The sequence below is a fragment of the Hyphococcus sp. D3-15 genome (assembly GCF_055809375.1).
Genome location: NZ_CM147910.1, coordinates 496464 through 551058, shown reverse-complemented (window position 1 = coordinate 551058; position 54595 = coordinate 496464). Strand labels below are relative to the sequence as shown.

General features: G+C 61.6%; 54 protein-coding genes and 2 pseudogenes (2 of these 56 only partly in view). 26 read left to right on the top strand and 30 right to left on the bottom strand.

Features of this window, described 5'->3' with window-relative positions:
• From AC0L8G_RS02875 to AC0L8G_RS02850, 6 genes and pseudogenes are all read right to left on the bottom strand, one after another.
• A pseudogene (locus AC0L8G_RS02875) lies at window positions 1–3 on the bottom strand (SDR family NAD(P)-dependent oxidoreductase) (its annotated part extends 417 nt beyond the left edge of the window); the annotation flags it as partial.
• A 22-nt stretch (window positions 4–25) separates the two neighbouring features.
• Window positions 26–730: an alpha/beta fold hydrolase gene (locus AC0L8G_RS02870; protein ID WP_473386613.1), complete on the bottom strand. Its 705-nt coding sequence runs from the start codon at window positions 728–730 to the stop codon at window positions 26–28.
• Window positions 731–734: 4 nt separating this feature from the next.
• Window positions 735–1424, bottom strand: coding sequence for an alpha/beta fold hydrolase (locus AC0L8G_RS02865; RefSeq protein ID WP_473386612.1), 690 nt, complete (start codon window positions 1422–1424; stop codon window positions 735–737).
• A 40-nt stretch (window positions 1425–1464) separates the two neighbouring features.
• Window positions 1465–2094, bottom strand: a complete 630-nt coding sequence (locus AC0L8G_RS02860) for a pyridoxamine 5'-phosphate oxidase family protein (protein ID WP_473386610.1) — start codon at window positions 2092–2094, stop codon at window positions 1465–1467.
• A 121-nt stretch (window positions 2095–2215) separates the two neighbouring features.
• A complete protein-coding gene (locus tag AC0L8G_RS02855) occupies window positions 2216–2671 on the bottom strand; it encodes a GNAT family N-acetyltransferase (protein WP_473386608.1) in 456 nt (151 codons plus the stop codon).
• 10 nt (window positions 2672–2681) lie between these two features.
• Complete coding sequence (locus tag AC0L8G_RS02850) at window positions 2682–3368, bottom strand: sulfotransferase family protein (protein ID WP_473386606.1); 687 nt, start codon at window positions 3366–3368, stop codon at window positions 2682–2684.
• A gap of 96 nt (window positions 3369–3464) precedes the next feature.
• Between AC0L8G_RS02850 and AC0L8G_RS02845 the strand changes: the two genes are divergently transcribed.
• Window positions 3465–4775 carry an MFS transporter gene (locus AC0L8G_RS02845; protein WP_473386605.1) on the top strand — a complete coding sequence of 437 codons (1311 nt, stop codon included), beginning with the start codon at window positions 3465–3467 and terminating at the stop codon, window positions 4773–4775.
• Here the strand turns inward: AC0L8G_RS02845 and AC0L8G_RS02840 are convergent.
• Window positions 4772–5884, bottom strand: coding sequence for an endonuclease/exonuclease/phosphatase family protein (locus tag AC0L8G_RS02840; RefSeq protein ID WP_473386604.1), 1113 nt, complete (start codon window positions 5882–5884; stop codon window positions 4772–4774). The genes AC0L8G_RS02845 and AC0L8G_RS02840 overlap by 4 nt on opposite strands.
• Window positions 5885–6135: 251 nt before the next feature.
• Window positions 6136–7059, bottom strand: coding sequence for an SPFH domain-containing protein (locus tag AC0L8G_RS02835; RefSeq protein WP_473386603.1), 924 nt, complete (start codon window positions 7057–7059; stop codon window positions 6136–6138).
• A gap of 311 nt (window positions 7060–7370) precedes the next feature.
• Here AC0L8G_RS02835 and AC0L8G_RS02830 point away from each other — a divergent pair, with 311 nt between their 5' ends.
• On the top strand, window positions 7371–8429 hold the full coding sequence (locus AC0L8G_RS02830; protein ID WP_473386601.1) for a hypothetical protein: 1059 nt from the start codon (window positions 7371–7373) through the stop codon (window positions 8427–8429).
• A 308-nt stretch (window positions 8430–8737) separates the two neighbouring features.
• On the opposite strand, the gene dnaJ is transcribed toward AC0L8G_RS02830, so the two are convergent.
• The 3 genes from dnaJ to AC0L8G_RS02815 form a co-directional block, all read right to left on the bottom strand.
• Entirely contained in the window at window positions 8738–9916 is a 1179-nt protein-coding gene (gene dnaJ / locus AC0L8G_RS02825; RefSeq protein WP_473386599.1) for a molecular chaperone DnaJ, read from the bottom strand.
• Between the two features lie 118 nt (window positions 9917–10034).
• Window positions 10035–11972, bottom strand: a complete 1938-nt coding sequence (gene dnaK, locus AC0L8G_RS02820; protein ID WP_473386597.1) for a molecular chaperone DnaK — start codon at window positions 11970–11972, stop codon at window positions 10035–10037.
• A 419-nt stretch (window positions 11973–12391) separates the two neighbouring features.
• Window positions 12392–12781, bottom strand: coding sequence for a hypothetical protein (locus AC0L8G_RS02815; RefSeq protein WP_473386596.1), 390 nt, complete (start codon window positions 12779–12781; stop codon window positions 12392–12394).
• A gap of 248 nt (window positions 12782–13029) precedes the next feature.
• On the opposite strand from AC0L8G_RS02815, the gene AC0L8G_RS02810 reads away from it, so the two are divergent.
• Genes AC0L8G_RS02810 through AC0L8G_RS02800 form a run of 3 tightly spaced genes read left to right on the top strand, consistent with a single transcriptional unit; the run spans window position 13030 to window position 16669 of the window.
• Window positions 13030–14802: a hypothetical protein gene (locus AC0L8G_RS02810; protein WP_473386593.1), complete on the top strand. Its 1773-nt coding sequence runs from the start codon at window positions 13030–13032 to the stop codon at window positions 14800–14802.
• Window positions 14799–15896: a glycosyltransferase gene (locus AC0L8G_RS02805; RefSeq protein WP_473386592.1), complete on the top strand. Its 1098-nt coding sequence runs from the start codon at window positions 14799–14801 to the stop codon at window positions 15894–15896. Before AC0L8G_RS02810 ends, AC0L8G_RS02805 begins: the two co-directional genes overlap by 4 nt.
• Before the next feature lie 38 nt (window positions 15897–15934).
• Window positions 15935–16669 carry a class I SAM-dependent methyltransferase gene (locus tag AC0L8G_RS02800; RefSeq protein ID WP_473386590.1) on the top strand — a complete coding sequence of 245 codons (735 nt, stop codon included), beginning with the start codon at window positions 15935–15937 and terminating at the stop codon, window positions 16667–16669.
• An 11-nt stretch (window positions 16670–16680) separates the two neighbouring features.
• Here AC0L8G_RS02800 and AC0L8G_RS02795 read toward each other — a convergent pair whose 3' ends face one another.
• Together AC0L8G_RS02795 and AC0L8G_RS02790 are read right to left on the bottom strand one after the other, a co-directional pair.
• Window positions 16681–17784 (bottom strand): formylglycine-generating enzyme family protein, encoded by a 1104-nt coding sequence (locus AC0L8G_RS02795; RefSeq protein ID WP_473386588.1) that lies wholly within the window; start codon window positions 17782–17784, stop codon window positions 16681–16683.
• Complete coding sequence (locus AC0L8G_RS02790) at window positions 17741–18715, bottom strand: hypothetical protein (protein ID WP_473386585.1); 975 nt, start codon at window positions 18713–18715, stop codon at window positions 17741–17743. The genes AC0L8G_RS02795 and AC0L8G_RS02790 overlap by 44 nt, the downstream gene beginning before the upstream one ends.
• A 227-nt stretch (window positions 18716–18942) precedes the next feature.
• On the opposite strand from AC0L8G_RS02790, the gene AC0L8G_RS02785 reads away from it, so the two are divergent.
• From AC0L8G_RS02785 to AC0L8G_RS02775, 3 genes are all read left to right on the top strand, one after another.
• Window positions 18943–20571 carry a YifB family Mg chelatase-like AAA ATPase gene (locus AC0L8G_RS02785; protein WP_473386582.1) on the top strand — a complete coding sequence of 543 codons (1629 nt, stop codon included), beginning with the start codon at window positions 18943–18945 and terminating at the stop codon, window positions 20569–20571.
• Window positions 20572–20657: 86 nt separating this feature from the next.
• Complete coding sequence (locus AC0L8G_RS02780) at window positions 20658–22529, top strand: response regulator (protein ID WP_473386579.1); 1872 nt, start codon at window positions 20658–20660, stop codon at window positions 22527–22529.
• Between the two features lie 78 nt (window positions 22530–22607).
• A complete protein-coding gene (locus AC0L8G_RS02775) occupies window positions 22608–24296 on the top strand; it encodes an AmpG family muropeptide MFS transporter (protein WP_473386577.1) in 1689 nt (562 codons plus the stop codon).
• Here the strand turns inward: AC0L8G_RS02775 and AC0L8G_RS02770 are convergent.
• The gene (locus AC0L8G_RS02770; protein WP_473386575.1) at window positions 24293–24649 is read right to left on the bottom strand and encodes a hypothetical protein; all 357 of its coding nucleotides are present in this window, start codon (window positions 24647–24649) and stop codon (window positions 24293–24295) included. The two genes, AC0L8G_RS02775 and AC0L8G_RS02770, sit on opposite strands and share 4 nt — an antisense overlap.
• Window positions 24650–24853: 204 nt before the next feature.
• Here AC0L8G_RS02770 and AC0L8G_RS02765 point away from each other — a divergent pair, with 204 nt between their 5' ends.
• Both AC0L8G_RS02765 and AC0L8G_RS02760 read left to right on the top strand, forming a co-directional pair.
• Window positions 24854–25852 carry an adenosine kinase gene (locus AC0L8G_RS02765; RefSeq protein ID WP_473386573.1) on the top strand — a complete coding sequence of 333 codons (999 nt, stop codon included), beginning with the start codon at window positions 24854–24856 and terminating at the stop codon, window positions 25850–25852.
• A gap of 7 nt (window positions 25853–25859) precedes the next feature.
• Window positions 25860–26738, top strand: a complete 879-nt coding sequence (locus AC0L8G_RS02760) for a dienelactone hydrolase family protein (protein ID WP_473386571.1) — start codon at window positions 25860–25862, stop codon at window positions 26736–26738.
• Here the strand turns inward: AC0L8G_RS02760 and coaE are convergent.
• From coaE to AC0L8G_RS02740, 4 genes are read right to left on the bottom strand one after another with little or no spacing between them, the layout of a single operon-like run.
• The gene (gene coaE / locus AC0L8G_RS02755; RefSeq protein ID WP_473386569.1) at window positions 26731–27333 is read right to left on the bottom strand and encodes a dephospho-CoA kinase; all 603 of its coding nucleotides are present in this window, start codon (window positions 27331–27333) and stop codon (window positions 26731–26733) included. The two genes, AC0L8G_RS02760 and coaE, sit on opposite strands and share 8 nt — an antisense overlap.
• Window positions 27330–28184, bottom strand: coding sequence for a shikimate dehydrogenase (locus AC0L8G_RS02750; protein ID WP_473386568.1), 855 nt, complete (start codon window positions 28182–28184; stop codon window positions 27330–27332). The genes coaE and AC0L8G_RS02750 overlap by 4 nt, the downstream gene beginning before the upstream one ends.
• Window positions 28184–28786, bottom strand: coding sequence for a Maf family protein (locus AC0L8G_RS02745; protein ID WP_473386566.1), 603 nt, complete (start codon window positions 28784–28786; stop codon window positions 28184–28186). The genes AC0L8G_RS02750 and AC0L8G_RS02745 overlap by 1 nt, the downstream gene beginning before the upstream one ends.
• A 20-nt stretch (window positions 28787–28806) precedes the next feature.
• Window positions 28807–29676 (bottom strand): pyruvate, water dikinase regulatory protein, encoded by an 870-nt coding sequence (locus AC0L8G_RS02740; protein ID WP_473386564.1) that lies wholly within the window; start codon window positions 29674–29676, stop codon window positions 28807–28809.
• A 397-nt stretch (window positions 29677–30073) separates the two neighbouring features.
• On the opposite strand from AC0L8G_RS02740, the gene hemE reads away from it, so the two are divergent.
• Window positions 30074–31108 (top strand): uroporphyrinogen decarboxylase, encoded by a 1035-nt coding sequence (hemE, locus tag AC0L8G_RS02735; RefSeq protein WP_473386562.1) that lies wholly within the window; start codon window positions 30074–30076, stop codon window positions 31106–31108.
• Window positions 31108–31554: a protoporphyrinogen oxidase HemJ gene (gene hemJ / locus AC0L8G_RS02730; protein ID WP_473386560.1), complete on the top strand. Its 447-nt coding sequence runs from the start codon at window positions 31108–31110 to the stop codon at window positions 31552–31554. The genes hemE and hemJ overlap by 1 nt, the downstream gene beginning before the upstream one ends.
• A gap of 11 nt (window positions 31555–31565) precedes the next feature.
• On the opposite strand, the gene AC0L8G_RS02725 is transcribed toward hemJ, so the two are convergent.
• Window positions 31566–32126 carry a hypothetical protein gene (locus AC0L8G_RS02725; RefSeq protein WP_473386558.1) on the bottom strand — a complete coding sequence of 187 codons (561 nt, stop codon included), beginning with the start codon at window positions 32124–32126 and terminating at the stop codon, window positions 31566–31568.
• A 299-nt stretch (window positions 32127–32425) separates the two neighbouring features.
• Here AC0L8G_RS02725 and rho point away from each other — a divergent pair, with 299 nt between their 5' ends.
• The 5 genes from rho to AC0L8G_RS02700 all read left to right on the top strand — a co-directional run bounded on the left by rho (window position 32426) and on the right by AC0L8G_RS02700 (window position 36905).
• Entirely contained in the window at window positions 32426–33697 is a 1272-nt protein-coding gene (rho, locus tag AC0L8G_RS02720) for a transcription termination factor Rho (RefSeq protein ID WP_473386557.1), read from the top strand.
• Window positions 33698–34058: 361 nt separating this feature from the next.
• Window positions 34059–34442, top strand: coding sequence for a hypothetical protein (locus tag AC0L8G_RS02715; RefSeq protein ID WP_473386555.1), 384 nt, complete (start codon window positions 34059–34061; stop codon window positions 34440–34442).
• Window positions 34443–34567: 125 nt separating this feature from the next.
• Window positions 34568–35194, top strand: coding sequence for a glutathione S-transferase family protein (locus AC0L8G_RS02710; protein ID WP_473386553.1), 627 nt, complete (start codon window positions 34568–34570; stop codon window positions 35192–35194).
• Between the two features lie 69 nt (window positions 35195–35263).
• Complete coding sequence (locus tag AC0L8G_RS02705) at window positions 35264–36442, top strand: Acg family FMN-binding oxidoreductase (RefSeq protein WP_473386551.1); 1179 nt, start codon at window positions 35264–35266, stop codon at window positions 36440–36442.
• Entirely contained in the window at window positions 36435–36905 is a 471-nt protein-coding gene (locus AC0L8G_RS02700; RefSeq protein ID WP_473386549.1) for a MarR family winged helix-turn-helix transcriptional regulator, read from the top strand. The genes AC0L8G_RS02705 and AC0L8G_RS02700 overlap by 8 nt, the downstream gene beginning before the upstream one ends.
• Window positions 36906–36911: 6 nt before the next feature.
• On the opposite strand, the gene AC0L8G_RS02695 is transcribed toward AC0L8G_RS02700, so the two are convergent.
• The 8 genes and pseudogenes from AC0L8G_RS02695 to AC0L8G_RS02660 all read right to left on the bottom strand — a co-directional run bounded on the left by AC0L8G_RS02695 (window position 36912) and on the right by AC0L8G_RS02660 (window position 42859).
• A complete protein-coding gene (locus AC0L8G_RS02695; RefSeq protein ID WP_473386547.1) occupies window positions 36912–37442 on the bottom strand; it encodes a DUF4199 domain-containing protein in 531 nt (176 codons plus the stop codon).
• 26 nt (window positions 37443–37468) lie between these two features.
• Window positions 37469–37840 carry a VOC family protein gene (locus tag AC0L8G_RS02690; RefSeq protein WP_473386545.1) on the bottom strand — a complete coding sequence of 124 codons (372 nt, stop codon included), beginning with the start codon at window positions 37838–37840 and terminating at the stop codon, window positions 37469–37471.
• Window positions 37841–37937: 97 nt separating this feature from the next.
• Complete coding sequence (locus AC0L8G_RS02685) at window positions 37938–38351, bottom strand: response regulator transcription factor (RefSeq protein ID WP_473386544.1); 414 nt, start codon at window positions 38349–38351, stop codon at window positions 37938–37940.
• Window positions 38352–38412: 61 nt separating this feature from the next.
• Window positions 38413–39233, bottom strand: a pseudogene (locus AC0L8G_RS02680) (alpha/beta fold hydrolase).
• A gap of 297 nt (window positions 39234–39530) precedes the next feature.
• Entirely contained in the window at window positions 39531–40184 is a 654-nt protein-coding gene (locus AC0L8G_RS02675; RefSeq protein ID WP_473386542.1) for a glutathione S-transferase family protein, read from the bottom strand.
• An 18-nt stretch (window positions 40185–40202) separates the two neighbouring features.
• Entirely contained in the window at window positions 40203–40898 is a 696-nt protein-coding gene (locus tag AC0L8G_RS02670; protein WP_473386540.1) for a YceI family protein, read from the bottom strand.
• Window positions 40898–41860: a glycerophosphodiester phosphodiesterase family protein gene (locus AC0L8G_RS02665; protein WP_473386539.1), complete on the bottom strand. Its 963-nt coding sequence runs from the start codon at window positions 41858–41860 to the stop codon at window positions 40898–40900. The genes AC0L8G_RS02670 and AC0L8G_RS02665 overlap by 1 nt, the downstream gene beginning before the upstream one ends.
• Before the next feature lie 15 nt (window positions 41861–41875).
• Window positions 41876–42859, bottom strand: coding sequence for a quinone oxidoreductase family protein (locus AC0L8G_RS02660; RefSeq protein ID WP_473386538.1), 984 nt, complete (start codon window positions 42857–42859; stop codon window positions 41876–41878).
• A 116-nt stretch (window positions 42860–42975) separates the two neighbouring features.
• On the opposite strand from AC0L8G_RS02660, the gene AC0L8G_RS02655 reads away from it, so the two are divergent.
• The 4 genes from AC0L8G_RS02655 (at window position 42976) to mnmE (ending at window position 47409) form a co-directional block, all read left to right on the top strand.
• Entirely contained in the window at window positions 42976–43989 is a 1014-nt protein-coding gene (locus tag AC0L8G_RS02655) for a DUF2799 domain-containing protein (protein WP_473386536.1), read from the top strand.
• 81 nt (window positions 43990–44070) lie between these two features.
• Window positions 44071–45606, top strand: coding sequence for an amino acid permease (locus tag AC0L8G_RS02650; protein WP_473386535.1), 1536 nt, complete (start codon window positions 44071–44073; stop codon window positions 45604–45606).
• A 93-nt stretch (window positions 45607–45699) separates the two neighbouring features.
• A complete protein-coding gene (locus AC0L8G_RS02645; protein ID WP_473386533.1) occupies window positions 45700–45933 on the top strand; it encodes a DUF6489 family protein in 234 nt (77 codons plus the stop codon).
• A gap of 90 nt (window positions 45934–46023) precedes the next feature.
• Entirely contained in the window at window positions 46024–47409 is a 1386-nt protein-coding gene (gene mnmE / locus AC0L8G_RS02640) for a tRNA uridine-5-carboxymethylaminomethyl(34) synthesis GTPase MnmE (RefSeq protein WP_473386531.1), read from the top strand.
• Window positions 47410–47414: 5 nt separating this feature from the next.
• Here the strand turns inward: mnmE and AC0L8G_RS02635 are convergent, their stop codons facing one another.
• Both AC0L8G_RS02635 and AC0L8G_RS02630 read right to left on the bottom strand, forming a co-directional pair.
• Complete coding sequence (locus AC0L8G_RS02635; RefSeq protein WP_473386529.1) at window positions 47415–47837, bottom strand: YybH family protein; 423 nt, start codon at window positions 47835–47837, stop codon at window positions 47415–47417.
• Between the two features lie 101 nt (window positions 47838–47938).
• Window positions 47939–48196 (bottom strand): hypothetical protein, encoded by a 258-nt coding sequence (locus AC0L8G_RS02630; protein WP_473386527.1) that lies wholly within the window; start codon window positions 48194–48196, stop codon window positions 47939–47941.
• A 297-nt stretch (window positions 48197–48493) separates the two neighbouring features.
• On the opposite strand from AC0L8G_RS02630, the gene mnmG reads away from it, so the two are divergent.
• The 5 genes from mnmG (at window position 48494) to AC0L8G_RS02605 (ending at window position 54320) form a co-directional block, all read left to right on the top strand.
• On the top strand, window positions 48494–50410 hold the full coding sequence (gene mnmG, locus AC0L8G_RS02625) for a tRNA uridine-5-carboxymethylaminomethyl(34) synthesis enzyme MnmG (RefSeq protein WP_473386525.1): 1917 nt from the start codon (window positions 48494–48496) through the stop codon (window positions 50408–50410).
• A 155-nt stretch (window positions 50411–50565) separates the two neighbouring features.
• On the top strand, window positions 50566–51201 hold the full coding sequence (rsmG, locus tag AC0L8G_RS02620) for a 16S rRNA (guanine(527)-N(7))-methyltransferase RsmG (protein ID WP_473386524.1): 636 nt from the start codon (window positions 50566–50568) through the stop codon (window positions 51199–51201).
• The gene (locus AC0L8G_RS02615) at window positions 51191–52021 is read left to right on the top strand and encodes a ParA family protein (protein WP_473386522.1); all 831 of its coding nucleotides are present in this window, start codon (window positions 51191–51193) and stop codon (window positions 52019–52021) included. Before rsmG ends, AC0L8G_RS02615 begins: the two co-directional genes overlap by 11 nt.
• A gap of 44 nt (window positions 52022–52065) precedes the next feature.
• Window positions 52066–52992, top strand: coding sequence for a ParB/RepB/Spo0J family partition protein (locus AC0L8G_RS02610; protein WP_473386521.1), 927 nt, complete (start codon window positions 52066–52068; stop codon window positions 52990–52992).
• Window positions 52992–54320 carry a mechanosensitive ion channel family protein gene (locus AC0L8G_RS02605; RefSeq protein WP_473386520.1) on the top strand — a complete coding sequence of 443 codons (1329 nt, stop codon included), beginning with the start codon at window positions 52992–52994 and terminating at the stop codon, window positions 54318–54320. Before AC0L8G_RS02610 ends, AC0L8G_RS02605 begins: the two co-directional genes overlap by 1 nt.
• A 12-nt stretch (window positions 54321–54332) precedes the next feature.
• On the opposite strand, the gene AC0L8G_RS02600 is transcribed toward AC0L8G_RS02605, so the two are convergent.
• Window positions 54333–54595: the 3' portion of a hypothetical protein gene (locus AC0L8G_RS02600; protein ID WP_473386518.1), read on the bottom strand. 226 nt of this gene lie beyond the right edge of the window; only the last 263 of its 489 coding nucleotides appear in the window; the start codon falls outside the window, past its right edge; it ends in the stop codon at window positions 54333–54335.

Genomic DNA, 54595 nt, shown 5'->3' with positions numbered 1-54595 from the left:
CATATGTTTTCCTTTCGAGAATAGCTTAGACAGCGGCGCGCAACAGCACCGCCGCCGTTTCCTTCGGCGTCTCGAGCATCATATTGTGGCGCGTATTCATGATTTCCGTCCGCCATGACGGATCTTGCTTCAGCCTCTCATACATCTCGCGAAAGCCGGGAATGCCGCTATTGAGGGCCAGCACGAATGTCTTGAGCGGAATGCGGTCGCGCGCGCCAGTCAGCATGGGCTTTTCAGAAAACGTCCCCGCCGGTTGCGGCGAGCTTGTTTTGTCCATGAAGGCCGCAATGGCGCCTGTATAGCCGAATATTTCTTCCGCCGGCGGCGTCGGTATCATTCCCGCCGCATCCACAGCTTCTTCAAACATCGGCGCCGTATCGAACACGCTGACGCCGCTATCGAGATACATCGCGTCGAGATAGACAATCGATTTTATGATCCCGTTCGGAATGAGTTCCGCTGCGCTGCTGATCACCATGCCGCCATAGGAATGACCGACCAGCACGATGTCTTGCAACTCTTCCCATTTCACCAGATTGGCGACATCAAGTCCGTGCGTCGTCAGATTCACATCCGGCCCGGCGAGATGCGCACGGTCGCAAAGCCCGGTCAGCGTTGGCGCGTAAACGCGATGGCCTTGCGCCTCCAGAATATCCGCCACCTCGCGCCACCAACGCCCGCCGCACATGCCGCCATGCACGAGTACAAATGTGTGCTTTTTCCCGTTCATTGCTTCATTCCGCCGCTCGCAACAGCACTGCCGCCGTCTCCTCGGGCGCTTCGATCATGGGAAAATGTCCGGTGGCGATCTTCTCGGTGCGCCATGACGGATCGTCTTTCACCTTCTCGAAAAACGGCGCGAAGACCGGCCCTTCCGCCAGCACATAGGTTTTCACCGGAATGCGCTCGCGGGCGCCCGACAGTTTCACCGGCTCCTCAAAACAGGCGCGCGGATGCGGCGAGGCTTTCTGTTCAAGGATCGCCTTCAGATCTTCATTATCGCCCGCGAAAAACACCGGCGCCGGGACCGGATCATGATCGCCGGCGAGATCTTTAAAGTTCGAGGCGATGTCGGCGAGCGCCTCGCCGTCTTCAGGCAGGAACGCGTCGAGAAAGACGATAGAGCGGATGGTTCCTGCCGGCACATGTTCGGCGGCGCCGGAAACCACCATGCCGCTATAGGAATGGCCGACCAGAACAATATCCGTCAGCTCTTCCCATTCAATGAGCTTGACGATGTCGCGAATATGCATCGACAGATCGACGCCAAGGTCTTTGAGATGTTCACGCGAGCCGATGCCGGTCAGGGTCGGCGCATAAACCCGATGGCCTTGCGCGCGCAAGCGATCCGTCACGCCGCGCCAGAACCAGTCGCCGCCCCACCAGGCGCCATGCGACAGCACGAATGTTGTTTTTCCGGACATAGAACTCTCCCCAGCCTTTGGCCCTGTTTCAACGCCTTCTTCAGTAAAGGCGTTCTTTTTCGTCTTGATCAATAATCGCCTGCAACGCTTCTTCCGGCAGGTCGATTTTTGCAGCGTCGATCATCGCTTCGGCGAGCGTCGGCAATCCTTCAAGCGACGGCCACTGATCCGGGCTCCACAATTTCGAACGCACGACGCATTTGGCGCAATGAAAGAACGCCTCCTCGACCCGCAGCACGAGCGCAAGTTCCGGCGCCTTGCCGTTAATCGCCATGGTGTCGCGCAAAGAGGCGTCGCGAACAATCTCGGCGCGGCCCGAAACGCGCAAGGTTTCCTTCTTGCCGGGAATGAGGAAGATCAATCCGACGCGCGGGTTTTGCAGCACATTGTGAAATGTGTCGGCGCGGCGATTGCCGGGTCGTTCGGGAATGGCGAGGGTCACATCGTCGATCACCTGCACAAAGCCCGGCGGATCGCCTTTCGGAGAGACATCCATGCGCCCCTCTTTGTCGCAAGAGGCGATGAGGATGAATGGCGATTTCGCGATATACGCCCGGCAATGGCGATCCAGCATGGGCAGTGTTTTCTCGGTCACTTTTTCAGAAGGCGCGCCGAGAATATGCTGAAGCTCGGCTTCGCTGCGCACAATGTCGGAAAATTCGCTCGTCATCGGCCTCTCCCTTTCCGATAAGCTGCCGCGCAGCCTATGGCGCTAACGCCGCGCATGCAAATGCTGTTTCGGACTGAGCGGCCAGCGCTGGCGAGAGCGGCGCGATGGCGCGGCGGCGCGATTACAAATCCAGATGCATGAACAGATTGAAGTCGCTGGTTTCATAACCGCCGAAGCAGTCGCCATATTCAAAGCCGCGCTTTTTATACATTGCGATGGCCGGCAGGAAACTCGGCGTCGACCCGGTCTCAAGGCTCAAGCGTTTATAGCCGCGCGCGCGCGCTGTTTTCATGATGTGATCGAGCATGGCGGCGCCGACGCCCTTGCCGAGATGGTCCGGCGCGGTGCGCATGGATTTAATCTCGCCCCAGTCGGGCGCCAGCTCTTTCATCGCGCCGCAGCCGAGCAATTCGTCTCCGTCCCAGATGGTCCAGAAACTCATATTCGGCGCCTTGAGCGCCTCGACATCGAGCACATAGGCCATGCCCGGCGGCGAGTTTTCATGCATCAGTTTGAAGTGAAACGCGAGGAGGTCCCGCACCGCCTCGCGCCTTAGATCGTCTTCGACTACCTGCATCGTCCGCCGTCTACTCTTTGCCTAGAATCTGCTCGCGCATCACCTTGGGCATGCCTTTGCCATGCATCATGTCGCGGCCCATATCGGATTGCAGCATGTCGATCATGCCTTGCAACTCTTCCTTGGAATTGACGCGCGGGAAATCCGCCTCGGGAACCGGCACGCCAAGAAACGCGCAAAGCGGCGCCCAGCCCTGTTTCGCTTCAAACACCAAAAGCCGGTCCGGGCCAAAAGCGGCTTTCACCGTTTCCGTATGCTCGTTGAAGACTCGGACCAGCGTGTCGCGATCATGGATCTTGCCGTCAAACAGCGCATCAATCGTGTTTCTCAGCATTGCGCGCCAGGGCGTGCCGTCGAGCAGCGCCATCATCTTCCGGCTCATGATGGTTTCCTGAGTCGATTCATACCAGCGCTCCGCATCGCGCAAGGACAGGACGACTTTCGCATCGGGATAATAGTCCGCCAGTTCGCGCCAATAGATCGACGCGGGAAAATCGGTGGTTGAAGAATAGCCTTTGAAGATTTCATCCCAGTCGGGATTGCCCGCCGCGGCGTTGTTCCACAAATCCATATGACCGGCATTCGCGACCACTTCGCTCATATGGTAGCAAGGCCCGAATCCGAGTTGTTCCAGCGCCAATTTCAAAGACGCTGTGCCTGTCCGCCCGAAACCCGCGCCGATTACTTTTAACGCCATAACTTTCTCCCGATTAAAGCGGGCGCGAGCCTTACAGCCCTGCGGCGGATTTGCAAGGCGGGCCATTCCTTCGCTTTTGGAGTTGCGCGCGGCCCGATGGCGATTATTGTCCGCCGCCAGATGCGTTCTGTTCCGTCCTTTTCGATCTTTCGCCATCAGGGCTATCGCCATTACTGGATCGGCCGCCAGCTTATCGGCGCCGAGCGACAGATGGTGGCGATCGCCATTGGCTGGCAGATCTATGACCTGGCGCGCCTCACCCGTTCGATAGAAGAATCCGCCTTCATGCTCGGGCTTGTGGGCCTGACGCAGTTTCTGCCGATCCTTGTCTTGTCCTTGCCCGGCGGACAGGCGGCGGACCGGTTCAACCGCAAGAAGATCCTGATCTATTCGAACATCATCCGGTTCTTCGTCATCTCCTCGCTTTTCGCGGCGAGTTTTGCGCCCGCCCATATTGCGATCCCGGCGATCTTTTGCGCCGCCTTCATGAATGGCGCGGTCAGCGCCTTCACCCCGGCGGCGTCGAATGCGCTCTATCCGACGCTTGTCCCGCGCAAGGATTTGCCGCTGGCGATCGCCTGGAACTCCCTCGGCTATCAGGGCGCGGCGGTGATCGGCCCGGCGATTGGCGGATTTCTTTTTATCGGCGGCGCGCAGATGGTCTACGCCACCGCCGCGACGCTGACCCTGATCGGGGTCACGATGTTCGCAAGCGTGAAAGCGCCGGCGCATCAGCCCCTGCGCAATGCGCGCGGGCTGTCGATGATCTTCGACGGGCTTCGATATGTGCGCGACAACAAGCTGGTGCTCGGGTCGATCTCGCTTGATCTGGTTGTGGTGTTTTTCGGCGGCGTGACCGCTTTGCTGCCGGTCTTCGCCCGCGACATCTTGATGGTCGGCAGCGAAGGGCTTGGCCTGTTGCGCGCCGCCCCGGCCATGGGCGCGGGCGTCGTCGCCTTCATCCTCGCGGCCAACCCCCTGTCGCGCAAAGTCGGGCCGTTGCTCCTCATCTCCATCGCGATTTACGGCCTCGCCATGATCGGCTTCGCCATGTCGGAACTGTTCTGGCTTTCCATGGCGATGCTGGCCGTCACCGGCGCCGCCGACATGGTTTCGATGTTCATCCGCATGTCGCTGATCCAGCATGCAACGCCGGACGGCATGCGCGGGCGCGTGTCTTCCGTCTCTTTCATCTTCATCGCCGCATCAAACGAGCTGGGGGAATTTGAATCCGGCGTCGCCGCCCGCTTCCTCGGCCCGGTGGGCGCGGTGCTGCTGGGCGGCGCGATCTCGCTGATCGCCGCCGCGTCCTGGTTGAAGCTGTTTCCGACGCTCTCCAAGGCGGACCGGTTTGAAGAGCTGGAAGAAGAAACGGTCGAGGGCGAAGCCAGCCCGGCGATGCGTTAATCGCCAGCGAAGGCGGCGCCCAGCGCGGCCCCCGCTGCGCCATCAAGCGCCGCGAGATTTTCAAGCTTCCAGCTCAGCCGATAGGTCACCACATAGGCGTCATGGTCGGACAGCATGCGGCCATCGCGCGGCTTGTCGAACATCTTTTCCGCCCGGACCGGACGCACATCGACGCGTGGCGCGCTGGCGAAACCTTGCAGGTCCTGCGTATCGAGCCATGGCGCATCGCCTTGCCAGGGCATGCGCGCATCGCATCCCGATTGCGGCTGCAGGCAGTAATTCGTCACCAGCATGCCGGGCATGGTCTTCGCGTGATGGGCGAAGCGCGCCTGTGAATGGCGGGTGTTGAAGTCGCCCGCATAAATCACCGGCCAGTTCGGATTGAGCCCCTTGGCCATCAGCGCCCCCATTTCATCAACCTGCTGGCGATGGGCGGCGAGCGCCCGCGACGGCGACACGCCCGATGCGCCATTGGCGTTCAAATGGGTGGTGAGGATCTGGATCGGCGCCGGGGCGCCGGGAATATCGATGACGGCGATCATCGCGCCCTTATTGGCGAGGCAATCATAACCAGCGCAGCTCGTCGGCTGGAACGGCGTCATATGCGAGGCGGTCACCGGATAGTCGCTGAACACATAGAGCCCCGAGGACAGCAGCTTGCCGAGGCGTTCGCCCTTTTCAAAACGCCGCGCCCGCACAAAGCCTTCATCAATCGGCGGCGCATCGCTGTCGGCGTGATCGGCGGCGGCGGGCCCGCGCAAGCGATGCGCATAGGGCGCGCCCACATGCGCCGAGATCGGCGTGAACGCCTCCTGCAAGACCAGCACATCCGGCGCGCGCTCGGCCGCATGCAGCGCCAGCATGTCGCGCGCGATTTCCTTCAGCGCTTCGGGGCGCCCGCGCCGGATCGGCCAGGGCAGGCCGGCGACGTTATAAGTCATCACCGAAATCTCGGTGCTCGCCACGCCGCGCGCCGCATCAATCGTGATCCGCGGCGCTTTGGATGCGCGCAGCGTTTCAAGCGGCGCGTCGAATTTCGTGGAACAGCTTGAGAGCGCCGCGAATGCGCATAACAGCAGCGCCGAGGCCGACAAAGATGCCGACAACATGGGCGCCGACAATAAGGGCGCGCGCAGGCGTTTCCGGAGCTTCATCATCACAAAGCCGAGCTGACCAAACGCTGGCGCTTATGACTGATCCGTGTGACAGGAATTTATCTTGATAGTGAAGCTTTTATGGCGAAATGCGCCGTAGGCGGACTAAGTGCGCTTATGCCCTGCAAGTCTGTTTCCATGCGAATATGGTTAACACGGAAATGGCGGCGCCCATGCGCCGCCATCACCTCTTTCACGCGCCGGTTTTAAACCGGTTCGGGCAAGCTGGCGCGCCCGTCAGTCAGCGCCGGCGCGCTGACATCATCGGCCCGCCCGCTTTGAGCCAGCGCCATGAAATCCGCCGCATTCATTTCGGCGAGCTCCTTCGCCGTCCCGTCGACATAGACAATCGTCGCCTTGCCGCTGGCCAGAACGCGGCGGCTTTCCAGCTCGATAAGGCGGTCGATCCGGCGTTCAATCCAGGCGAGCTCCGCCGCTGTCGGTTGATGCTCGCGCAGGAAGCGAAGGATGCGCCGCGCTTTGTTCGGCAGGTCAAAATCCGCCCGCCCCGGCGCCGCGTCCCCATGCTCGCCGGCTTCGCCCTTGGCTTCAACGCGGAGATTGGCGGATGTGACCTCAATGCCGAGGCCATCGGCCGACGCATTGACGAGATCGTTCACGGACCGGTTGAGCGCGTCCTTCAGGCTGCTGCAATTGGCGCCTTGATGTTCAATCGCCGCGCCATAATGCATGCGTCCGATTTCCGCCGCGATCGCAGAGCGGCAGCGATTGGCGAACACTGCGCCAAGCGCTTTGAATTTGCCGTCCTTCACCATGCCCTCGATGCCCTTGCGGTTTTCGATGATGTGAAATTCGACAATCGCCGCGACCTTGACCGGCACCCCGTCAGATGTCTGCGCGGTTTCCGGACCGATGGTCAGCGTCACCGTCTGCAGGCTGAGCGCGCCGCCGGGAAGCGCAAGCGAAGACGGGCTGTAGCGCGCCGTCTCTCCGCCGCCTCTGAGCGACACATGCTCTGCCGCATCGAGTTCTTCCGCCGCGAAGGGCGCGAGCATGTCCCGCGACAAACGGACCTTGTAATTATGCGGCCAATGGCGCTGGCGATAAATGCGCGCCTCGCCCTGTGAAAGGCTTTGGCGAACGAGGTTGAGTTGGCGATTTTTTGACATGGTTGCCTCCAGTTCCGCCGGGTTCGGGGGTTACGCAACAGTCCGGCATAGAACAAGCCTGCCTCATCCACTCGGGAGTCGCCATCAAAACTATTCCCGTAAAAAGCGAAATCTCTTAGATTTGTCAGTATGTTAAAAAAATCCCGGCGCGCGCGAAATTCCAGCGGCGCGCAGTTTTTTCGTGCTTCGAAAAATCTCCGGAATTTTTAGAGTCTGCAGAATTTTCAAAAATTCAAAAATTCCGCTATGACAAATCATACCGCTTTGACCACGCCAGAAGCGGCGTCAAAAATCTGAGGGGCTTTCTCAACATGCGGCATCTTGAAGACCGCGAGTTTGACGACTTGCATGTGGTCATCCGCACTTTTTGCAAAGACAACAATCTTTATTTCACCGCCTTCGCCGGGCGCGTCGCCGATCGCGTGAAAGCATCGGCGCTTGCCGCCGGGGAAAGCGAGGCGGAAGCGAATGATCGCGCGGCGCCCGTCGCCAAGGCGATCGACAAGTTCCTGACCTCCGCGCAAAACAAATTCATGCAGACGCTTGCGCCGTTCTGTCTGGAGATTTTGGCGGAGGAGGTCGCGGCGGCCAAACCGGCGGACTCAGCGGCTTATCACCGGTTCATCGCGGCCTTTGGCGGCGGCGAAGCAGGCGAGTACCGCAAGGCGGACGGCGTGGTTCAGTTCCTCGACGAGCGCGTCAAGAACATCGTGTCGGCGCGCAAGAAGGACGCCCGCAAAGGCAAGAAGGGCGCGCGGCCGGAATTCACCAAGCGATTGAGCCGGCTGTATCATCTTGCGGCGGTGAGCTTTGAAAAACATGATGACGACGTCAACGCATTCGACAAGCGCATAGGCGACAGCCGCTATCTTGCGGTGCGCGCCCACAGCCGCAAGCCCGGGCAATATGTCGTGCACGGACTCCGCTTTGCGCCGCATGTGGACCCGGACAGCTCTGACCTTTGTTATTTCTCCGATAAATACACATTGAAGCGCTCGCCCGATGAGCCTTCCTTCGGGCGCAAAAGCCAGGGCGTGTGTTTTGTCGAGGGCCAGTATGTCTCCGCCGTCGGCCGCCCGGACATCAACGAAGCCGCCTTCACCTATGTGCATGTGAAATTGCCGGCCTTCACGCTGGTGGATGAAACCCCGGCGCTGCAGGATTTCGAAGCGATGGTCTCCGCGACCAATACGGTCAATGAACGGTTCTGGGCCAAAGCGCTGTGCTTCCGTTGCAAAGACAAGGAAGAAAAGCACGCGAAGGTCGGCATCTACACCTTTGACGGCTTGCTTGAGCAGTTCGAGCAGGACCAGCGCGCCCAGCTTGAAGACTGGCGCAGCAAAGGAAAGTTCAAAGTCCTGACGCTTTAGGCTCGCGCGCCGTGCGCTTATTGCTCTCGCGGGGGAGAGCAGTGAGGTGGTTAAGACCAGAAATTAATAATCTGCGCGAGTGCAGAGAAAAGGCTCCGCACGGGACGGATCAGAGACAATCCTGCCGCAATGGCTATGCTCGCAACGAAACTCACTGTTATAAACAACGGGCCTGTAAGGCCGACCAAGGTCGAAAGTCCGGCGTAAAATAAGACTCCGAAAATGATCGTTAGCACAGTCGTGCTGGCAATATATTTCCAGGCGGTTTCGGTCTGCTTTTCACTTCTTGGCAAACCCGGCTCCACTTCTTACCGACCGTCCGTCACATTCTCCCAGAACATCTTGGCCTTGTCGAAAAAGCCGCGCGATTGCGGGCAGGCCGCTTCGCCGCCGCCGGCCTCGCAGAATTGTTTCAGCAATTCTTTCTGTTCGGCGTTGAGATTGGTCGGGGTTTCGACCTGGATCTCCACATAGAGATCGCCGCGGCGGCGGATGTCGCCGCGCCCGGACTGGTCGAGCTGGGTCATGCCCTTGCCGCGCACGCGGAAGCGCTTGCCGGTCTGCGCTCCTTCGGGCACGGAGATTTTCACCCGGCCGCCGTCAATGGTCGGGGTTTCAAACTCGCCGCCCAGCGCCGCCGTGGTCATCGGGATCGGCATGACGCAGAACAAATCCGGCCCGTCGCGCTCGAACAGATCGTTCTCGCTCACATGCACGAAGATATAAAGATCGCCCTCGGGGCCGCCGCGCGGGCCCGCCTCGCCTTCGCCGGACAGGCGAATGCGGGTGCCGTCTTCGATGCCGGCGGGAATGTCGACGCTTAATTCGCGCTCGCGCCGGACCCGGCCCTGACCGCCGCAATCCGTACACGGATCAGCGATCACCCGGCCTTCGCCGTTACAATGGGGGCAGGAGCGTTCAATGGTGAAAAAGCCCTGCTGCACGCGCACCCGGCCGACGCCTTTGCAAGTGCCGCAATCGGTCGGGCCGGAGCCCGGCGTCGCGCCGGAGCCTTCGCAACTGTCGCAAGCGACGGAGCCCGGCACCTTGATCTCGGCTTTCTTGCCGTGAAAGGCTTCTTCGAGATTGATTTCGAGATTGTATTTCAGATCCGCGCCGCGGCCCGGCCCGGCCCGGCGTCCGCCGCGCTGGCCGCCCATGAACTCGCCGAAAATCTCGTCGAAAATGTCGGAAAAGCCAGCGCCCTGGCCGCCCATGCCCGCGCCCATGCCGCCGCGCGCGAAACCGCCTGCACCGCCATTTTCAAACGCCGCATGGCCGAAGCGGTCATAGGCGGCGCGCTTTTGTTCGTCGGACAGGACCTCATAGGCCTGGCCCAGCTCCTTGAATTTTTTCTCCGCCTCCGGATCGCCCTGATTGCGGTCGGGGTGGTATTGCATCGCGCGCTTGCGGAATGCGGATTTGATCGCCGCGCCATCCGCGCCACGCTCAATCCCTAGAACTTCATAATAACAAGTCTGCGCCATTGGTCTTCACGCGCCCGTTTTTTTCGGGTTTTACAAATCGCTCCCGCATCAGCAAGCCCATCGAAAGGGCCGCCGGAAGGAGCGAAGGGGCCGCGCTTTGGCGCAGCCCCTTTTCCTTTTAGTCTTTCTTGTCGCCGTCGACTTCTTCGAAGTCCGCATCGACGATGTCGTCGTCGCCGGCCTCTTCTCGGGCGGCGTCCGCCGCAGCCGCCTGAGCGCCCGCATCGTCTCCGCCTTCGCTGGCGCCGGCCGCATACATGGCCTCGCCGAGTTTCATCGTCGCCGTGGCGAGCGCGCCCGCCGCAGCATTGATGTCTTCGGCGCTGGCGTCTTCGACTTCAAGTTTCTCTTTCAATGCGGCGAGCGCATCGTCGATTGTCTTGCGGTCGTCGGCTTCGAGCTTGTCGCCGAATTCCTCGAGATTTTTCTCGGTGGAATGGACCAGCGCTTCGGCGCGGTTTTTGCCTTCAACCGCATCGCGGCGGGCCTTGTCCGCATCGGCGTTGGCTTCCGCTTCCTTGACCATCTTTTCGATGTCGTCATCGGACAGACCGCCAGAGGCCTGAATGCGGATCGACTGTTCCTTGTTGGTCGCCTTGTCCTTGGCCGACACATGGACGATGCCGTTGGCGTCGATGTCGAAAGTGACCTCGACCTGCGGCACGCCGCGCGGCGCCGGGGGAATGCCCACCAGATCGAACTGGCCGAGCATCTTGTTGTCGGCGGCCATTTCACGCTCGCCCTGGAAGACGCGGATGGTCACGGCGGACTGGTTGTCTTCCGCCGTCGAGAAGGTCTGCGACTTCTTGGTCGGGATCGTCGTGTTGCGATCGATCAGGCGGGTGAAGACGCCGCCCAAGGTCTCGATGCCGAGCGATAGCGGCGTCACGTCGAGCAGCAAGACGTCTTTCACGTCGCCCTGCAGCACGCCGGCCTGGATCGCCGCGCCGAGCGCGACGACTTCGTCCGGGTTCACGCCTTTATGCGGGTCCTTGCCGAAGAAGGTTTTCACCGTCTCCTGCACTTTCGGCATGCGGGTCATGCCGCCCACAAGGATCACTTCGTCGATGTCGCCCGATGACAGGCCGGCGTCTTTCAACGCTTCCTTGCACGGATTGACGGTGCGCTTGACCAGATCTTCAACCAGGCTTTCCAGCTTGGCGCGCGACAGCTTCATGGTCAGGTGCTTCGGACCGGATGCGTCGGCGGTGATGAAGGGCAGGTTCACTTCGTAAGAGGAGGTCGAGGAAAGCTCTTTCTTGGCTTTCTCGGCTTCTTCTTTCAGGCGTTGCAGCGCGAGTTTGTCCTTGCGCAGATCAATGCCCTGATCCTTTTTGAATTCGGCTGCGAGATATTCGACAATGCGCATGTCGAAATCTTCACCGCCGAGGAAGGTGTCGCCATTGGTGGAGAGCACTTCGAACACGCCGTCGCCGATTTCGAGGATCGAAATATCGAAGGTGCCGCCGCCAAGGTCATAGACGGCGATTTTCTGGCTGCCGGTTTTCTTGTCGAGGCCGTAAGCAAGCGCCGCCGCAGTCGGCTCGTTGATGATGCGCAGCACTTCAAGCCCGGCGATCTTGCCGGCGTCTTTGGTCGCCTGACGCTGGGCGTCGTTGAAGTAAGCGGGAACGGTGATGACGGCCTGCGTCACATCCTGGCCGAGATAGGCTTCGGCGGTCTCTTTCATCTTTTGCAGGATGAAGGCGGAGATCTGCGACGGGGCGAATTTCTCGCCGCGCGAATCGACCCAGGCATCGCCATTATCGCCCTTGATGATGGCGTAAGGGACCATGCCTTTGTCCTTTTCGACCGTCGGGTCAGTGAAAGGACGGCCGATCAGGCGCTTGATCGCAAAAAAGGTGTTTTCCGGGTTGGTGACCGCCTGGCGGCGGGCCGGCTGGCCGATGAGGCGCTCGCCGTCTTCTGCGAAAGCGACGACTGACGGGGTTGTCCGCGCGCCTTCTGCGTTTTCAATAACTTTTGGCTCTTTTCCGTCCATGACGGCGACACAGGAGTTTGTCGTCCCGAGGTCGATGCCGATTACCTTGCCCATTCGTCTCTTCTCCGTTGCAGCGAGCAGTCCATTTATTTCCGGCCTTTATAGTCGGCCCTCGAGAAATCTTGGCGCCGGAAAGCGCCGGAAGCGGACACGCCCCTTAGTGGTGACAGTTGCTGGATGCGGGAGCGAGACCGAAAATTCGGCCATGCCCCGCGTTCGGGCGGGATATAAGGAGGGGGCCAAGCCCCGCAACCCGTCGGCAAGGCCAGCGCGGCAAAAAATCCCAACAGAAATCCCGGCCCGAAGCCCGCCTGCACCCCATTGGACCCTGAATGGGCGGAGAAGCGCGTTTACGGTTTGATAAGGTTGCAGGCGGCGCACGCCGCCCGCCAGCCGCTGACCGCATCAATCGCGGTCATCAGCCATTGCATGACGGCGGGCCGTGACGGTGCGGCGCGAGACGCGCCGGCCGCTCAATAATAGCCGGCGTTGTTATAGGCGGGCCGGGCGATGCAGCGCCGGCCATTGACCGGCTGATCAAAGGTTCCATAGGGATCTGTAGAAGGCGGGCGGCCATCGGAATAAACTGTGCCGGGATAGCCGTTTCCGCCATTGGCGTAAGACGGACAGTAATAGGCGCCGGAATAGGTCGCGGTGTTCCGCCGCTGCGCATCGCGCTGATAGCGTCTTAGCTGCGCCCGCTTGCGCTCAAGACAGACGCTGTCATAGCCGACGAAATCATCGTCATTGTCATAGACGCTGCACAATTCGTAATCCGCATTCGACAATTGCTGCGCAGATGCGGACGCCATCATCATCGCCGCGGCGGCGAACGCCCCGGCTGAAAGTTTCAAAACGCTCATTCTCTTGTAACCCCGTTTGCGTTTCGCCCCTCACCGGCAAGCCGGTCCCGATGACAAAAACGCCTGTCATTGGGGCGAAAATGAGGCGGCAGGGCATTTCCCGGCCCTCCTTTGCGGCGCAGGCGGCGCAGGGGACAAGCCCAGTGCGGGCGGTTGCGCGGCGCGGCGATTTACGGAAGAACCGAAAAGGCGAGGCTGGCCGCGCTGAAGGCTCGCGGGCGCATGGCGAGAGGGGGCGAAAACAGACGATGTTCGTCTTCCAGACATTATTGATTTTGCTGGCGGTCTATGCGGCGCCGGCGCTTGCCTTTCGGCCCGGGCTGATGACGCGGCCGGGAACCGCCGCCGCCATTCCGTTCATCAGTGTCTTGATCATTTTTCTCGCCGCGTCGGGGCTGATCCTTATCGGCGCCTTCACGCCTTTCGCAGTCCGGGCGCTTGGCGCCGGATTTGTCGCGATTGCGGCGTTTCGAATCTTCCGCATGCGCCCCCTGACGCCGCGCTTTACGCCCTGGACCATGGGCGATCTCACCGCGCTCGCCGTCGCCCTCGCCTTTGGCGCCTATGTGACCTTGCGCCTGATCGAAGGCGGCTTTGACGATAATGACGAGATCTACAGCTGGAATCTGTGGGCCGTGCAGCATTTTCGCGGCGAACCGGCGGATTTCTTTTATACCCAGGCGCCCTATCCGCAACTTTTCCCCAAGCTGCTCGCTTTTGGCTACAAGCTGCTCGGTTCGATCGAAGCGCAGACGCCGGTGAAAACCGCCCTCGCCATTTTTCCGGCGGCGATTTTTTTCCTGATCGGCCTGGCGGCGCGCCCGCGCGATGATTTGCGGGCGATGTTCCTGCAGGCGTTGCTATGCCTGTTGCTGATGAAGGGCGCCGGCCTTGATTCCATTTTCGATGACGGCTTGCCCGATACGCTGACCGCCGGATCGATCCTGTTGTCATTGTTCTGCATTCATCGCTGGCAGCGCGACCCGCTACAGCGCGACTATCTCTATCTCGCTATCGCCGCCGCCATCCTCGCGGCGCTGGCGAAACAGCCGGGACTGTTATGGGCGCTGTTCGCGCTGCCTTTGCTGCTGGCGTCGGGCGCCGTGACAAAGAAAAACGACTGGCGCGACGCGGCTTTCGCGCTTCTTCCCGCAGCCATCGCCATCCTCTGGATCTTTACGGAGGGCAGCAATTTCCACGACAATGAAGGCGTCGTCACGCGGTCATTCTCCGGACGCGACCCGCTATCGCAACTCGCCTTCGCCGCCGACAAATGGTTGTGGGGCGAACCGGCGATTGCGATCATGGTGATCGGCGCGCTCGCGCTTGCTTTCCGTCCCGGCGCCCGCCGCGATATACTGGCGCTGGTCTGTCTGCCGTTTTTCCTGATCTGGTTTTTCTACGCCGCCTATGACATTCGCGCCGGAGCGCCCGCTTTGTTGTGTCTTGGTTTTTTCATCGCCAGCGCGCGCTATGGCCTCACAGACCGCGCGGCGCCGACGCGTCTGTCCGCACGGTTTTCGCCCGACCTGATCCGGCGCGTTTTCATCATCGCCCTGTTCGCCCTGCTCGGTTTCGGCGGATATTATGAACTCGCTTCCTACCGCAAAGAGCATCCGGATTTCCGCATCGGCGACACGGCGCGCAGCAATCTTTACGGCGTGTTCGGCCCCGGCGCCGACACGGTGTATGAGCAGATCAGAACCCGGGACGTCACCCTTTGGACCCCGACCAATTATGTTTACGGCTTGTTTTACGGGCATATTGAGGTGATCCGCCCGCAAGCCGGGGCGCAGGAAACGCCCGCAACCGTGCTGGCGCAGATCCGCGAGATACGCCCGGATTATCTTACCGATGGCGGCATCGCCCCGATCGGACCGGGCGGGCCGGCGCTGAACCGGCTGGCGCAAACGACATGTCCGCAGTTGTTTGAAACGATTGTCGAGCCCAACAACAAATATCGCATCACCGTCTATCGTTTGAACAAGTCCGCGCTTGCATCGGAAGACTGCGCCCCATGACCGCCGATATTTCCGCCGCCATGCCCGCCAATGTCAGCGCCTCGACCGTCGTGCTGATCCCGGCCTTTCGCCCGGATGAAAAACTCATCCAGCTTGTGGATGCATTGCGCGCGCTTGGACTTGCGCGCATCGTCATTGTTGATGACGGATCGGAAGACAAAACGATCTTCAGCCAGCTGGCGGGCCGCGATGAGCTGATCCTCGTCGCCCATGATGAAAATCTGGGCAAGGGCGCGGCGTTGAAAACCGGATTCAAAACCATTCTTGCGCGCTGCCCGCAAAGCGTCGCCAGCATTGTCACCGCCGACGCGGACGGGCAGCACCTGCCGGAAGACATTGCGGCCGTAGCGAAAGCCGCGCATGCAGCGCCGGCGAGCCTTGTGCTCGGCGCCCGGCGTTTCGGGCCCAACACCCCGCCGCGCAGCGCCGCCGGCAACCAGTTGACGCGGGCGATCCTGCACCGGGCGTTCAACATACGCCTCAAAGACACGCAAACCGGCCTGCGCGCTTATTCACGGCGCTTTGCGCAGGACACGCTGGCGATTGCCGCCAATGGCTATGAATTCGAGATCAAGGTGATCGCCCGCGCCGCGCGGCAAAATATTCCGTTTACGGAAGTCCCGATCACCACCGTCTATCTCGACGGCAACGCCTCCTCGCATTTCCGCCCGCTGGTGGACTCGATGAAAATCTATGCGGTGTTCGGGCGGTTTTTATCCGTCGCCGGAACATCTTTCCTGCTCGACATCACAGCGTTCTGGATCGCCTATTCCGCGACGGGCAGCATTTTCGCCAGCACCTTTTTGGCGCGCGGCCTGTCGGCCTCGTATAATTTCATGGCCAACAAGCTGTTCACTTTCAAATCCGCCGGCGAGCCGCGCATCCTGCGTGAAGCGATTGGCTATTTCGCGCTGGCGGCCTGCATCGCGACCATCTCCGCGACGCTGGTGGAGATCGTCGCCAGGGTCACCGGCGCGGCGCCGGTGCTGGCCAAGATCGTCGTGGATATGGGCCTGTTCTTTGTCAGCTTCGCTATCCAGAGCGCGATCATCTTCCGGCGCAAGCGGGCGCAAAATGCTGGACCGGACTCCTAGATTGTTATAATATAACATTTTTGAGGAGAGGCCGCCCCATGTCTGACCAGCCGCCCGAACAACCTCCTGAACACCCTCCCGCCCCGACAGACGCCTTCAACAAGCAACATGCGGAAGCCTATGACGAGCGCTGGAAGCCGATTTCCGCTCTGACCGCGACGCTGCATTTGCTGACCCGCGGTGTCCTGCATGAGTTGCCGCCCGATGCGCGCATTCTGGTCGCCGGGGTCGGCACCGGGGCGGAGCTGATTTATCTCGCGGACATATTTCCCGGCTGGCGCTTTGTCGGTTTTGATCCCGCCGAGGCGATGCTTGATGTGTGCCGGGCGCGCCTTGAGGCCATGGGCTTGTCGGAGCGCTTTTCGCTGCATCACGGACTCATCGAGACCCTGGCCGACAGCGCGCCTTTCGACGCCGCCACGAGTTTTCTGGTTTCGCATTTCATTACCGACGCCGAGGCGCGCGGCGCCTATTTCCGGGCGCTTGCATACCGGCTCGCCCCCGGCGCGCTGCTGGTGAATGCAGACCTCGTTCCCGATCTCAATGACCCGGCGCATAAAGACTTGATGGCCCTATGGCTTGATACGCTCGCGCTCACGGGGATGGACGAAAAGGGACGGAAAAATTACCTGGCGATGTTCGGGAAAACCGCCGCCGCCCATCCGCCGCACGAGGTTGAACAGCTCATCGCCGCGAATGGCTTCACCCCGCCGATCCGGTTTTATCAGGCGGCGATGATCCATGCCTGGTTCTGCAAACGCCTGCCCGCCTGAGGAAACAACTCCTACAGATCGCGGGCGACGCGGAAGCCATTGTCGAATTCGCGCGCCGTGGCGGGCTTGCCGATGCGGTGCGCGGAACGCAACCGCCAGCCGCCTGTGTTCCAGGCCCCGCCCTTCAACACGCGCCGGGTGCAATCGCCGCTCGCGATCGCCGAGCCGTCCGCCGGAGCGCCCGCATGAGTGGGGTTCCAGCAATCGGATGTCCATTCCCAGGCATTGCCATGCATGTCGAACAGGCCAAACGCATTCGGCGCGAAACTGCCCGTCGGCATTGTGCGTGCACGGAAGGTTTCTTTCCGCCCGCCATAGGGATATTCGCCGTTGAAATTCGCCTTGGCGACGGACACGACCGGCCCGAATGAGAACGCGCTGTCATTGCCGCCGCGCGCTGCATACTCCCACTCCGCTTCGCTCGGCAGGCGATAACGCTGTCCGGTTTTGATCGACAACCAGGCGACATAGGCTTGCGCGTCATTATACGACACGCTGACCACGGGGCGCTCGCCGCGGCCCCAGCCATGATCGGGCGCCGGGCTGCAGGCGCCCGCGGTGACGCAGGCTTGCCATTGGTCGAAAGTGACTTCCCGCGCGCCGAGGGCGAAGCCCCGCGCAATATTGACGTCCCGGGCCGGACCTTCGGCCAGATCCTGCGCGACTTCGCCCGGCTTGGCGCCCATGCGGAAATTGCCCGCCGGCATGATCGCCATGTCGGGGCAATCGGCGCAGTCGCGGAAATAATCACCCGCCTCTGCATTCGCCGCAGCGCCCGTTGCGACATCCGCTTCGGGAAATAAATCCTCCGCTTCGATATCCGCTTTGTCGCTGACCGAGGCGAGAAGGGTTTTGATGGCGTCGTCGTCAGCAGTTTCGGCGAGCGCTGTTTCATCAATGGCGGCTTCATCCGCCAGTGCGTCCAGATCCGCATCGCCCTCGCCGGTGATCGCCGCCAGCACCGCATCGTCGCTCAGCATGTCTTCGACGGGTGCGTCTTCTTCGCTTGCGGCGATGTCATCAGCAATATCCGCCGGCGCTTGCGCATAAGCATCCGCAGCGAGCATGTCTTCAACGCCGAGCGCGGTCGGCGCATTCTGCGCGGCGAACAACAAGCCGCCCGCCGGGCTGGGGGATCTCGCTTTCGATCAGCGCTGCAATGGCGTCGTCCGAAATCGATATTTCCGGCGCCTCGATGGTCATTTCATCCGTAGCCGGAATATCCTCAACGCCCCGCAAGGTCAGCGATCCGAGCATGAGCGGCGCATCGGCGGAGGGCGCGCCCGCATCCATATCTGCATCCGCCATCGCCGGTTCATTCGCGGCGATTTCAAAACCCGTTTCCGGTTGCGGCGAAAGCCGCGCCTCGATGCCCGGCAACACCATCGGCGCCAGCAGCGCCGTTGCGAGCGTCATGATGACCAGCCCCGCCGAGGCGCCGATCGCCACTTCGCGCGCGCTGAACCGGCGGCCATAGCCATTGCGCGACGGGCGCGCCAGAAAGGCCGGCGGCGCGTCCATCACTTCGGCCTCGACCTCCGGGGCTTCATTGGCGTTGGCGACTTTGGCGAAATGCTCGACAAAGGCGGCCTGGTCCTGCGCATCCTCTTCCGATTGCGGCTCCGCCCAGACCTCGCCGTCACGCATCAGCATGCGGCGATTGGCGAGCTGGATCTCCTCCAGCACAAAGCGCCAGCGCGGATCGTCCGGGGCGCCGGTCCATCCCGACAGGTCCACGGGCGGCAAATCCTCAAAGCCGCCGGGCGGGCGGGCTCCGCCGACCGCGACCGGCACCAGCGCGCCGCGCGCCATCGCTGCGCCGGCCTGTTGATGCAGGCGGGCGAGCTTGGCCGCCGCACTCGTCCAGACGACAATCGCCGCGCCGTCCTCATCGCCGCCGGCGCTCGGCCCCTCCACATGGAGATCGCCCAGATCCGGGTCCGGGCTGACGCGGCGCGGCGCATGGCCGGCGCTGGTCAAAGCGGCTGCGATTTTCTCTCCCAACGCTTCGTCGCGCGGCGCATGAATGATCGATATCGATGTCATGGTTAATGTTTCTGTTGCGTGACGAGTGTTGACGCCAAAGGCGCAAAAGCGTTCTCCAGCCCGATGTTTTAAGGCGAATCGCCGCCAGGCCCGATAGGGTTTTCATAAAACTTTGGCAAGAAAGCAAAGCCTTCTTCCCCTCACATCTTGGGGAAAAAGCCGATCCGGGCGGGCTTTGCAAGCGCAATTGTTCCTGTTATGTTCCGATCCCTATCGGGAGAGACGCCATGGTCGCGCAGATCACCACATTCGCTTTTCACGGCGTCGATGCGCGCCCGGTGACAGTGCAGGTGCAACTGGTCAATGGCGGCAACAGCCCGATCACCATTGTCGGCCTGCCTGATAAAGCGGTTTCGGAAGCGCGCGAACGGGTCCGCGCGGCCTTGTCAGCCGTGGGGCTCGGCCTGCCGGTCAAGCGCATCACCGTCAATCTGGCGCCGGCCGATCTGCCGAAAGAGGGCAGCCATTTCGACCTCGCCATCGCGCTCGGCCTGCTCATCGAAATGGGCGCCGCCCCGGCGGACGCCGCCGCCGGTTTCGCGGTGATGGGCGAGCTCGGGCTTGATGGCTCAATCGCGCCCTGCGCCGGCGCGCTGCCCGCTGCGGTGGCCGCCAACGCCATGGGGCTTGGCCTCATCTGCCCCGCCGCCAGCGGCGCCGAGGCGGCATGGGCGGGCGGCGACGCGGCGATTTTGGCGCCGAAATCATTGATCCAGCTGATCAACCATTTCAAAGGCGCGCAGGTTCTGTCCGCCCCTGTCCCCGGCGCGCTGGAAAACCCTGCGGCCATACCGGACCTTGTTGATGTGAAAGGACAGGAAACCGCCAAGCGCGCGCTCGAGGTCGCAGCGGCGGGCGGGCATAATCTTTTGATGGTGGGCCCGCCAGGCGCCGGCAAGTCGATGCTGGCGGCGCGTCTGCCCGGCCTGTTGCCGCCGCTTTCGCCGAAGGAAATGCTGGAAATCTCCATGGTCCAGTCGCTAGCCGGCCTGCTTGAAGGCGGCCGGCTGACGCGGGCCCGGCCCTTTCGCGCGCCCCATCATTCCGCCTCCATGGCGGCGATGATCGGCGGCGGCATGCGCGCCCGGCCCGGCGAAGCCTCGCTCGCCCATCATGGCGTCTTGTTTCTTGACGAGCTGCCGGAATTCACTGCGCCGGTGCTCGACAGCCTGCGCCAGCCGCTGGAAACCGGGGATGTGCTGATCGCCCGGGCGAATTTTCATGTGCGCTATCCCGCCCGGTTCCAGCTCGTTGCGGCGATGAATCCCTGCCGCTGCGGCTATGGGCGGGCGTCGGGACGGCAATGCGGCAAGGGCCCGAATTGCGAAGAGATCTATCAGTCGCGCATTTCAGGGCCTTTGCTCGACCGGATGGACCTTTCCATCGAACTTCCCGCGGTCACGCCTGCTGACCTCGCCGCGCCCGCTCTGGGGGAGAGCACAGCGACCGTCGCCTCACGGGTCGCTGCCGCGCGCGAGGCGCAGCGTGCGCGCGGACCTGTCGGCAAGGACGGCAAAACCAACGCCGCCCTTGCCGACGCCGATCTTTCCGCCGTCGCCGCGCCCGACGCGGAGGGCGCCGCCTTGCTCTCTCGCGCCGCCGAAGCGCTGGGCCTGTCGGCGCGCGCTTATATGCGGATCATCCGGGTCGCCCGCACGCTGGCCGATCTGGACGGGGTTGATGCGGTCAAGCGCCGCCATATCGCCGAAGCGGTGAGCTTCAGGCGGCGCGACGGCGGCAATCCCAACCGGCCCGGCCCGGTTAAGGAAAACCCGGCCCAGACGAGCGCCTTTTCGGCGAATTCCGGCCAGCCTGTGGAAAATACTGGGTCTTTTTCCGTCCCGCCGCCCCGATAGCCGCGCCGTTAACCACGCCTGTCAACCAAATTTCAAGGCGCGACGCCGATGATGCCCGCAGTTGTGTAATCGGGGATCACTACTTAATGCAGCTGGCAGGCGCCTCTTCCGACATCGTCCGGGAACTGATTGTTGTATGTGACGGGAACGGCGTCATTCGCTTCGTTTCCCAGAGCTTTGCAAGTTTTTTCGGCTCACCGGCCGATAGCTGGCACGGTCGTGCCTTTTCACCGGGCGGCGACGCGGCCGAGCCCGGCGCGCCGGCGCGCTATCGCACCGAAGCGCGCTCGGGCAATCGCGCCTTTCTGGTCGACTGGACCGAAACCCTGCTGCCCGATGGCGAGCGGGTCTATGTGGGCGCCCCCCACGCGGAGGGCGCCGACGACGGGGACATCACGCCCATTCATTCCGCTCACGGATCATTGGCCGAACCGGTTGAAGACCCCGCCGGCGATCCGAAGCTGCAATTGCTCGCCACCATGAGCCATGAGATGCGCACGCCGCTCAACGGCATTCTCGGCATGACGTCCCTGTTGCTCGACACCGCGCTTGAACCGAACCAGCGCGCTTATGCGGAATCGGTGCGCGAATCCGGCGTTTCCCTGCTGGCGCTGATCAATGACCTGCTCGATTATTCAAAGATCGAAGCAGGCCGGCTTGAAATCGAACAGAGCCCCTTCAACCCGCTGGCGCTGGTGCAATCGGTCGCTGAATTGCTGTCCCCGAAAGCCGCCAGCAAGGGCATCGAAATCACCGCCTTTGTCGACAGCGACGTGCCCACGGAGCTTTATGGCGACGAAGCGCGCTTGCGTCAGGTGCTGATCAATCTCGCCGGCAATGGCGTCAAATTCACCGATATGGGCGGCGTCGGCATTGAAGCGCGCCTGGTCTCCGCTGAAAACGGCGCCGCGCATGTGGCCTTTTCCGTGCGAGATACGGGCATCGGCATTCCCGAAGACAAACAGATCGCCATATTTGAAGAATTCATTCAGGGCGAGGCGTCCGGTCCGCGCAAGCGCGAAGGCGCCGGTCTCGGCCTCGCCATTGCGCGCAAAATTGTTCGCGCCATGGACGGCGACATCACCCTGTCGAGCCGCACCGGCAAGGGCAGCACCTTCACCTTCACCGTCGCGCTTGGCTGCGACGGCGCGCGATACGGCAAACCCTCGCCCTTCAACACCCCGGTGATCGTCGCCACGCGCTCATCCGTACTCGCGCGCAGCCTTGAGCTGCAACTCGCGGCGATCGGCGTTGAATCCATTCTCTCCGTCACCACCCCCGCCGGCGCGATTGAAGCGATTGATGAGAACCCCGATGCGGTGCTGCTCTGCGATATCTATATCGCCGGTGAAAGCGCGCAGCCCCTCGCCAAGAAAGCCGCGCGATCCTATGTGTTGCTGTCGCCGCTGGGGCGCGGGCGCATCGCCGAATTGCGCGAGGCGGGATTTGACGGCTATTTCATCAAACCCATCCGGCAATCATCCTTATACACACAATTGACCGAAGACGCAGGCGCAGCGCCCGCGCCGGCGGCCGCACAGACGACCGCGACCCTGCGCGACAAGGCGTTTCGCGTGCTTCTGGCCGAGGACAACCAGATCAATGCGGTCCTCGCCACCACTATCATCCGGCGTTCCGGCCATATTGTGGATGTGGCGCCGAACGGCATCGCCGCGGTCGAGGCAGCCAAATCCGGCGAATATGATCTCATCTTGATGGACATGCATATGCCGGAGATGGACGGGCTGGAGGCGACGCGCCGCATTCGCCGCCTCGACGGGCCCATGCGCCGGGCGCCGATCATCGCGCTCACCGCCAACGCCATGGCGGCAGACCGGAAAAAATGCATCGCCGCCGGCATGGATGATTTCCTGTCGAAACCTTTCGAGCCATCGGACCTCACCGACCTGTTGTCGAAATGGGGCGAAAGCGAAAGCGAATGGAGCGAGGCGTCGTAAAAGCCGCCCGCCCGGCCTTTCCTTGGGAGCGAACTCGCCTAATCTGCGCCCCAATTCTCTGGCAAGGCGTTCATCCACATGACGGATAAAAAATACTCCTGGGGCGATCTCGCGCGCGCGCTCGGTCGGCGCAAGACCGCGGCGATGTTTGTGCTCGGCTTTGCGGCGGGTCTGCCCTATGTGCTGATCACCGGCACGCTGAACGCATGGTTCACCAATGAAAATATTTCGGTGGCGACCATCGGCGTGTTTTCCTGGATCATCATCATCTACAGCTTCAAGTTTTTGTGGTCGCCCGCCGTTGACCGCGCGCCGACGCCGCGCCTGTTCAATATGGGCCAGCGGCGCGCAACAATCTTTTTGTTGCAAGGCGTAATTCTCGCCTGCCTGTTTGCGATCTCCACCATCAGCCCTTCAACCCAGATCGGGCTGATCGCCATCGCCGCCGTCATCTGCACCTTCGCCAGCGCCTCGCAGGATGTGTTGATCGACGCATGGCGTATTGAAGTCGCCGATGAAGAAATCACCGTGGATTTGCTCTCCGCGGTGTATCAGCTCGGCTATCGCACCTCGGTCATTCTCGGCGGCGCCGGCGCGCTTATCCTCGCGGCGCGGCTCGGCTGGAACAATACATTCGTTGCACTGACGGTCTTGATGGCCATGGCGGTGAGCGGCGTCTTTATTGCGGCGGACAGCCAGATTTCCGAACGCACCCGCAGCGCTTTCGATGACGCGCCGCCGCTCTGGCGCAATCTGGCGCTGACGCCGGTCATTCTCGGCTGGGCCTGGTCCTTTGCGGCGCTGTTCGGCTTTATGGCCTTCGCCCTCAACGCGCCGGATCAGGCGGACGCCCGCTCCTTCACGCTGCATACCGGCCCGCTGATCATCATCGCCTCCATCATCGCCCCGGTGATCGCCGCCTCGATCATGCTTTACGCCCAGAGAAAATGGACCGGCGGCGCCAGGGCGCAAAAGACCTGGCCCGGCCAGAAAGCGCTGAATGCGGTGTATGGCTCGGTGCTGGCGCCCATGGCGGATTTGATCAGCCGTCTCGGGGTGAGCGCGATCCTCGTCCTCGTGCTGGTCCTGTCCTATCGCTTCGCCGATCTGATCTGGGGCGCCTTCGCCTATCCGTTTTATCTCGGCGAGAATTTCGGCGCGCTAGGGCACACGCTCGATGAAGTCGCCATCGCGTCAAAACTCTTTGGCGCGCTGATGACCTTTGTCGGCATCGGCGTCGGCGGCGCGGCGATTTTGAAAATCGGGCGCATGCCATGCCTGTTCGCCGGGGCGGTGCTCGCCGCCGCGACCAATCTGTTGTTTGCTGATCTCGCCAAAGGCGGCGCCGCGACGGACGCGTTCATGTCGGCGACGCATCTATATGGATTGTTCGGATTCATGCAGCCGCTGGCGAGCTTTCTGCATCTTGACGTCACCGTCAATCACGCGCTGGCGCGGTTGATGCTGGTCATCGCCGCGGAAAATCTGGCGGTCGGTTTCGCCAGCGCCGCGATCGTCGTCTATCTCTCTTCAATCGTGAATAAGCGCTATGCGGCCGTGCAATATGCGCTGCTGGCCTCGCTCGGGTTTTTGCTCGGCTCTTTAGGGCGCGGCGCCATTGGCGAGCTGATCGAGGAACGCGGCTTCGCCTATGTGTTTTACCTCACCGCCGCGCTCGGTCTTGTCGCGGTCGTCGCTTCCGCCCTGGAATGGGCGCGGCAAGCCCGTTACGGGGCGCCGGACAAGGCGTCTAAAAAGGCGGATTAACCGGCGGCGAGACAGGCGCCCAGATCCGGCTTTCCGCCCGCCGAATGGGTCGCGGTCGCATCCACATGGGCGACCTTTGCGGCGCCTAGTTCATCCGGATACAGAATAATGATCAGGCTGCATGTGGTCAGCGCATAGCGGCGATATTCGCCCGCGCCTTCCTTGCGCGTCAGGGCAGGAGCCCCGAACATTTCATCAATCGCGCCCGCGCTGGCGCCCAATATATCAGCCAGAATGTATACCGGCGGCGCCGGCGCGGTTGACGCCTTTGGCGCAGGACCGGGCTCCGGCGTGCTCGCACAGGCGGCGGCGAGCGACAAAACTCCGAAAATAACGAATGGTTTGAACCGCATGGCGCTTGGCTGATCCTTTTTCAGATGGCGGCGGACGATACGGGCGCCCCCGCCCCCACTTCAAGCGCAGCAGGATTAACAAAGAGAAAAACCGGGCCTTCGCACCCCGCCCGGCGCCCGTGCGATTGCCCCGCCCGCCTTGCTTCATCGTCCCCGGCTTCCTATAAGCCCGCGCTAGCAACCAAGCCCGCGTAAGGAATTTTCATGACAAATGCCGCCCTCGACGTCATTGGCGTCGGCAACGCCATTGTTGACGTTCTCGCCAAGGCCGATGACGCCTTTCTCGCCGCTCATTCGATTCCGAAGGGCGGGATGATCCTCATCGACGAGGCGAAAGCGAGCGAGATTTATGACGCCATGGCGGCGGGCGTCGAAATTTCGGGCGGGTCGGCGGCGAATTCCATCGCCTGCATCGCCTCATTGGGCGGCAAGGGCGGTTTCGTCGGCAAGGTTTCCGCCGACACGCTGGGCGATGTCTTCCGCCATGATCTGCGCGCCATCGGCGTTGAATTCGACACCAAGCCGTTGGGTCAGGGTCCGGCCACCGGGCGCTGCCTCGTCAATGTGACGGCGGACGCGCAGCGGTCGATGACCACCTTTCTCGGCGCGGCCGGGCTCGTCTCGCCGGACGATATTGATGAAGACCAGATCGCGCGGGCGGCGATCACCTTTTTCGAAGGCTATCTGTTTGAACAGCCGGTTGCGCGCCAGGCCTTTATCCGCGCCTGCGCCATCGCCAAACGCGAAGGCAAACGCGCGGCGCTGACGCTTTCTGATGCGAGCTGCGTCGATCGCCAGTTTGACGAACTCAACCAGTTCATTCCGCAGCATATCGACATCCTGCTCGCCAATGACCGCGAAGCCGAAACCCTGTTCGGCTCCGACGATCTCAATGTCATCGCTGAAAAAGCCCGCAAGCTTTGCCCGCTCACCGCCGTCACCCTGTCGGAAAAAGGCTCGGTCCTGATCCCGCGCGAAGGCGACATTGTGAAGGTCGACGCGGTCAATCCGGCGCAACTGGTCGACACGACCGGGGCCGGCGACGCTTATGCGGCGGGCCTGCTTTATGGTTTGGCAAGGGGTTTTGAGCTAGAAAGCGCAGGCGCGCTGGGCTCGCTCGCCGCCAGCGAAGTGATTTCGCATTTCGGCGCGCGGCCCGAACAGTCCTTGAAGGCGCTGGCGGAGAAAGCCGGCCTGCTCTGAGGTCCTTATGAAACGCTGGCCGATTGCGCTTTTGATCCTCGCACTCTTTGCTGGCGTTTTATACTGGAAGCGCGAACCCGCCGTGATGGCGTTCGCCGGGGCGATCATTGAAAAATCGAGCGATGCAGAGCGCGTGGCGCTTTTGTCCGCGCATACGGAAATCCGCCTGCCCGAGGGGGCGGCGCCCTTTCCCGTGGTCATTCAGTTCCATGGTTGCGCCGGGGTGCGCGCGCCCTTTCAGCGGGATTGGGCGGACATCGCCAACAAGGCCGGTTACGCGGCGATGATCGTCGATTCCAATGGCGCGCGCGGATTTGACCGTGCGGTCAGCGTTGAAAAAGTCTGCGGCGGCAAGGCGCTTTTGGGCCAGGAACGCGCCGGCGATGTTCTCGCCGCAATTGAAATCGCTGACGCCGATCCGCGCCTCGACGCTTCGCGCATGGTGCTTGCGGGATGGTCGCACGGCGCCTGGTCGGTCATGGATTATTTCACCATGGACCCTGAAAAAACCACGCCGCCGGGTTTGGTCCGTGAGCGGAGAAAACTGCCGGAAGCGAAAGGCGCGATCCTGTTTTATCCCTATTGCGGTTTCGGCGCGCGCATTCACTTCCAGCCCTATGTTCAATCGCCGCCGACCCTGGCGCTGATTGCCGGTGCGGATGAAATCGTCGACGCGCAACGCTGCATCGAGCATTTCGGCAAACGCAAAGCCGAAGGCGGCAATGTTGACATGGTCGTCTATGACGGCGCCAATCATGTGTTTGACGACCGCTATCTCGAGCCGGAGCTGCAATCCTGGTTCAATGAAGACTATTATCAGGACGCGGCCAGGCGTTATGAGGGGTTTCTGAGCGCGCTGGGTGCCCCGGAAAACACCGCTAACTAGCTGAAAACTTTCGCAGAATATCCGCGTAGACAGCGTCGACCTCGGCCCGGGTCTCCTCCAGCGTCAGCCCCGTATTGATGATGTAATCCGCACGCTGACGTTTTTCGGCGTCGGGCATTTGCAGCTTTACGATCGCCTCGTATTTTTCTTCGCTCATGCCGGGCCGGGCCAGCACCCGCGCGCGCTGCACCTCTTCCGGCGCGCTGGCGACCACCGTCGCGTCGAAGAATTGTTCGCTGCCATTTTCAAACAATAAGGGAATATCGAACACCGCAATATCCGCGCCCGATGCGGCGGCGGCGTTCATGAAGCCTTCGCGATCAGCAGCGACCAGCGGATGGATCATCTCTTCCAGCGCGGCGAGCGCCTCGGCGTCGCCAAGCACCAGCCCGGCAAGCGCGCGCCGGTCCACCGCGCCATCGACAATTGCGTCGGGAAACATCGCACCCACCGCCTTGGCGCCGGCGCCGCCTTGCGCATAAAGCCGGTGCACCGCGTCATCGGCGTCCCAGACCGCGGCGCCGAAATCAGCGAACATGGCGAGCACGGTGGATTTGCCCATGCCGATGGAGCCGGTGAGACCGATGCGGATCATAAGCGCCCCTGTTTTTTCAGCTCAGCGACGAGGATTTCGCTTAGCGCATCATCCACCAACGCCTCGCCGCCGAGCCAGGCCTTAAAGCCGGGAACCGCCTGATGCATCAGCATGGAAAGGCCGTCGACGGTTTTATGACCGCTCGCTTTCGCGGCGTGTAACAGCGGCGTTTCGAGCGGTGAATAAACAATATCCGCGACTAACGCTGTGGGATTGAGCCCGATGAGATCCATCTCCAGCGGCGGCTGCCCGCTCATGCCGAGGCTGGTGGTGTTGACGATTATGTCAACGTTTTCAATAACTTGCTCACGCGCATCCCAATCGGCGACGGCGAGATCAAAACTCGCCGCCAGGGCTTCCGCCTTGTTCCTGGTGCGGTTGGTGATGGTGATGTTGGCGACCCCAAGCGATTGCAGCGCCAGAATGACGCCGCGCGCCGCGCCGCCCGCGCCCAAGACCAGCGCAGATTGTCCGGGTGCGGATGTTTGCGCCCGCACAGCCTCGGCGAAACCGGCAATGTCGGAATTATCGGCAACAGTTTGTTCGCCAAAGGTCAGCATGTTCGCTGCACCCGCCTGGCGCGCCGCATCGCTCGCCGCATCCGCATAACGCAAGGCATTTTCCTTATGCGGCAGGGTGACGTTAACCCCGGCGAAGCCGCGCGCTTTCAACTCATCCATCGCCGCGGCGAACTCTTCGAATGAAGGCGGCACGTCGATCGGGATATAGCGTCCGTTCACACTATCGCGGCGCGCCCATTCGGAATGAATAAGCGGCGACAGGGAATGGCTGATCGGATGTCCGATGACCCCGGCCAGTTTCGGCGCCGCATTGTCTTTGTGGTCAGCCATTAAAACGCCAGCGCCCCTTCCCGCCGCAGCAATTCCAGCAAGGGAAACAGGGAAAGGCCGAGCACTGCGAACTGGTCGCCTTCAATGCGCTCGAACAATCGGCTGCCGAGTTTTTCGATCTGATAGGCCCCGACGGAATGGAGGATGTCGGGCTCTGCGGTCGCCAGATATTCATCCACTTCGGCGGCGGTGAGCTTGCGCATGACGAGCTTCGGGCGGTCGAGATTGCGCCAGATGATCTGACCGCCGCGCGCCACCGCCACCGCATTGATCAGCGTATGCGCCGCGCCCTGGGTTTCGAGCAGACGCGCGCGCGCTTCCGCCATGCTCGCCGGCTTGTCATAGGCGCGGCCCTCAAACTCCATGATCTGGTCGGAGCCGATGACGATGGCGTCGGTCTTCGCGGCGATATCCATGCATTTCGCTTCAGCCAGCGCCATGGCCAGCGCCTCCAGCTCAAGGCCTTCCGCTTTGCCCGCCCGCTTGATCACATCCTCGTCCACATCGGGCTTCATCACCTCAAACGGGACGCCCGCGCCGGTGAGAATGTCCCGGCGGATGGCGCTACCGGAAGCGAGGATAATGCGGGGCGCGGCGGTCATATGGACTCTGCAGGTTTGTGTTATCGGTTCTGGCGGGCTGAAAGCTTGGTGAGGATCGCCGCAGCGGTCTCTTCCACCGATTTTCGCGTGACGTCGATTGTCGGCCAGCGATGTTTGGCGAAAAGCCGTTTCGCTTGCAGCACTTCCTGACGAATGAGATCGAGATCGGAATATTCCTCCGCCGCTTCTCCGGCGTTCATGCCGCCGAGCCGCGACTGGCGGATCTGCGACAGGCGTTCCGGGCTGGCGACCAGGCCGACGACCAGGGGCTTGCGCAGGGCGAAGAGTTCCGGCGGCGGATCCGAAGTCGGCACCAGCGGAATATTGGCGGCCTTGATGCCCCGGTTCGCCAGATACATGCAGGTCGGGGTTTTCGAGGTGCGGCTGACCCCGATCACCACCACATCGGCGGGCTCGAGATCCCAGACCATCTGCCCGTCATCATGGGCGAGCGTATAATCAAGCGCGGCGATGCGGCGGAAATAGGCGTCGTTCAACTCGTGCTGCGCGCCCGGCTTCAAGGTCTGTTCAAGATCGAGATAGTCGGTGAAGGCGTTGAGCAACGGATCGAGCACCGAGATCGCCGGGGTCTGCAACTCACTGCAGCGGATTTCCAGCAGCCGGCGCAGCTCCGGATTGATCACCGTATAGAGCACCAGACCTGGCGAGGCTTCGATCTCCGCCAGGGTCTTTTCCATCTGCGCGCGCGATCGGATCAGCGCGTAAATATGCTCGAGTGGTTTGGCGGCGGCGAATTGCGACGCGGTCGCCTTGAGCATCGCATTCAGAGTCTCGCCGGTGGAGTCAGAGACAAGATGCACATGAAAAAAGGTGGCGAGCGGCATGCGCCGGCGCGCCGGTTTTAGTTCTCCCCCGTTTTTGGTCTGCATGTCCGTCATCCTGTGGAATTATAGGGGAAAGATAGCGCATTCCGCGAGCCCGGATTTCTTTCCCTGTAAAACCGGCGAGTCATACCGGGTTGGCGCCCAGCCATACCTGTAAAATCGTGTTGGTCATACCTTCACCGCTGTCGGGCCTGACCATATGGGGTGAATCGGAATTTGCAGGCGAGGCTCTGGAAACTTTCTCCCGCAGATGCGGCGTTTGGAACGCTTTTCAACAGAGCCGGGAAGTCTTATCCCCCGTGGAAAGGTCTGTGGGGTTTTCTCGCAAGCTTGTCGGATAACTCACCATCGCCGGTTTTTCCCCGGCTTCCCGCCTGACTCTTTATATTAATCCTTTATTAAGAATCCTTTATAGAAGGTTAAGAAGGAAGCTTAACGCCAGATGACAACGAGTTCTAAATTCCTTAGGGTCTTTGAAGGCGAAACATTTGCGTCTCCTCCGATCTGGTTCATGCGACAGGCGGGGCGCTATCTTCCGGAATACAGAAAGCTTCGGACACAAGCGGGGTCGTTTCTCGATTTGTGTTTCAATCCGTCGCTGGCGAGTGAAGTGACGTTGCAACCGGTGCATCGTTTCGATCTCGACGCGGCGATCTTGTTTGCAGATATCTTGTTGATCCCTCATGCGCTGGGACAGAATTTAAGCTTTGTCGAAAATGAAGGACCGAAACTCGAGCCTCTCATAAGCTTTGACCATGTTAAGCAGTTTCGAGACCGAGATATTCTGGCGCCGCTCGCGCCGGTTTTTGAAACGGTTTCGAAGACCAAAGCGGGGCTGTCGCGCGATAAGGCGCTGATCGGTTTCGCCGGCGCGCCCTGGACGGTCGCCACCTATATGCTGGCGGGCGGCCCGATGAAGGATCCGGGCGTGTTGCGCCGGCGTTTTTATGAAGAGCCGGATCTGGTCAACGGGCTGATCGATGTGCTGGTGGAGAAAACCATCGCTTATCTGATCGCCCAGATCGATGCGGGCGCCGATGCGGTCCAGCTGTTCGATACTTGGGCCGGCGGGCTGCCCTGGCCGGTCCTTGATGCGGTGTCGGTGAGACCCCTCGACAAGATTTCCAAGGCGGTGAAAAAAGCCCGGCCGGGCGTGCCGGTGATTTTGTTTCCCAAAGGCGTCGGGGAAAAGGCCAGCGAATACGCCTTGCTTCAGGCCTGCGACGGCTACGGGATCGACTACGCGATGGACCCGTCCTGGGCGCGGGCCAATCTGGCGGAGCGCGTGGTCATACAGGGCGGACTGGACCCGCTGCTGACGATTTCAGGCGGTAGGGCCATGGAGGAAGCGGCGGAGACCTATCTCAAGCTGTTCCATGACGTTCCCTATATTTTCAATCTGGGCCATGGCTTCACGCCGCAGACGCCGCCGGAAAATGTCGCAGCGCTTGTCGACTTTGTGCGGAGAAACGGCTGATGGCGGCGTTCCTGTCGGGCATTTATCTTTGGATCAAGGCGTTTCACCTGATCATGGTCATCGCCTGGATGGCCGGGATGATGTATCTGCCGCGGCTCTTCGTTTATCAGCACCAGTCCGCGAAGGGCGGCGAGGCTGAGCGCTATTTCATCCAGATGCAGCGCCGCCTGCTGAAAGGCATCATCAATCCGTCGATGATTGCGGTCTGGGTGCTGGGGATCTTAATGCTGATCGCCAATCCGGCGATCCTCTCCGCGGGCTGGTTTCATGTGAAACTGACCTTGGTGGTCATCGTCTCGGCGATCCACGGCTTTTACGCATCTTCCCGCCGGAAGTTTGAAAAGGGCGAGCGCCCGCGCAGTGAGAAATTCTGGCGCATCATGAACGAGGCGCCGTTTCTGGCGCTGATCGTCATCGTCATCATGGTGATCGTGAAACCGTTTTAAGGCCCGCCGCCTCAGTCGACCTGCTGATAGGCGTACCAATTTGAATTGAGCCGGCAGAACACTGCGCGCGTTCCCTTTTCCGCATAGGCGTCGAGCCAGCGAACCGCATCATCGGAGCAGCGCTCGAACAGTTTGAGATGGGGAAACTCGTCGGACAGGACCAGCGGCGAGCTGAAAAAGACGACGCTCACCGTGTGCCAGTTATCGCCCTGGCTGAAACGGTTGAGGATGATGTTGAGTTCATCGCCGCCAGTGTCGCCGATGGGGAAGAAATCGATATAGTCGAGGGGGATGCGTTTGCGCAGGGCTTTTACAAAAGCCCGCTTGTCAGCCGTGTCCTCAGCCGGATCGCGGGGCGGCAGGCGTGTGAAATCGCGATAGGGCCCGGGATAGGCGCCGCGGATCGATTCAAACACCGCCTCGTCCTGTCCATAGATCGCCGCCGCGTCGAGCAGGCTGCGCGGCTTGCCTTCACCGCCGCAGGCCGCCGCCAAAAGAGCCGCGCAAACGACCGCCAGCCCGCGGATGAAGCGGGTCAGGCAAGGGCGAAGGACGATGGATTTTCCAGCCATAAAATTCTGTTCTCCCCGGCCAGATAACGCCAAAACAGTAAAAACCGCCTGAATAAGGGTTAATCGCCGGGAGGACCGGCGCCTTTTGTTAACCCCCCGGTCATTCTCTGCTGGCGGCGCGCGGCCGGGGCGCAGGTCGGGGCGCCATTGACGGCGGCGCTGTTCAGCTTATATCTAACGCAACTTTCCTTTTCTGCGCCGCCCGGCCCCATGGCCGAACCCGCGCGCCCCGTTTTTCATCGCTGATCCCATCCCACCCGGCCGTTCTGGCGCGGGTCCTATCTCTGATTGAGGCTACAATGCTGCCTAAGACCATGACGCTCGACGAGCTGAAAGAAAAAACCCCGGCTGAGCTGCTGGCTTTCGCCGAAGAGCTCGAAGTTGAAAACGCTTCGACCATGCGCAAGCAGGACATGCTGTTTGCGATCCTGAAAGAGCTCGCCGATCTCGAAGTCGAGATCCATGGCGGCGGGGTTCTCGAAGTGCTCTCGGACGGCTTTGGCTTCCTGCGCTCGCCGGATGCGAACTATCTCGCCGGGCCGGACGATATTTACGTCTCGCCGAACCAGATCCGCCGCTTTGCGTTGCGCACCGGGGACACGGTCAAAGGCGAGATCCGCAGCCCGAAAGACGGCGAGCGGTATTTTGCGCTGTTGAAAGTGCACACGATCAATTTCGAGGAGCCGGAAAAAGCCCGTCACAAGGTTCACTTCGACAACCTCACCCCGCTCTATCCTGATGAGCGGTTGAAGATGGAAATCGAAGACGAGAAAACCAAAGACCTGACGGCGCGCGTCATCGATCTTGTGGCGCCGCTCGGCAAGGGCCAGCGCGGCCTGATCACCGCGCCGCCGCGGACCGGTAAAACCGTCATCCTCCAGAACATCGCGCATTCCATCGCGACCAATCACCCGGAAGCCTATCTGATCGTGCTGCTCATCGACGAGCGCCCGGAAGAAGTGACCGACATGCAGCGCTCGGTGAAGGGCGAGGTCGTATCCTCAACCTTTGACGAACCGGCGACCCGTCACGTTGCGGTGGCCGAGATGGTCATCGAAAAAGCCAAGCGCTTGGTCGAACATGGCCGCGATGTGGTGATCCTGCTCGACTCGATCACCCGTCTGGGCCGCGCCTACAACACCGTCGTGCCGTCATCGGGCAAGGTGCTGACCGGCGGCGTCGACGCCAATGCGCTGCAGCGGCCGAAGCGCTTCTTCGGCGCCGCGCGGAACATTGAAGAAGGCGGCTCGCTGACGATTATTGCGACCGCGCTGATCGAGACCGGCTCGAAAATGGACGAAGTCATCTTCGAAGAATTCAAGGGCACGGGTAACTCCGAACTCATCCTTGATCGCAAGGTCGCCGACAAGCGCACCTATCCGGCGATCGACATCGCAAAATCCGGCACCCGCAAGGAAGACCTCATCACGTCGAAAACGGATATGCAGAAAATCTTCGTTCTGCGTCGTATCCTGTCGCCCATGGGCACGTCCGATGCGATCGAGTTCCTCATCGACAAGTTGAAGCAGACCAAGACCAACCGCGATTTCTTCGACTCGATGAACACTTAAATTCTGGCGGTCAGGCGACGATTTCGCGCAGGACCCCATTACGATTAGAGCTAATTGTCAGGCGGCCCTTCGGGGCCGCCTTTTTTGTTGTGGCGCTCGTGCGGCGCGGTTTTCCGATCAAAGGCGCACGCATTTCCCCTTTGTTTGCAGGCATATGGCGCACCGGAGAAACGGTTCGTCGCACAAGGCTGTAATCTGGCGCTTGGAAAACTCGCTTCGCCGAAATGCTGTTGCGCGCTCAAACCCGTCTTCCTAGCTTAGTCATGCAAATGGTCTGTACACGACGCTTTCGCGTGGCCCCCCGCGCGATGGAGCGAGGGATCTTTGCGCTCTGTTGTGAACAAAAAAGGAGGACCCCCCGATGAAAAAAACTGCTCTTATCGCTTTTGCCGGCGCCATGCTTGTCAGCGGCGCCGCGCTGGCTGACGTTGCCGGCGTTAAAGAATATTATGTGGATGGCGCTTTTGACGGCGCCGACGATAAATGGCGCCGGATCACCAGTAATTCAACCCGCGAATGCGGCGCTTTTGGCGACAGAGAGGTGCGCCGCATCGATGTATTGATCACCCGTTATGAAGCGCTCGGCGAGGCGATTGAAAGCGGCGACGACGAGGCCGTCAGCAAGGCGGCGCAGCATTTCAACAAGGCGGTGTCGCTGAACGAACGTTTTGAAACCTGCTGGGACAAGATCGCGACCAAGAACGGCATTCGCAGCAAGTTCAAACGCGAAGCTGCAAGCGCATAAGGCGATCACATTTGGCTGATTGAGCGCCGCAGCGTTTTGGTTGCGGCGCTTTTTACTGCGCAAAACAATTGCGCGCGGCTTGTCCTTTGGCGCTTAATGCCCGCGAACCAAAAGAGGCGCGCGCCATGACTGCATCAAAACTAAAACTTATCCATTTTCCCATGACCCGCTCGCTTCGCGTTGCCTGGGCGATTGACGAATTGGGGCTGGATGCGGAGATCGAAACGCGGCCCTTCGACCGGCCCAAGCTGAAAGAGCCGGATTATCTGGCGCTTAATCCGCTTGGCAAAACGCCGGTGTTTTTCGATGACGGCAAACGCATGATCGAGTCCGTTGCGATCATCGAATATCTCTCCAGAAAGCATGCTGGCGGCGCGTTGTCGCGCGATGCGGGCGACGCGGATTTCGCAGACTATCTGCAATGGATGCAATTCGGCGAAGCGGGCATGGGGGGCTATGTGAACCAGCTTCTCGGTCATTCTTTCCTGTTGCCCGAAGAACAGCGCATTGAAGCCATGCGGGTCTGGGCGGTCAGCGAGTTGACCAATTGTCTCAAATTTCTCGAAAGCAGTCTTGAAGGCAGAGACTATCTGTTGGGCGAATTTTCGCTGGCCGATATTTCGGTCGGGTACGTGTTGTTCCTGGTCAGCGTCTCGCGCAACGGCAAGCTGATGGGGCCGAACACCAAGGCCTATTTCGAGCGCTTGAGCGGGCGCGAGGCGTGGACCCGCGCGAGCGCGCTTCAGCCCTGAAAACCCAGTAAACACGCGCTTTTCCGGCCTGTCGCAAAATATACATAGACATCTATTATATAGAAGGCTATGTATCTAGCGGGAGAGAAAAGCCATGGTTTCACGACGCATCATCCTGATCACCGGCGGCGCGGGCGTTGCGCTCGCAGGGGCTTGCGCCTTGCGCCTTCATTCCAATCTTGCCGCCGCGCGCGCGCCTGGTCCGAAGCGGGCGAAAGTTTTGGCGATGCGCGTCTTGATGCGCTTGCCTATGCGGTGCTGGCGCCAAGCCCGCATAATCTTCAGCCATGGCTTGTGCGCCTTGATGGCGACGACGGGCTGTCCTTGTTTTGCGATCTGGGCCGGCGCTTGCCCGCGACCGATCCGCTGGACCGGCAAACCGTGATTGGTCTCGGCGCTTTCGTGGAATTGCTGCGTCAGGCGGCGGCGGAAAAGGGCTACGGGCTGGAGATGGATTTGTTTCCCGAGGGCGAAGCGTTTCCGGTTCTCGATGCGCGTCCGATCGCTTCCATGCGATTTGTCGAGGATGCGCAAATCGCAAAAGACCCCTTATTTGCAGCGCTTTTGACCCGCCGCACGTCGCGCACGCCCTATGATCAGGCGCGCCCGGTGAGCGCGGAAACCATGAACGCGCTGGACGCCGCCTTGCGCGCCGGCGATGGCGAGTTTGAATGGGTGAGCGACGCGGCGAATGTGGAGGCGCTTAAAACCATTTGCCGCGAGGCGTGGATCACGGAAATGGAAACGCCCGGCCCGCGCAATGAATCCGCGATCTGGACCCGGATCGGCGAGAAAGAAATCAATGCGGCGCCAGACGGCATTTCGCTTTATGGTCCGGTGATGGAGGCGATGGGCGCTGTCGGTTTGCTGAGCCAGAAAGCCATGAACGATCCGGAGACGACGGCGTTCGCGGAAACCGTCAAATTCTATAATCGCAATATCGACACCGCCATGGCTTTTGGCTGGCTCTCCACCGCCAATAATACCCGTACGGATCAATTGCGCGCTGGCGCCGGCTGGGTGCGCCTGCAACAGGCGGCGGCGGGTCTGGGCCTTGCTATGCAGCCGCTCAGCCAGGCGCTGCAGGAATATCCGGCAATGGGCGAAATTTATGAGGAAATACATGACTTTGCCGGGATCAGGCTGCCCGCCCGCATGCAGGGGATTTTCCGTTTCGGTTACGCCAAGACGGAGCCCGCCTCGCCGCGCTGGCCATTGGAAAGCCGGTTGATCGATGCCGATGCGTAAATCCCCCGACAAGGCCGGGGCCGGTCTTCCCGGCGATCCGGCCTTGTTCAAAGTGCTCACCGAAATCTCGATCATTTCCAATCTCGCCGACCGCGAGTTTGAACGGCGCATGCCCGGCGCATTGACGCTGGCGCAATTCGGCGTGCTCAATCATCTGCTGCGATTGAATGCGCAGGAAACTATTGGCGAGATTGCGGACGCCATGCAGGTCGCGCCGCCCACCATGTCGTCGACCGTGAAAAAGCTTCACGAAAAGAACTTTGTGGAGCTTGTTCCGTGTACGCGCGATCGCCGCATCAAACGGGTGAAGGTGACGCGCGCGGGCCGCGCCATTCGCGACAAGGCGGTGAAGGCGGTGGCGCCGGGGCTCGCCCAGCTTGAAGCGGGAACGCCCGGCGCCGATTGGCAAGCCATTCTGGAAGTCATGACGGGCCTGCGCATTGTGCTCGACAATGCGCGCTAAGGCGCCTTAGCCGCGCGCCGGAAACACTTTAGGATTGCGCAGCAAGGCGGCCGATAACAGCGCCACCAAAAGCCCGACCGGGAAAATCTCCAGAAAGGTCATGGGCAGGCGAAACACCGGGTTTTTATATTTCTCCGTCAGCGCCGCCATGTCGTTGATGACTTTTTGCAGCTCCTCGCCGGTGACGCCCGCCGCTTCCTTCGCGGCGATCACGCTTTTGGAATACTCGCCCATGAAGGCGTAATCGGTGAGCGCCAGATTGATCTCCCAGCCAATGACGTAAAACACCCCGGCGATGGCGGTGATGGCAAGGCCGAGCCCGAAGGCCGGTCCGAATTTGATGACGCCGCCGAGTTGCTGATCGCGATAGCGTTTGACCCCGATGAAGATCAGCGTCAGCGCGATGATCATGATCGTGTAGCCGAAGACCTCGCCGCCGCTATAGCCATTATCGCTGGCGAAAAGCAGGCCGATCGACATGCTGGCGATGGTGATGGAGCCGGCGATGGCGCCGTAGATGAGTGCGGTTTTCAACATCGGAATTCTCCTGTTCCTGTTTGGCCTTACGATTGCGCCGGGGGTTCGAAGATCCCGAGCAGATTGCCTTCCGGGTCGTTGAACCAGGCGAACTTACCGCCGCCATTCGGCCCTTTAGCGGGTATCTCCACCGGGCCGATGGCGATCTTGCCGCCTTCGTCCTTGATGGCGGCGCAGGCGGCGTCGATGTCTGCGACTTCCATATAGATCATGACGTAATTATGCGGCTCATGGCCGAGCGCGGTCACGGCGCCGTTGATGCCCTTGCCGGCCCCGGTTTCGATTTCGGTGTTGTATGCGGCTTGTTTGGCGGACCAGCCGAACACCTTTTCATAAAAGGCGAGGGTTTTCGGCTTGTCGCGGCAGCCAATATCGAAACGGATGACGGGTGCGCCCATAAGGTCTCCTCCTTTGCCTGGCGGTTCGTCTCACCCTGAAGGAAAGCCGGGCAACAGAACCATCGCCCAAAAGGGTGATTTCAGCAAAATCAGGCCTTTAGGGGATGAGAAATAGCTCACGCGCTTTTTGCACCGCCTGCGTCCGGCGCGAGACCTCGAGCTTTTCATAAAGGCTTGAGACCTGTGTCTTCACCGTGTTGGGGGAAACGTCGAAGCGCCGGGCGATCTCTTTATTGGTGAGCCCGTCGGCGAGCGCCGTCAGGGTTTCATATTCGCGGGTCGTTATGGCTAGGCTGGCGAGCGCGGCGCGGTTCACTTCAAACGGCGCCGGCGGGTCTTTGCGGGTCAGCCGCCAGCCGGCCCAGCCGCCCAGCGCGGTGAAGCCGGCGGCCATCAGCACCAGATAGATTTCCCCGGTGAAGACCCGGGTCACATATTTATATTCGAGCCAGGAAAGGACGAGCGCCCCGAGGGCGAGCGCCAGCGCATAGAGAAAGATCGTCCGCTTCATGGCGGCGATCTTGCCCCAAAGACGGCTTTCGCTCCAGCCGTCTTTGGGGCCGCGGGTCGCGTCAAGCCTCGATAAAACTCAGGAGATCGGCGTTGATCGTGTCGGGATGGGTGGTCGCCATGCCGTGGGACAGGCCCGCATAGACCTTCAGCTCGCCTTTCTCCACCAGCTTGACGGCGATGCGCGAAGCGTCATCGATCGGCACGATCTGATCGGCGTCCCCATGCATGAAGAGAACCGGGATGTCGATCTTGCGCAGGTCTTCAGTGAAGTCGGTCTCCGAGAAGGCGGCGATGCAATCATATTGGCTTTTGATGCCGCCCATCATGGCCTGGCGCTGCCAGTTTTCGCGCACGCCCTCGGAGATATCCGCGCCGGGCTTGTTGTAGCCGTAAAACGGCAGGGTCAGGTCCTTGTAAAATTGCGCCCGGTTCGAAGCGACGCCGGCGCGGATATTGTCGAAAACCTCCATCGGCAGGCCGCCCGGATTTTTTCGCTTCTGAGCATGACCGGCGGGACGGCGCCGAGCAGCACAGCCTTGGCGGCGCGGCTTGTTCCGTGCCGGCCCAGATAACGGGCGACCTCGCCGCCGCCGGTGGAGTGTCCGATATGAATCGCGTTTTTGAGATCCAGCGCCGCGGCGAGCGCGGCCACATCGTCAGCATAGGTATCCATTTCATTGCCGCTGTCTGTCTGGCTCGAACGCCCGTGGCCGCGGCGGTCATGAGCGATGACGCGATAGCCTTTTTGCCGGAAAAACAGCATCTGCGCGTCCCAGTCATCGGCGCTGAGCGGCCAGCCATGATGAAAAACCAGAGGCTGTCCGTCGCCCCAGTCTTTGTAGAAAATCTCCGTTCCGTCTTTTGTGGTGATGGTCGGCATATCAAAATCTCCATGAGGTTGAATGCAAGGACGGCATGCGCGGCGGGAACGCCGCGCGCATAAATGGTCTTTGAATTACACATCGAACACTGGCGCCGGGACCTTTCGTCCGGGCGTCGCTGGCAATCAGTTTGCGCACGCGGTTTTGGAAAGAAGTGTTTTTCTAAATGCGTGCAGGCTCGTCTGATCGGCGTGAAGATGAGGTCAACCCATGGCGGCGCCAAGCACGCGTTTGCAATCGGTGCGGCGTCTCACCGGAAATTGATCGCGCCGCTGACGCACGCTTTCTCTGGAGCGCTAGGCTTTGGGCGTATGCGCCGCGATATCGGCGAGCTGGTCCGCCAGGGATTTCTGAAAGGCCGGGCGCGCCTCGCAGCGCGCTTTATAGGCGCCAAGCACGGGAACGCTTTCCACCATATCGGTGTGACCGATGATGCGCAGCACAGTCGTCATGGCGATGTCGGCGACGGTGAACCGGCCCGCCGCCAGATATTCCTGATCGCCCAAAGCGGCGCCAAGTTCGCCGAGGCGCTTCGCCGCCATGGCGGATGTTTCCGCCCGCGCGCCGGCCTGCCAGTCTTTGTCCTTATGGAAACGATCGAGCATAACCAGTTGCTGCAGATGCGGCTCAATCGTATTGAGCGCGGCGAACAGCCAGACCGTCATGTCGATTTTTTCCGCCGGATCGGCGGGCGCCAGCGCGCCGGATTTTTCCGCAAGATGCAACAGCACGGCGCCGGTCTCGAACATCTCCTTGCCGTCTTCTTCATAGACCGGGATCTGGCCAAAAGGCTGGCGGGCGCGATAGTCCGGCGCGTCGCGGCCGTTCAGAGGGACATAGCGCATCTCATAGGGGATGGCGGCTTCCTCCAGCGCCCAGCGCAGGCGCAGATCACGCAACAGGCCATGGGCGAAGGGCGGAACCCAGTCGACAGTGGTGACGGCGATCATAGTCTAACCTTTTGATATTCAGCGCATTTCCGTGATTTCAGGCGGCGTGGGCGGGCCGAGAAATTCCGCATCGATGCGGAACTCGATGGCGTTGCTCAAGGCGCCCGGGGAGTCTTCTGTCGGCAGATATTGGTCCATGCCGAAATCGGCGCGGTTCAATGTTCCGTAGGCGGAGAATCCGATCCGGGCCTGCGGATCATGGGGGTGAAAGCCGGGATAGCCGCCGACATATTCCGCTTGCATGACCACCGGCGCGGTGACGCCGAACAAGGTCAGCTCGCCTTCGACTGTCGCCGCTCGCGGGCCGGTTTGCGTCACACGGGTGGAGCGGTAGGTCATCTGCGGATGCGCGTCCGTCATCAGCCAGTCCGGCCCGAGCAGCGTGTCATGAAAGCCTTCGGGCGGGTTGGGGATCGTCAGGGAGCGGACATTGATTGTCGCGTCTACCTGCATCTCTTCCGGCGTGTTAGGAGTGAACGCCAGGGCGGCGTCGAAATCGGAAAAGCCGCCGGCGTAATACGCGAGGCCGAGATGCTTGATGCGGAAGGTGAGACTCGCATGGGATTTGTCGAGCCGATAGGCGCCGGCGGGCGCATTGATCGGAACCGCGTCTTGCGCTGACGCGGATGGCGCGCTGGTTTCAGCCGGTTCTGTCGGTGCGCCGCAGGCGGCGAGCGCGAGCAGGGAAGAAGCGGCCAATATATTGAATTTCATCAGCTATTCCCCTTGGTGACGCCGCATTCCCCGGCCTCTACGGCGCGCCCGGCGGCGGCGATGGCTGCATGGGCTTCATGGGGCCGGTCGGTGGCGATGATGTCTGCGCCCTGTGCGGCGATGTCGGCATAGAGCGCTTCATAGCCTGAGCGCGCAATATCATTGTCGATGGAATCCCGCCCGCCAAGGGTTGCGAAAATCACTTCAACATCGCGGCTGTTCAGTATCGAAAACAGGCGCGGGCGCGGATCTTCCGTGCCGGTGAAGCCGAGTATGCGGTCATCGGGAATGCCCGCCGCGACCGCATGGTTGAGTTCCGACTGGGTGTCGAGATTGAGCGAGATCATCGCATCGGGCATCAGGCGGTGAAGCTTGCGCGCAGAGCCCATGGAATAGGCGATCAGGACCACCCGATCCTCCGCCCGCTGACGTTTCAGCTCCGCCACCACATCTTCATAACGGGTGGTCTGTTTGAAATCGACCTGCAGGATGGTGCGGCCCTTGGCCCAGGCGAGGGCATCGGAAAACCGCGTCGGCGAAAACGGCGTCAGCCGCCCGTCATTATCTTCAAGCCGGAGTTTTTTGATCGCGCTCCAGGCGAGCGCATCCGTGCGGCCGTCGCCATTGGTGGTCCGGTTCACCGTGTCGTCATGATTGAGAAACAGCACGCCGTCGGCGGAGGTGGCGACGTCGATTTCCATGATCGCTGGCGTGTCGGCCAGCAGCTTGTCCATGGTCTCGATGGCGTTTTCCGGATAGCCCGGATAAGGCCCGCCGCGATGGGCGGAGACCAGGGTGGCCCCGCTCGCTTCGAGGCATTCGAAGAAACTGTTGAGATCGCCTTGCGGAGCGATGGACCAGCCCTCGGAAGCGGCGCCTGAGAAATCTGTATCCGTGTTGGTCACAGACTCACCGCAAGCGGCAAGGGCGAGAACACTAACAGCGGTTAACCATCTAAGCATTTGAACTAATTCCATTTATGGCCTCAGGACCAGGGCGCCTTCAGTCTTGCCGCTTTCCAGCAGGCGATGGGCCTCGGCGATCTCTGACAGGGGAAAATGATGGGCGATTTTCGGCTTTATCGCGCCGCTTGCGAGCTTGTCGAACAGCGCCGCCGCCATGGCGGGAAGGCGCTCTGGCGTGGCGTAGTGAAACAGCGACGGACGGCTGAGGGTCAGCGAGCCGCGGCGCATCAGTTCCAGCGGCGCGATGGCGGGAACAGGGCCGGACGCATTGCCGAAAGTCACCATGTGGCCGCGCAGGGCGAGACTGTCGAGCGAGCCTTCAAAGGTCGCGGCGCCGACCGAGTCATAAACCACCTCGACGCCCTTGCCGTCGGTAAGGGCGCGCACCGTGCCGGCGATGCTGTCGGTCTGTGTGCGGATAATAACCTCATCGGCGCCATTGGCGCGCGCCGTCGCTTCCTTGTCGGGCGAGCCGACCACCGCGATCACGCGCGCGCCGATGGTTTTCGCCCATTGGCAAAGCAGCGTGCCGACACCGCCCGCCGCCGCATGGATGAGACAGGCCTCGCCCGCTTGCAGCGGATAGACCTGGCGCAACAGCATTTCCGCCGTAAGCCCTTTCAGAAACACCGCTGCGGCGGCGTCATCGGAAACCCCGTCGGGGATATTTGCGCTCATCGCGGCGGGAACATTCGCCGCCTCACCATAAGCGCCGCCGGCGACATAGGCGATCCGGTCGCCCACGGCGAAACCGTCTACGCCCTCGCCCACGGCCTCGACAATGCCCGCCGCCTCGGACCCCAGGATCGCCGGCAGGGACAGGGGATAGAGCCCCTTGCGCTGGTAGATGTCGATGAAATTGAGGCCGATGACCCGATGGCGGATTTGCAACTGGCCGGGGGCCGGCGCGGCAAGATCATGATCGCGCAGGGCAAACACCTCCGGCCCGCCATATTCGTCGAGAAAGATCGCTTTGCCCACGGTGTACTCCGCCATTGCTCGTCCGGTTTCCGGTCTTACTTATGCGCGCGCTGGCGCCGGTTGAACAAGGCTTGACCTTGGATAGGCGAGGCGACAGGCTCGCCCGATCAAATGGACGGGAGGGGAAATCCATGCGGCGCGCCATAGCAGTATTGATCATGACATTGGCGGCGTCCGGCTGCGCCACCAAATTGATGAGCGAGAAGGAATGCGTCGCCGGCGACTGGTTCGCTGCGGGGCTGGAGGACGGCGCCGCCGGACGGCTGGAGCGCGCCTTCGATGAGCGCGCAGAGCTTTGCTATGGCTATGGGGTCGATGCGGCGGCGGATTATCAATCCTATCGCGACGGCCGCGAAGATGCGCTCTCCCGCCTATGCACGGAGCGCGGCGGCTATGGCTACGGGCGGTCCGGAAAGTCCTATCTAGGCGTGTGCATGGCCGACGAGGAGCCCGACTTTCTTGGAGCCTATCTTGAGGGCTGGCGCGTCTGGCGGGCTGAAAAGGACCTGGAGCGCGCTCAAAGCGCCTATAATACGGCGGTTTCGAGTGTCGAAAATTATCGCGAGGACATACGCCGCGCGCGCAAGGTGCTTCACGACAAGGATGCGACGGAAAAAGACGTCGCCAAGGCGCGCAAGCAGCTCGACCGGGCGAGAGACAATCTGCCCGGCGCGGAAAGCAGCGTTGAGCTCTATCTCTATGAACTCGGCCGCGCCGATGAAGCGCTGGCGCAGACCATGGACGGGTTGCGGAGCTGGCGCCGCAGCGATGAATTCGGGTTCTTGTTGTCGAGGCTGCTGGAGGCGCAAGCCTTTGCGCGCGGCGAGGAGGCGATTGATTACTGTACTGATGAATTCAGGGACGGCTACAACCAGCCGCAATGCGAGATATCCGGCGCGACGCCCCTGCGCGATCGCATGACCGGGGCGGTTTGCGTCGCGGGTCCGGCGAAAGCCGTTATGTTGCGCCGGGGACCCGGCTACGGGCCCTTTGCAGAGGCGGCGTTTATCGGCGTTTACCAGGTGTTTTCTTATGACGAGCGGGGCAAGACGGGACGGCGGCCCGACAGCCAATTTGTCGCCCAGTATGACGCAAGCAGCGCCTATCTTGGCGCCGCCTGCCCGTCTTTAGAGGGCGCGCCCTAGGCTGTAAAAATCCATCTTGCGGAATTTTGAATTCGGCGTAGCGTTCGCGCCCGGCGCTTCTGCCGCAGAGACCTTCACAACATGATATTTGATCGGGTGAAATCGCTCGACGCCATCCTGGCGACCGCCGGGAAGCATGCGTTGCCGCGTACGCTTGGGGCCTTCCAACTAACCATGCTCGGCGTCGGCGCCGTGATCGGCACCGGGATTTTCGTGCTCACCGCAGAGGCGGCGCAAAAGGCCGGGCCGGGCATGATGATTTCCTTCATTATCGCCGGCGCGGTCTGCGCCGTCGCCGCGCTGTGCTACGCCGAACTGGCGGCGATGGTGCCGGTGTCGGGCTCCGCCTACACCTACACTTACGCGGTGATGGGCGAGCTGCTGGCCTGGATGGTCGGCTGGGCGCTGGTGCTTGAATACGCCGTGGCGGCGGGCGCGGTCTCGGTCGGCTGGTCGGGATATTTCGTCGGTCTACTGCATAATTTCGCCGGGATAGAATTGCCGCTCGCCCTGACGGCGGGACCGAGCGGCGGCGGCATCGTCAATCTTCCCGCCGCGATCATCGCCTTGCTGGTGACCTGGCTGCTGGTGATCGGCACGACCGAAAGCGCGCTGGTCAATTCCGTCCTGGTCTGCATCAAAATCGCTGCGCTGACGGTGTTTATCGCGCTTGCCGTGCCGGTGATGAATGCGGAGAATTTCGAGCCCTTTGCGCCGCTCGGCATTGGCGGTATTTCCGCCGCCGCGGCGTCTATCTTCTTCGCCTATGTGGGCTTTGACGCGGTCTCGACGGCGGCGGAGGAAACCCGCGATCCGCAGCGCAATATGCCGATCGGCCTGATCGGATCGCTGGCGATCTGCACGCTGTTTTACCTGCTCGTCGCCGCGGGCGTCATCGGCACGGTCGGCGCCCAGCCCATGCTCGCAGCGGACGGCGCCGGGATCGCGCCGGGCAGCAGCGCGATGACAGCCGCCTGCGGCGCGATCGCCAATGACGCGGTGGTCTGTTCGAAAGAGGCGCTTGCCTGGACCTTGCGCGAAATCGGCTGGCCGCAAATCGGCAACCTGATCGGTCTCGCGGCGGGACTGGCTCTGCCGTCGGTCATTTTGATGATGATGTTCGGCCAGACCCGGATCTTCTTCGTGATGAGCCGGGACGGTTTGCTTCCGGAAGTGTTTTCAAAAATCCACCCGAAATTCAAAACGCCCTATATCATCACGCTTGTGACCGGCGTGTTTGTGGCGCTGTTCGCGGCGTTCTTCCCGGTTGGCGCGCTGGCCGATATTTCCAATTCCGGCACATTATTCGCCTTCGCGCTGGTCTCCATCGCGGTGATGGTGCTGCGCCGGACCGATCCGTCGCGCAAGCGCCCGTTCCGCACCCCGGCGGTCAATCTGATCGCGCCGATCTCCATCCTTGGCTGCATCTATCTGTTTTTCAGCCTGTCGGCCTATACGCTGATGCTGTTTGCGATCTGGGCCGGGCTCGGTCTGGCGGTCTATTTCCTCTATAGCCGGGGCGCCAGCCATGTGGGGCGCGGCTCGGTTGAGATTCACGAGCTGGATAAGGAAACCCCGCCGCAGCCTGTGCCGCCTGTGCCGGGGCAGGGCGAATAGCCGCGCGATTGCTGCGCCATTGGCCGGGCCTGTCGCCGCCGCGCCAATTGCGCTATGGCCTTGGGTGCAGTGCGATGCGAAGGAGCCGGCCACATGAAACTGACTGTTAATATTGACTGCACCCCGTCTGAGGCGCGCGCCTTTTTCGGCCAGCCCGATCTTGAGCCGATGAACAAGATGATCATCGACGAGATGATGAAGCGCGCCAAGGACAATATGGACACGCTGGCCGATCCGGAGCGGATGATGGCGCAATGGATGGCGATGTCCGGCAAGAGCTTCGAGCAGTTCCAGAATATGATGGGGATGGGCTCTAAAACGAAGTAGACGGCGAGGTTGGTGAACCGGTTTTAGGGTTATTTTCCCCTTACCGGGCGCCGTTTACCTTTGCCGCTTGCGCGCCCGCATCAACGGACCATGGCTCAGCTCTCACAGGACACGATTTTCGCCCGCGCATCGGGCGCCGGGAAGGCGGGCGTCGCCGTTTATCGCCTGTCCGGGCCGCAAAGCTTCGCGATTTTCAACAAATTAGTTGGTAAACGGATTAATAACCGCGCCGCCGCCTATGTCGCCGTCACCGACCCGCGCGATGGCGCGGTGATCGACAAGGGGTTGGCCATACTTTTCGAAGGGCCCGCGAGCTTCACCGGCGAGGATGTCGCCGAGCTGCATCTGCATGGCGCCCGCGCGGTGGAAGCCGCGCTTTATGACGCCCTCGCCCATCACGGCGCCCGCCCCGCCGAGGCCGGTGAATTCACCTTGCGCGCGCTCAAAAACGGCAAGCTCGATCTGGCCCAGGTCGAGGCGCTGGCCGATCTTATCGATAGCGAAACGACCCTACAAAGAATGCAGGCTTTGGGGCAACTGGACGGGCGGCTTTCCGCGCTTGCTGAAGGCTGGCGAAAACAGATTCTGAGCGTGATGGCGCCGCTGGAAGCAGACATAGATTTCCCCGATGAAGGCGGGGTTCCCGCAGCCGTGGCGGCGCGCGCCGGACCGGCCATTGAGAGCCTTAACGCATCGCTAACCATATTCCTTAACCAGTCCGTCCGTGCACGGAGGATACGCGAAGGCGTCTCGATCGCGATCATCGGTCCGCCCAATGCGGGCAAGTCATCCCTGATGAACGCGCTCGCCGGATCCGAAGTCGCCATCGTCTCCGAGATCGCCGGCACGACGCGCGACATTGTCGAGGCGAGGCTTGATCTCGGCGTGGTTGCAACCATCGCCGACACCGCCGGCATGCGCGGTATGGCCGGCGATGTGATTGAAGAAGAAGGCATTCGCCGCGCGAAGCAGCGTGCAGAAGATGCTGACATTCGCGTATTGGTTGTGGATGCGTCGAACACTGTATCGCGTGAAACATTGCTGGCCGGGCATGTGGAAAATGTTCCACGTGAAACAATCGCGCTGATGCGGCCCGGCGACATCATCGCCTGGAACAAGTCAGATTTGGCTGCAAACGGGAAACAAAGTCCCGGTCCGGCACAAACTCCGTTCACGGAGCTTAGGGTTTCAGCCAAGACCGGCGCCGGTATGGCCGCGCTTCTTAAGGCTTTGACGGAGAAGATTGCTGAGGGGGCGGATGCAGACGGCCCCGCCCTCACCCGCGCCCGGCATGTCGCTGCGGTGGAGGAAGCCCTCGCGGCGCTCACCCGGGCGCAAGGCCTGATCGCCACGGCCCCGGAGCTGGCCGCCGAGGACGCCCGCCTCGCCGCCCGGGCGCTGGGCAAGATCACCGGCGCGGTAGGCGTCGAGGACGTTTTGGGCGAGATTTTCTCGAGCTTTTGTATCGGGAAGTAGGGCTACTAGTTCCAGATATCCCGGAACAAAAGCCAGTCGCCATCCACCTTGCGCCAATAGACCACATAATGGCCCGCCTCGAGGGAGGCGCCCTCCCCGTCGAAAAGCTCGGCGCGGCCGATTTCGACAATGTTCTTCTTGTCGATGGCGAAGACCTCAACGGCGTTCAGATTGAGGGCTTTGACGCCGCTATCCATGGCGCCCTGCCAGAAGGCGGCGACAGCCTCGCGTCCGGTGATTGTCGCTTCACCCGGCGGCAGGAGGGCGCCGTCTTCGGTGTAAAGCGCGGCAAGGCCGGCGGCGTCCCCAGCCTTGAAGATCTCTGCGAATTTCTGGTTCTGGGCTTCGATCACGGCGGTTGCGTCGCCGGCGAGTGCGGTCGAGCAAATGGCGAACAGGGCCGCGACAGCGGCCAGCATGCGTTTCATGGTGTTTCCCCTCAGTGGTGAATGGCGGCGAACGCCGCGGGCGCGAGCCTATTTCAGCTCGCGCCCGATTGTAAGCATGTGTTCCGCGTGGAACAGCCGACTTAATTCACCGGGCCCTCATCATTGGCCGGCCGGTTGCGTAAGAGCCGCGCCCTGCCCGCCGCGCGGCGCAGGAGTTGTGCGGCGTCGTGCTCGCCGCGGATCTCCAGCCTGGCGGCGGAGCGCTCATAGCTGCGATATTTCTCGCGCAGCCTTTCATTCAATTGCGCCGTCAAATCCGGCTTTTGCCTTTGGGCTGGCGCGAGCGCCGTCCCGAATAGCGGTTTTCCCCCTGAACGCATGTAATCTGACCCGGCCATGGTGTGCCCCTTCGTGGTTTTATTGCAGTCCAGTGCAGGGCGGGTTGCAGCATGCGTGCCCGAAAGGGCCTCTGCGGCCTATGCTTTCTGATTTGTAAAGAAAGGCCGGGACGCCCGGCGCGGCGAAACAATTCGTGACATTAAATTTCATCCCCGCCTATCTGGCAGGGCGTAGATTGTTTCCCGTGGAACATCCTGGTCCGCTCATCCCCGCCTGCGCGGGGATGAGCGGGTTTGGGAAATAACGGGTGCATTACAGGCGGCCGGGGACTATATCCCCCGGCCAAAGGACGGAACATGAAAGACTACGACGTCATTGTGATCGGCGGCGGACACGCCGGATGCGAGGCTGCAGCTGCTGCGGCCCGGGCCGGCGCGCGCACCCTGCTCGCGACCCATAAGCGCGACACGATCGGCGAAATGTCCTGTAATCCGGCCATTGGCGGGCTCGGCAAGGGCCATCTGGTGCGCGAGGTCGATGCGCTGGACGGCGTGATGGGCCGGGTCATCGACAAGGCGGGCATCCAGTTCCGCATGCTCAACCGCTCGAAAGGCCCCGCCGTGCGCGGCCCCCGGGCCCAGGCCGACCGCAAGCTCTACCGTGAGACCATGCAGGCGATCCTGTCGGATTATCCGGGGCTCGAGATACTAGAAGGCGCGGTTGAAGATCTGATCATCGACGAGACTGTTCCACGTGGAACAATCGCCGGCATCGTCACCGCCGACGGACGGGAAATCCGCGCCAAGGCCGTGGTGCTGACCACCGGCACTTTTCTCAAAGGCGTCATTCATATTGGCGACAAGCGCCTGCCTGCTGGCCGGGCGACGGCGCGCGCCACGGACAAAGCCTACGCCTCGGGCGACTGGAGCGATGTGGAGATCCCCGCTATCGCCCTCGCCGACCGGCTCTACGGGCTGGGGCTCAAAATGGGCCGCCTCAAGACGGGAACCCCGGCGCGGCTCGACGGGCGGACCATTGAGTGGGACCGGCTGGAGATGCAGCCGGCGGACGACGCCCCTGTGCCCTTCTCTTTCCTCACCGAGCGCATCGAAGTGCCGCAAATCGCCTGCGGGATCACCTATACGACGCCCGAGACCCATTCGATCATTGAGGCAAACCTCAGTAAATCCGCGGTCTATGGGGGCGCCATCTCCGGCCGCGGCCCGCGCTATTGCCCCTCCATCGAAGACAAGGTGGTGCGCTTCGCCGAGCGCGAAAACCACCAGATTTTCCTGGAACCGGAAGGCCTGGACGACCACACAGTATACCCGAACGGGATTTCGACCTCCCTGCCCGAGGATGTGCAGGCGGCGTTCCTCAAAACCATACCCGGCCTCGAAGAGGCGGTGGTGATCCGGTACGGCTACGCCATTGAATATGATTATGTGGACCCGCGCTCCCTCACCCGGACGCTGGAGACCCGGGCCCTCGCCGGTCTGTTCCTGGCCGGTCAGATCAACGGCACCACCGGCTATGAAGAGGCGGCGGCGCAAGGGCTGATGGCGGGTGTCAATGCCGCGCGGACCGCCCTTGGGGGCGAAGATTTCACCCTCGACCGGTCCGAAGCCTATATCGGCGTGATGATCGATGACCTTGTAACCAACGGAGTTACAGAACCCTATCGGATGTTCACCAGCCGGGCGGAATATCGCCTGACCTTGCGCGCCGACAATGCCGATCAGCGCCTGACCCCGGTCGGGATCGCGGCGGGCATCGTCGGCGAGCGTAGGGCCGAGATGTTCCACGTGAAACAATCGGCGCTCGATGCGGCCCGTAAATGGGCGCGCGAGACCACCCTGACCCCGAGCGAAGCCGCGAAACACGGGTTCAAGCTCAATCAGGATGGCCGCCGGCGCTCGGTGAGCGATCTTTTATCCCTGCCCGAGGTCGATCTGGCGGCGCTGTCGGCGATCTGGCCGGAGATAGAGGCCATGCCGGTTCCGGTGGCGGAACAATTGGCCTTTGACGCGCTCTATGCCGGATATCTGCACCGCCAGGAGGCGGACATCATCGCCTTCAAAAAGGACGAAAGCCTCGCGATTCCGGCCGATCTCGACTATAGGGCGATCACCGGGCTTTCGAATGAGGTGCGCGGCAAGCTGATTGACGCCCGCCCGGTCACCCTCGGTCAGGCCGGCCGCATTGAAGGCGTGACCCCGGCGGCGCTGGCGCTGCTGCTGGCCTGGGTAAAGAAACAAGCCAAGGCGGGATGAATTGTAGTGGCGCTCGTTTCTTCCCCCGTTTACGGGGAAGTGGCCCGCGCTGAAGGCGCGGGTCGAAGGGGGTTTTGCCTCCTCGGCGCCAAACCCCCTCCGTCCGCTTCGCGGACACCTCCCCCGCAGGCGGGGGAGGAAAAGCGTCTGCTGATATGTCGGATAGTATGACCCCTGAAGACTTTCTCGCCGAAACAAATGTTCCACGTGAAACAATGGACCGTCTGATGGAGATGGACCGTGTGCTGATCGATTGGTCAGAGCGCCACAACCTGATTGCGCGGTCGACCATAAAAGACCGGTGGGAGAGGCACTTTTTGGATTCCGCGCAGCTCGTTCCATTGCTGCCTGAAGGCGTCAAAACGATTGTCGATCTTGGCTCCGGCGCGGGTTTTCCGGGGCTGGTGCTCGCGGCGATGCTGGCGCCGAAGGGCGTAGAGGTGACGCTGATTGAATCGACGCAAAAGAAATGCGCCTTCCTCACCGAAGCGGGCGAGGCCATGGGGCTTGAAAACCTCAAAGTCATACCGGCGCGAATCGAATCGGTAGGGCTGAAATTCAAGCCCGATATCGTCACCGCCAGAGCCCTCGCCCGGCTCGAGAAATTGCTCGCCTATGGGGCTGGAATTGCAGGTAAAAATACAAAGTATTTCCTGCTCAAAGGACAAGATGTAGAGGGTGAATTGACCGAGGCCGCTAAATCTTGGCATATGGAGGTCATAAAGCACCCGAGCCGGACTGACCCCCGCGCCGCCATTTTAGAAATCGGAAATCTCGCCCGTGTCCGGTAACAACGCCACTCCACGGAGCATCGCTCCCCGCGTTCTGGCCATCGCCAACCAGAAGGGCGGCGTCGGCAAGACCACGACCGCGATCAATCTTGCGACCGCGCTGGCCGCCGTCGGCGAGAAAGTGCTGCTGATCGATCTCGACCCCCAGGGCAACGCCTCCACCGGGCTCGGGATCACGGCGGCGGAGCGCGGCGTCACCACCTATGAAGTTCTGTCCGGCGAATACCGCCTTGAAGCGGCGGTGATGGAAAGCGACATTCCCGGCCTCCTCCTCGCCCCCGCCGGGGTCGATCTCGCCGGCGCGGAAATCGAGCTGATCGATGCGGAGCGCCGCCATTTCCGCCTCGCCGACGCGATTGAAGAATTCGCCGCAAGCGAAGCGGGCGCCGGCGTCACCTATATGCTGATCGACTGCCCGCCTTCCTTGTCCTTGCTGACGGTCAATGCGCTGGCGGCGGCGCAAGCGGTGATTATCCCGCTGCAATGCGAGTTTTTCGCGCTGGAAGGCCTGTCGCAGATCATGCGCACCATCGATACCGTGCGCACACGGATCAATCCGGGACTCGAGCTGCAGGGCGTCGTCCTGACCATGCATGACCGGCGCAACAACCTCACCAATCAGGTCGAGGAAGATGTGCGCACGCATTTCGCGGACAAGGTTTATCGCACGGTGATCCCGCGCAATGTGCGGATTTCCGAAGCGCCGTCCCATGGCAAACCGGCCCTGCTTTACGATCTCAAATGTCCGGGCAGCCAGGCCTATATCCAGCTCGCCTCGGAAGTCATACAGCGCGAACGCGCCCGCCCGGAAGCGGCATAAGGAAGGATGAGCGCGATGGCGGCGGCGGAAAAAAGAAATCAGGCATGAAAGGGTTGGGGCGCGGTCTCGACGCCCTGCTCGGCGATGCGCCTTCGGCGCGCACGCCCGCCCGCGCGCCGGCCGCAGAGGCGGCGCCGGCGGAGCCCGCCGGGCCGAAACGCGAATTGCCGATTGAACAGCTCAAGCCCAATGCCGACCAGCCGCGCCGCATCTTTGACAAGGACGGCATTGAAGAACTGGCGGGGTCGATCGCCGCGAAAGGCATGTTGCAGCCGATCCTGGTCCGCCCGCTCGGGCCGGATCAGTATGAGATTGTCGCCGGGGAACGCCGCTGGCGCGCCGCGCAAAAGGCGCAGCTGCACAAGGTCCCGGTCATCATCCGTGAACTGACGGATGAGGAGACGGCGGAAATTGCGCTGATTGAAAACGTCCAGCGGGTCGACCTCAACCCGGTGGAAGAGGCCGCCGCCTATGCGCGCCTCTCCGATGTCTATAAGCGCACGCAAGAACAGATCGCCACGGCCGTCGGCAAGTCGCGCAGTCATGTGGCCAATATCATGCGCCTCTTGAATCTGCCGCAACAAGCGCGCGACGCCCTGTCGGCGAACCGGATTTCCATGGGCCATGCGCGCGCCCTGCTCGGCTCATCCTCGCCCAAGCAAATGCTCGATATTGTGCTCAAGGGCGATCTGTCGGTGCGCGAGACGGAAAATTACATCCGCCAGGCGGAAGCGGAAATTCGCGGCGACGCGCCCTCTGGCGGGGCCAGAAAAAGCGCAGGAAAAACAACAACTTCTACCGGTCCTAAAGACGCCGATACGCGCGCGCTGGAGCGCGATCTGTCGGCCATTCTCGGTCTCGACGTGTCGATCGAGCATTCGAAAAAGGGCGCCGGGGAGATCACGGTGAAATATCTCACCCTCGATCAACTGGACGATCTGTGCCGCCGGTTGATGGGCGCGAGCGCCTGATGGGCGTAGCTGCCGCCCATCCGTATACAGAGTATTTAACTGCCAATGTGCCAGACGCGGTTTTTGCGCTCGCCGACCGGCTCGGCGATCAACTGACGTCCATGTCGGCCCTGTACCAGGCCGGGGCCGTCATCGCGGCGCTGGCGATCGGCTGGATGCTGGCGCGTCCGGCCCGCGGCACATTGGCCCGCCGCAGCGCCGCCGAAGCGGGCGCCGCGCAAAGCCGGTTTTACGGCGCGCTTTCGGTATTGGTGCCGCTGGCGATTGGCGCCGCGCTGTTATGGATCGCCATCGCCGCGCTCACCGCCGCCGGCCAGCCGGTGAGCCTGATGCGCATCATCGCCAGCCTGCTCACCGCCTGGGTGGTCATTCGCTCAGTGTCGTCGCTGGTGCGCGATCCGTTCTGGTCGCGGACCTTTGCGCTCTTCGCCTGGACCGTTGCGGCGCTCAATATTTTGCGCCTGCTCGGCCCGGTGATCGCCTTTCTCGACGGGCTTAAATTGCCGCCGGGCGGGGAAAATGCGGTCTCCGCCTTCGATATTTTATGGGCGCTGGCGCTGGGAATCGTCCTGTTATGGGCGGCGTCCTTCGCCTCGCGGCTGATCCAGGGACGGCTCAACGCCTCCACCAAACTGACGCCGTCCGTGCGCGGCCTGCTGGGCCAGCTCATTCAGATTGCGCTGGTCTCCGGCGCGATCCTGTTCGCCCTGTCTGCGGCGCGGGTCAATCTCACGGGGCTCGCCGTGCTCACCGGCGCCATCGGCGTCGGCATCGGCTTTGGCTTGCAGTCGATCTTTTCCAACTTCATCGCCGGCATCATCATCCTCTTGGAGCGCACGCTCAAAGTCGGCGATTTCGTCGATCTTGAATCCGGCGTCACCGGCGAGGTGCGCGAAATCAATGTCCGCTCCACCCTCGTCACCACCAATGACAATGTGGACATTCTGGTGCCGAACGCGGAATTCATCACCAACCGGGTGACCAACTGGACGCTGCGCGAGGCCAATCGCCGGTTGCGCATTCCTTTTGGCGTCGCCTATGGCACCGATAAGGAATTGGTGAAGATGGCGGCGCTCGAGGCCGCCGACAAAGTGCCGTTTACGCTGAAAAACAACGAAAAACGCGCGCCCGATGTGTGGCTGACCGGCTTCGGCGATTCCAGCCTCGACTTCGAATTGGTGGTCTGGCTCACCGATGAAGCGGTCAAGCGGCCGTCAAAAGTGCAGGCCGCCTATAATTGGGAGCTTGAAACCGCGCTCGGCAAATACGGGATCGAAATTCCCTTCCCGCAGCGCGATTTGCATATTATTCCGCGTAAGGAAGAATAGTCCCGCGCTCGGTCAGGCGGGCTTTCCGGCCAGCAGCCATTTTTTGGCTTCCGGGATGCTGGTGAAGGTGCGGATCCGGGCGTCGCCAGCCTCCTCGACGATCCGTTCGGTGTGGCTCGCCACTTCGCGCACTTCTTCGCGCATGGAGGTTTCCGGCAAGACCAGCGCTTCGCGCTCGAGCCCCATGGAGAACAGGGCGGGCATGAATTCATCGCGCAGCCAGTTGGTTGAGGGCTCATAGCCTGTCGCCTGAAACCGCAAATCCGCGAAAATCA

What these genes read in the sequence shown, in the direction of transcription:
- AC0L8G_RS02685 (WP_473386544.1), bottom strand. Translation starts at nt 38,351, where the DNA reads ATGAAGCGGACGATCTTTCTCTATGCGCTGGCGCTCGCCCTCGGGGCG.
- AC0L8G_RS02660 (WP_473386538.1), bottom strand. Translation starts at nt 42,859, where the DNA reads ATGGCGGAGTACACCGTGGGCAAAGCGATCTTTCTCGACGAATATGGC.
- AC0L8G_RS02700 (WP_473386549.1), top strand. Translation starts at nt 36,435, where the DNA reads ATGCGTAAATCCCCCGACAAGGCCGGGGCCGGTCTTCCCGGCGATCCG.
- AC0L8G_RS02810 (WP_473386593.1), top strand. Translation starts at nt 13,030, where the DNA reads ATGTTCGTCTTCCAGACATTATTGATTTTGCTGGCGGTCTATGCGGCG.
- AC0L8G_RS02840 (WP_473386604.1), bottom strand. Translation starts at nt 5,884, where the DNA reads ATGTTGTCGGCATCTTTGTCGGCCTCGGCGCTGCTGTTATGCGCATTC.
- AC0L8G_RS02870 (WP_473386613.1), bottom strand. Translation starts at nt 730, where the DNA reads ATGAACGGGAAAAAGCACACATTTGTACTCGTGCATGGCGGCATGTGC.
- AC0L8G_RS02655 (WP_473386536.1), top strand. Translation starts at nt 42,976, where the DNA reads ATGCGGCGCGCCATAGCAGTATTGATCATGACATTGGCGGCGTCCGGC.
- AC0L8G_RS02770 (WP_473386575.1), bottom strand. Translation starts at nt 24,649, where the DNA reads ATGCGGTTCAAACCATTCGTTATTTTCGGAGTTTTGTCGCTCGCCGCC.
- AC0L8G_RS02860 (WP_473386610.1), bottom strand. Translation starts at nt 2,094, where the DNA reads ATGACGAGCGAATTTTCCGACATTGTGCGCAGCGAAGCCGAGCTTCAG.
- AC0L8G_RS02855 (WP_473386608.1), bottom strand. Translation starts at nt 2,671, where the DNA reads ATGCAGGTAGTCGAAGACGATCTAAGGCGCGAGGCGGTGCGGGACCTC.
- AC0L8G_RS02670 (WP_473386540.1), bottom strand. Translation starts at nt 40,898, where the DNA reads ATGAAATTCAATATATTGGCCGCTTCTTCCCTGCTCGCGCTCGCCGCC.
- AC0L8G_RS02695 (WP_473386547.1), bottom strand. Translation starts at nt 37,442, where the DNA reads ATGTTGAAAACCGCACTCATCTACGGCGCCATCGCCGGCTCCATCACC.
- AC0L8G_RS02760 (WP_473386571.1), top strand. Translation starts at nt 25,860, where the DNA reads ATGAAACGCTGGCCGATTGCGCTTTTGATCCTCGCACTCTTTGCTGGC.
- AC0L8G_RS02815 (WP_473386596.1), bottom strand. Translation starts at nt 12,781, where the DNA reads ATGAGCGTTTTGAAACTTTCAGCCGGGGCGTTCGCCGCCGCGGCGATG.
- AC0L8G_RS02845 (WP_473386605.1), top strand. Translation starts at nt 3,465, where the DNA reads ATGGCGATTATTGTCCGCCGCCAGATGCGTTCTGTTCCGTCCTTTTCG.
- AC0L8G_RS02775 (WP_473386577.1), top strand. Translation starts at nt 22,608, where the DNA reads ATGACGGATAAAAAATACTCCTGGGGCGATCTCGCGCGCGCGCTCGGT.
- AC0L8G_RS02610 (WP_473386521.1), top strand. Translation starts at nt 52,066, where the DNA reads ATGAAAGGGTTGGGGCGCGGTCTCGACGCCCTGCTCGGCGATGCGCCT.
- hemJ (WP_473386560.1), top strand. Translation starts at nt 31,108, where the DNA reads ATGGCGGCGTTCCTGTCGGGCATTTATCTTTGGATCAAGGCGTTTCAC.
- AC0L8G_RS02800 (WP_473386590.1), top strand. Translation starts at nt 15,935, where the DNA reads ATGTCTGACCAGCCGCCCGAACAACCTCCTGAACACCCTCCCGCCCCG.
- AC0L8G_RS02835 (WP_473386603.1), bottom strand. Translation starts at nt 7,059, where the DNA reads ATGTCAAAAAATCGCCAACTCAACCTCGTTCGCCAAAGCCTTTCACAG.
- coaE (WP_473386569.1), bottom strand. Translation starts at nt 27,333, where the DNA reads ATGATCCGCATCGGTCTCACCGGCTCCATCGGCATGGGCAAATCCACC.
- dnaJ (WP_473386599.1), bottom strand. Translation starts at nt 9,916, where the DNA reads ATGGCGCAGACTTGTTATTATGAAGTTCTAGGGATTGAGCGTGGCGCG.
- AC0L8G_RS02710 (WP_473386553.1), top strand. Translation starts at nt 34,568, where the DNA reads ATGACTGCATCAAAACTAAAACTTATCCATTTTCCCATGACCCGCTCG.
- AC0L8G_RS02705 (WP_473386551.1), top strand. Translation starts at nt 35,264, where the DNA reads ATGTATCTAGCGGGAGAGAAAAGCCATGGTTTCACGACGCATCATCCT.
- AC0L8G_RS02650 (WP_473386535.1), top strand. Translation starts at nt 44,071, where the DNA reads ATGATATTTGATCGGGTGAAATCGCTCGACGCCATCCTGGCGACCGCC.
- AC0L8G_RS02850 (WP_473386606.1), bottom strand. Translation starts at nt 3,368, where the DNA reads ATGGCGTTAAAAGTAATCGGCGCGGGTTTCGGGCGGACAGGCACAGCG.
- AC0L8G_RS02805 (WP_473386592.1), top strand. Translation starts at nt 14,799, where the DNA reads ATGACCGCCGATATTTCCGCCGCCATGCCCGCCAATGTCAGCGCCTCG.
- AC0L8G_RS02750 (WP_473386568.1), bottom strand. Translation starts at nt 28,184, where the DNA reads ATGGCTGACCACAAAGACAATGCGGCGCCGAAACTGGCCGGGGTCATC.
- mnmE (WP_473386531.1), top strand. Translation starts at nt 46,024, where the DNA reads ATGGCTCAGCTCTCACAGGACACGATTTTCGCCCGCGCATCGGGCGCC.
- AC0L8G_RS02765 (WP_473386573.1), top strand. Translation starts at nt 24,854, where the DNA reads ATGACAAATGCCGCCCTCGACGTCATTGGCGTCGGCAACGCCATTGTT.
- dnaK (WP_473386597.1), bottom strand. Translation starts at nt 11,972, where the DNA reads ATGGGCAAGGTAATCGGCATCGACCTCGGGACGACAAACTCCTGTGTC.
- AC0L8G_RS02715 (WP_473386555.1), top strand. Translation starts at nt 34,059, where the DNA reads ATGAAAAAAACTGCTCTTATCGCTTTTGCCGGCGCCATGCTTGTCAGC.
- AC0L8G_RS02665 (WP_473386539.1), bottom strand. Translation starts at nt 41,860, where the DNA reads ATGCTTAGATGGTTAACCGCTGTTAGTGTTCTCGCCCTTGCCGCTTGC.
- AC0L8G_RS02605 (WP_473386520.1), top strand. Translation starts at nt 52,992, where the DNA reads ATGGGCGTAGCTGCCGCCCATCCGTATACAGAGTATTTAACTGCCAAT.
- AC0L8G_RS02745 (WP_473386566.1), bottom strand. Translation starts at nt 28,786, where the DNA reads ATGACCGCCGCGCCCCGCATTATCCTCGCTTCCGGTAGCGCCATCCGC.
- AC0L8G_RS02865 (WP_473386612.1), bottom strand. Translation starts at nt 1,424, where the DNA reads ATGTCCGGAAAAACAACATTCGTGCTGTCGCATGGCGCCTGGTGGGGC.
- AC0L8G_RS02690 (WP_473386545.1), bottom strand. Translation starts at nt 37,840, where the DNA reads ATGGGCGCACCCGTCATCCGTTTCGATATTGGCTGCCGCGACAAGCCG.
- rsmG (WP_473386524.1), top strand. Translation starts at nt 50,566, where the DNA reads ATGTCGGATAGTATGACCCCTGAAGACTTTCTCGCCGAAACAAATGTT.
- AC0L8G_RS02790 (WP_473386585.1), bottom strand. Translation starts at nt 18,715, where the DNA reads ATGACATCGATATCGATCATTCATGCGCCGCGCGACGAAGCGTTGGGA.
- AC0L8G_RS02780 (WP_473386579.1), top strand. Translation starts at nt 20,658, where the DNA reads ATGCAGCTGGCAGGCGCCTCTTCCGACATCGTCCGGGAACTGATTGTT.
- AC0L8G_RS02630 (WP_473386527.1), bottom strand. Translation starts at nt 48,196, where the DNA reads ATGGCCGGGTCAGATTACATGCGTTCAGGGGGAAAACCGCTATTCGGG.
- rho (WP_473386557.1), top strand. Translation starts at nt 32,426, where the DNA reads ATGCTGCCTAAGACCATGACGCTCGACGAGCTGAAAGAAAAAACCCCG.
- AC0L8G_RS02785 (WP_473386582.1), top strand. Translation starts at nt 18,943, where the DNA reads ATGGTCGCGCAGATCACCACATTCGCTTTTCACGGCGTCGATGCGCGC.
- AC0L8G_RS02675 (WP_473386542.1), bottom strand. Translation starts at nt 40,184, where the DNA reads ATGATCGCCGTCACCACTGTCGACTGGGTTCCGCCCTTCGCCCATGGC.
- AC0L8G_RS02740 (WP_473386564.1), bottom strand. Translation starts at nt 29,676, where the DNA reads ATGCAGACCAAAAACGGGGGAGAACTAAAACCGGCGCGCCGGCGCATG.
- AC0L8G_RS02645 (WP_473386533.1), top strand. Translation starts at nt 45,700, where the DNA reads ATGAAACTGACTGTTAATATTGACTGCACCCCGTCTGAGGCGCGCGCC.
- mnmG (WP_473386525.1), top strand. Translation starts at nt 48,494, where the DNA reads ATGAAAGACTACGACGTCATTGTGATCGGCGGCGGACACGCCGGATGC.
- AC0L8G_RS02830 (WP_473386601.1), top strand. Translation starts at nt 7,371, where the DNA reads ATGCGGCATCTTGAAGACCGCGAGTTTGACGACTTGCATGTGGTCATC.
- AC0L8G_RS02635 (WP_473386529.1), bottom strand. Translation starts at nt 47,837, where the DNA reads ATGAAACGCATGCTGGCCGCTGTCGCGGCCCTGTTCGCCATTTGCTCG.
- hemE (WP_473386562.1), top strand. Translation starts at nt 30,074, where the DNA reads ATGACAACGAGTTCTAAATTCCTTAGGGTCTTTGAAGGCGAAACATTT.
- AC0L8G_RS02725 (WP_473386558.1), bottom strand. Translation starts at nt 32,126, where the DNA reads ATGGCTGGAAAATCCATCGTCCTTCGCCCTTGCCTGACCCGCTTCATC.